Source organism: uncultured Polaribacter sp. (genome assembly GCF_947497695.1).
GTDB lineage: Bacteria > Bacteroidota > Bacteroidia > Flavobacteriales > Flavobacteriaceae > Polaribacter.
This window is the reverse complement of sequence record NZ_CANMHM010000013.1, coordinates 1-57,671: the sequence shown is the minus strand read 5'-3', so window position 1 is coordinate 57,671 and position 57,671 is coordinate 1. Positions and strand designations below refer to the sequence as shown.

52 protein-coding genes (1 of these 52 running past the window's edge) are annotated in these 57,671 nt (G+C 28.7%); 26 read left to right on the top strand and 26 right to left on the bottom strand.

Annotated elements, in window-relative coordinates:
* Both Q0731_RS11470 and Q0731_RS11465 read right to left on the bottom strand, forming a co-directional pair.
* Window positions 1-182 carry the start of a CHRD domain-containing protein gene (locus tag Q0731_RS11470; RefSeq protein WP_299064200.1) on the bottom strand. Its footprint begins 1,018 nt before the window's first position, so 182 of the gene's 1,200 nt are visible here — the first part of the coding sequence; it begins with the start codon at window positions 180-182; its stop codon lies off the left edge, out of view.
* Window positions 183-344: 162 nt separating this feature from the next.
* Window positions 345-1,202 (bottom strand): hydroxymethylglutaryl-CoA lyase, encoded by an 858-nt coding sequence (locus tag Q0731_RS11465; RefSeq protein ID WP_299064198.1) that lies wholly within the window; start codon window positions 1,200-1,202, stop codon window positions 345-347.
* A 279-nt stretch (window positions 1,203-1,481) separates the two neighbouring features.
* Here Q0731_RS11465 and Q0731_RS11460 point away from each other — a divergent pair, with 279 nt between their 5' ends.
* The 4 genes from Q0731_RS11460 (at window position 1,482) to Q0731_RS11445 (ending at window position 7,426) form a co-directional block, all read left to right on the top strand.
* Window positions 1,482-2,663: an MFS transporter gene (locus Q0731_RS11460; protein WP_299064196.1), complete on the top strand. Its 1,182-nt coding sequence runs from the start codon at window positions 1,482-1,484 to the stop codon at window positions 2,661-2,663.
* 136 nt (window positions 2,664-2,799) lie between these two features.
* Window positions 2,800-5,697, top strand: a complete 2,898-nt coding sequence (locus tag Q0731_RS11455; RefSeq protein ID WP_299064194.1) for an FAD-binding and (Fe-S)-binding domain-containing protein — start codon at window positions 2,800-2,802, stop codon at window positions 5,695-5,697.
* A gap of 49 nt (window positions 5,698-5,746) precedes the next feature.
* Complete coding sequence (locus Q0731_RS11450) at window positions 5,747-6,745, top strand: aldo/keto reductase (protein WP_299064192.1); 999 nt, start codon at window positions 5,747-5,749, stop codon at window positions 6,743-6,745.
* Window positions 6,746-6,802: 57 nt separating this feature from the next.
* A complete protein-coding gene (locus tag Q0731_RS11445) occupies window positions 6,803-7,426 on the top strand; it encodes an outer membrane beta-barrel protein (protein ID WP_299064190.1) in 624 nt (207 codons plus the stop codon).
* A gap of 109 nt (window positions 7,427-7,535) precedes the next feature.
* On the opposite strand, the gene Q0731_RS11440 is transcribed toward Q0731_RS11445, so the two are convergent.
* A complete protein-coding gene (locus Q0731_RS11440; protein ID WP_299064187.1) occupies window positions 7,536-10,172 on the bottom strand; it encodes a valine--tRNA ligase in 2,637 nt (878 codons plus the stop codon).
* Between the two features lie 109 nt (window positions 10,173-10,281).
* Here Q0731_RS11440 and Q0731_RS11435 point away from each other — a divergent pair, with 109 nt between their 5' ends.
* The 5 genes from Q0731_RS11435 to murB all read left to right on the top strand — a co-directional run bounded on the left by Q0731_RS11435 (window position 10,282) and on the right by murB (window position 14,861).
* Complete coding sequence (locus Q0731_RS11435) at window positions 10,282-10,644, top strand: DUF1573 domain-containing protein (RefSeq protein WP_299064185.1); 363 nt, start codon at window positions 10,282-10,284, stop codon at window positions 10,642-10,644.
* A gap of 12 nt (window positions 10,645-10,656) precedes the next feature.
* Window positions 10,657-11,061, top strand: coding sequence for a DUF1573 domain-containing protein (locus Q0731_RS11430; RefSeq protein WP_299064183.1), 405 nt, complete (start codon window positions 10,657-10,659; stop codon window positions 11,059-11,061).
* A gap of 355 nt (window positions 11,062-11,416) precedes the next feature.
* Window positions 11,417-12,619 carry a pyridoxal phosphate-dependent aminotransferase gene (locus Q0731_RS11425; RefSeq protein WP_299064181.1) on the top strand — a complete coding sequence of 401 codons (1,203 nt, stop codon included), beginning with the start codon at window positions 11,417-11,419 and terminating at the stop codon, window positions 12,617-12,619.
* Window positions 12,620-12,819: 200 nt separating this feature from the next.
* A complete protein-coding gene (locus Q0731_RS11420) occupies window positions 12,820-13,725 on the top strand; it encodes a sugar phosphate isomerase/epimerase family protein (protein WP_299064179.1) in 906 nt (301 codons plus the stop codon).
* Between the two features lie 95 nt (window positions 13,726-13,820).
* Complete coding sequence (murB, locus tag Q0731_RS11415; RefSeq protein WP_299064212.1) at window positions 13,821-14,861, top strand: UDP-N-acetylmuramate dehydrogenase; 1,041 nt, start codon at window positions 13,821-13,823, stop codon at window positions 14,859-14,861.
* 447 nt (window positions 14,862-15,308) lie between these two features.
* Here murB and Q0731_RS11410 read toward each other — a convergent pair whose 3' ends face one another.
* Entirely contained in the window at window positions 15,309-16,139 is an 831-nt protein-coding gene (locus tag Q0731_RS11410; protein WP_299064177.1) for a mechanosensitive ion channel family protein, read from the bottom strand.
* Between the two features lie 130 nt (window positions 16,140-16,269).
* Between Q0731_RS11410 and Q0731_RS11405 the strand changes: the two genes are divergently transcribed.
* The 6 genes from Q0731_RS11405 (at window position 16,270) to Q0731_RS11380 (ending at window position 21,110) form a co-directional block, all read left to right on the top strand.
* Window positions 16,270-16,473 carry a membrane or secreted protein gene (locus tag Q0731_RS11405; RefSeq protein ID WP_299064174.1) on the top strand — a complete coding sequence of 68 codons (204 nt, stop codon included), beginning with the start codon at window positions 16,270-16,272 and terminating at the stop codon, window positions 16,471-16,473.
* 14 nt (window positions 16,474-16,487) lie between these two features.
* Window positions 16,488-17,591, top strand: coding sequence for a glycosyltransferase (locus Q0731_RS11400; protein ID WP_299064172.1), 1,104 nt, complete (start codon window positions 16,488-16,490; stop codon window positions 17,589-17,591).
* On the top strand, window positions 17,582-18,145 hold the full coding sequence (locus Q0731_RS11395; RefSeq protein WP_299064170.1) for a sigma-70 family RNA polymerase sigma factor: 564 nt from the start codon (window positions 17,582-17,584) through the stop codon (window positions 18,143-18,145). Before Q0731_RS11400 ends, Q0731_RS11395 begins: the two co-directional genes overlap by 10 nt.
* Window positions 18,146-18,147: 2 nt before the next feature.
* A complete protein-coding gene (locus Q0731_RS11390) occupies window positions 18,148-19,368 on the top strand; it encodes an Nramp family divalent metal transporter (protein ID WP_299064169.1) in 1,221 nt (406 codons plus the stop codon).
* Window positions 19,369-19,409: 41 nt separating this feature from the next.
* Window positions 19,410-20,279 carry a lipoyl synthase gene (gene lipA, locus Q0731_RS11385; RefSeq protein ID WP_299064168.1) on the top strand — a complete coding sequence of 290 codons (870 nt, stop codon included), beginning with the start codon at window positions 19,410-19,412 and terminating at the stop codon, window positions 20,277-20,279.
* Window positions 20,280-20,435: 156 nt separating this feature from the next.
* Window positions 20,436-21,110: a YiiX/YebB-like N1pC/P60 family cysteine hydrolase gene (locus Q0731_RS11380; protein ID WP_299064166.1), complete on the top strand. Its 675-nt coding sequence runs from the start codon at window positions 20,436-20,438 to the stop codon at window positions 21,108-21,110.
* Between the two features lie 92 nt (window positions 21,111-21,202).
* On the opposite strand, the gene carB is transcribed toward Q0731_RS11380, so the two are convergent.
* The 3 genes from carB to Q0731_RS11365 form a co-directional block, all read right to left on the bottom strand.
* On the bottom strand, window positions 21,203-24,058 hold the full coding sequence (gene carB, locus Q0731_RS11375; protein WP_299064164.1) for a carbamoyl-phosphate synthase large subunit: 2,856 nt from the start codon (window positions 24,056-24,058) through the stop codon (window positions 21,203-21,205).
* Between the two features lie 110 nt (window positions 24,059-24,168).
* Window positions 24,169-24,330, bottom strand: a complete 162-nt coding sequence (rpmH, locus tag Q0731_RS11370) for a 50S ribosomal protein L34 (RefSeq protein ID WP_036820926.1) — start codon at window positions 24,328-24,330, stop codon at window positions 24,169-24,171.
* A gap of 148 nt (window positions 24,331-24,478) precedes the next feature.
* Window positions 24,479-25,213, bottom strand: a complete 735-nt coding sequence (locus Q0731_RS11365; protein ID WP_299064154.1) for a DUF3883 domain-containing protein — start codon at window positions 25,211-25,213, stop codon at window positions 24,479-24,481.
* 167 nt (window positions 25,214-25,380) lie between these two features.
* Between Q0731_RS11365 and Q0731_RS11360 the strand changes: the two genes are divergently transcribed.
* Together Q0731_RS11360 and yidC are read left to right on the top strand one after the other, a co-directional pair.
* On the top strand, window positions 25,381-26,994 hold the full coding sequence (locus Q0731_RS11360) for a CTP synthase (RefSeq protein ID WP_299064152.1): 1,614 nt from the start codon (window positions 25,381-25,383) through the stop codon (window positions 26,992-26,994).
* Window positions 26,995-27,212: 218 nt separating this feature from the next.
* On the top strand, window positions 27,213-29,096 hold the full coding sequence (gene yidC, locus Q0731_RS11355) for a membrane protein insertase YidC (RefSeq protein ID WP_299064151.1): 1,884 nt from the start codon (window positions 27,213-27,215) through the stop codon (window positions 29,094-29,096).
* Window positions 29,097-29,823: 727 nt separating this feature from the next.
* Here yidC and Q0731_RS11350 read toward each other — a convergent pair.
* Complete coding sequence (locus Q0731_RS11350) at window positions 29,824-31,212, bottom strand: trypsin-like peptidase domain-containing protein (RefSeq protein WP_299064150.1); 1,389 nt, start codon at window positions 31,210-31,212, stop codon at window positions 29,824-29,826.
* A gap of 130 nt (window positions 31,213-31,342) precedes the next feature.
* Between Q0731_RS11350 and dapF the strand changes: the two genes are divergently transcribed.
* From dapF to Q0731_RS11325, 5 genes are all read left to right on the top strand, one after another.
* Window positions 31,343-32,113 carry a diaminopimelate epimerase gene (gene dapF, locus Q0731_RS11345; RefSeq protein WP_299064149.1) on the top strand — a complete coding sequence of 257 codons (771 nt, stop codon included), beginning with the start codon at window positions 31,343-31,345 and terminating at the stop codon, window positions 32,111-32,113.
* Between the two features lie 133 nt (window positions 32,114-32,246).
* Entirely contained in the window at window positions 32,247-32,768 is a 522-nt protein-coding gene (locus Q0731_RS11340) for a GNAT family N-acetyltransferase (RefSeq protein WP_299064147.1), read from the top strand.
* A gap of 31 nt (window positions 32,769-32,799) precedes the next feature.
* Window positions 32,800-33,828, top strand: coding sequence for an endolytic transglycosylase MltG (gene mltG / locus Q0731_RS11335; protein ID WP_299064145.1), 1,029 nt, complete (start codon window positions 32,800-32,802; stop codon window positions 33,826-33,828).
* Between the two features lie 62 nt (window positions 33,829-33,890).
* The gene (locus tag Q0731_RS11330) at window positions 33,891-34,793 is read left to right on the top strand and encodes a DUF2279 domain-containing protein (protein ID WP_299064143.1); all 903 of its coding nucleotides are present in this window, start codon (window positions 33,891-33,893) and stop codon (window positions 34,791-34,793) included.
* A 135-nt stretch (window positions 34,794-34,928) separates the two neighbouring features.
* Window positions 34,929-35,450: a peptidoglycan-binding protein LysM gene (locus tag Q0731_RS11325; RefSeq protein WP_299064210.1), complete on the top strand. Its 522-nt coding sequence runs from the start codon at window positions 34,929-34,931 to the stop codon at window positions 35,448-35,450.
* Between the two features lie 106 nt (window positions 35,451-35,556).
* On the opposite strand, the gene Q0731_RS11320 is transcribed toward Q0731_RS11325, so the two are convergent.
* The 3 genes from Q0731_RS11320 to dnaA form a co-directional block, all read right to left on the bottom strand.
* Window positions 35,557-36,261 carry an SAM-dependent methyltransferase gene (locus tag Q0731_RS11320; protein WP_299064141.1) on the bottom strand — a complete coding sequence of 235 codons (705 nt, stop codon included), beginning with the start codon at window positions 36,259-36,261 and terminating at the stop codon, window positions 35,557-35,559.
* 51 nt (window positions 36,262-36,312) lie between these two features.
* Entirely contained in the window at window positions 36,313-36,774 is a 462-nt protein-coding gene (locus tag Q0731_RS11315; RefSeq protein WP_299064139.1) for a low molecular weight protein-tyrosine-phosphatase, read from the bottom strand.
* A 141-nt stretch (window positions 36,775-36,915) separates the two neighbouring features.
* The gene (gene dnaA, locus Q0731_RS11310; RefSeq protein WP_299064137.1) at window positions 36,916-38,343 is read right to left on the bottom strand and encodes a chromosomal replication initiator protein DnaA; all 1,428 of its coding nucleotides are present in this window, start codon (window positions 38,341-38,343) and stop codon (window positions 36,916-36,918) included.
* Between the two features lie 171 nt (window positions 38,344-38,514).
* Between dnaA and Q0731_RS11305 the strand changes: the two genes are divergently transcribed.
* A complete protein-coding gene (locus tag Q0731_RS11305) occupies window positions 38,515-38,913 on the top strand; it encodes a thioesterase family protein (protein WP_299064135.1) in 399 nt (132 codons plus the stop codon).
* Window positions 38,914-39,061: 148 nt separating this feature from the next.
* Here the strand turns inward: Q0731_RS11305 and Q0731_RS11300 are convergent, their stop codons facing one another.
* The 5 genes from Q0731_RS11300 to Q0731_RS11280 all read right to left on the bottom strand — a co-directional run bounded on the left by Q0731_RS11300 (window position 39,062) and on the right by Q0731_RS11280 (window position 42,848).
* Window positions 39,062-39,667, bottom strand: a complete 606-nt coding sequence (locus Q0731_RS11300; RefSeq protein WP_299064133.1) for a YigZ family protein — start codon at window positions 39,665-39,667, stop codon at window positions 39,062-39,064.
* A 190-nt stretch (window positions 39,668-39,857) separates the two neighbouring features.
* Window positions 39,858-40,718, bottom strand: coding sequence for an EamA family transporter (locus Q0731_RS11295; RefSeq protein ID WP_299064131.1), 861 nt, complete (start codon window positions 40,716-40,718; stop codon window positions 39,858-39,860).
* On the bottom strand, window positions 40,715-41,326 hold the full coding sequence (locus Q0731_RS11290; RefSeq protein ID WP_299064129.1) for an HAD family phosphatase: 612 nt from the start codon (window positions 41,324-41,326) through the stop codon (window positions 40,715-40,717). Before Q0731_RS11290 ends, Q0731_RS11295 begins: the two co-directional genes overlap by 4 nt.
* The gene (gene ribD, locus Q0731_RS11285; protein ID WP_299064208.1) at window positions 41,319-42,362 is read right to left on the bottom strand and encodes a bifunctional diaminohydroxyphosphoribosylaminopyrimidine deaminase/5-amino-6-(5-phosphoribosylamino)uracil reductase RibD; all 1,044 of its coding nucleotides are present in this window, start codon (window positions 42,360-42,362) and stop codon (window positions 41,319-41,321) included. Before ribD ends, Q0731_RS11290 begins: the two co-directional genes overlap by 8 nt.
* Window positions 42,363-42,383: 21 nt before the next feature.
* Window positions 42,384-42,848: a hypothetical protein gene (locus tag Q0731_RS11280; RefSeq protein WP_299064126.1), complete on the bottom strand. Its 465-nt coding sequence runs from the start codon at window positions 42,846-42,848 to the stop codon at window positions 42,384-42,386.
* Between the two features lie 124 nt (window positions 42,849-42,972).
* Between Q0731_RS11280 and cls the strand changes: the two genes are divergently transcribed.
* Both cls and prmC read left to right on the top strand, forming a co-directional pair.
* A complete protein-coding gene (gene cls / locus Q0731_RS11275; protein WP_299064125.1) occupies window positions 42,973-44,394 on the top strand; it encodes a cardiolipin synthase in 1,422 nt (473 codons plus the stop codon).
* Window positions 44,391-45,254: a peptide chain release factor N(5)-glutamine methyltransferase gene (gene prmC / locus Q0731_RS11270; RefSeq protein ID WP_299064124.1), complete on the top strand. Its 864-nt coding sequence runs from the start codon at window positions 44,391-44,393 to the stop codon at window positions 45,252-45,254. The genes cls and prmC overlap by 4 nt, the downstream gene beginning before the upstream one ends.
* Here prmC and Q0731_RS11265 read toward each other — a convergent pair.
* The 10 genes from Q0731_RS11265 to Q0731_RS11220 all read right to left on the bottom strand — a co-directional run bounded on the left by Q0731_RS11265 (window position 45,251) and on the right by Q0731_RS11220 (window position 54,826).
* Window positions 45,251-46,300, bottom strand: a complete 1,050-nt coding sequence (locus Q0731_RS11265; RefSeq protein ID WP_299064123.1) for an AMP-binding protein — start codon at window positions 46,298-46,300, stop codon at window positions 45,251-45,253. The two genes, prmC and Q0731_RS11265, sit on opposite strands and share 4 nt — an antisense overlap.
* Window positions 46,297-47,262, bottom strand: a complete 966-nt coding sequence (locus tag Q0731_RS11260; RefSeq protein ID WP_299064121.1) for a CPBP family intramembrane glutamic endopeptidase — start codon at window positions 47,260-47,262, stop codon at window positions 46,297-46,299. Before Q0731_RS11260 ends, Q0731_RS11265 begins: the two co-directional genes overlap by 4 nt.
* Window positions 47,263-47,264: 2 nt before the next feature.
* The gene (locus tag Q0731_RS11255; RefSeq protein WP_299064118.1) at window positions 47,265-48,302 is read right to left on the bottom strand and encodes an o-succinylbenzoate synthase; all 1,038 of its coding nucleotides are present in this window, start codon (window positions 48,300-48,302) and stop codon (window positions 47,265-47,267) included.
* 84 nt (window positions 48,303-48,386) lie between these two features.
* Window positions 48,387-48,899 (bottom strand): SRPBCC family protein, encoded by a 513-nt coding sequence (locus Q0731_RS11250; protein ID WP_299064116.1) that lies wholly within the window; start codon window positions 48,897-48,899, stop codon window positions 48,387-48,389.
* 11 nt (window positions 48,900-48,910) lie between these two features.
* Window positions 48,911-49,825 carry a 1,4-dihydroxy-2-naphthoate octaprenyltransferase gene (gene menA / locus Q0731_RS11245; RefSeq protein WP_299064114.1) on the bottom strand — a complete coding sequence of 305 codons (915 nt, stop codon included), beginning with the start codon at window positions 49,823-49,825 and terminating at the stop codon, window positions 48,911-48,913.
* A 9-nt stretch (window positions 49,826-49,834) separates the two neighbouring features.
* A complete protein-coding gene (locus tag Q0731_RS11240) occupies window positions 49,835-50,422 on the bottom strand; it encodes a hypothetical protein (RefSeq protein ID WP_299064112.1) in 588 nt (195 codons plus the stop codon).
* Window positions 50,423-50,431: 9 nt separating this feature from the next.
* Window positions 50,432-51,214: a (Fe-S)-binding protein gene (locus Q0731_RS11235; protein WP_299064109.1), complete on the bottom strand. Its 783-nt coding sequence runs from the start codon at window positions 51,212-51,214 to the stop codon at window positions 50,432-50,434.
* 157 nt (window positions 51,215-51,371) lie between these two features.
* The gene (locus tag Q0731_RS11230) at window positions 51,372-52,688 is read right to left on the bottom strand and encodes a (Fe-S)-binding protein (RefSeq protein ID WP_299064106.1); all 1,317 of its coding nucleotides are present in this window, start codon (window positions 52,686-52,688) and stop codon (window positions 51,372-51,374) included.
* Window positions 52,689-52,709: 21 nt separating this feature from the next.
* Window positions 52,710-53,681, bottom strand: coding sequence for an MlaD family protein (locus tag Q0731_RS11225; protein ID WP_299064103.1), 972 nt, complete (start codon window positions 53,679-53,681; stop codon window positions 52,710-52,712).
* A 53-nt stretch (window positions 53,682-53,734) separates the two neighbouring features.
* Window positions 53,735-54,826 (bottom strand): N-acetylmuramoyl-L-alanine amidase, encoded by a 1,092-nt coding sequence (locus tag Q0731_RS11220; RefSeq protein WP_299064100.1) that lies wholly within the window; start codon window positions 54,824-54,826, stop codon window positions 53,735-53,737.
* Window positions 54,827-54,918: 92 nt separating this feature from the next.
* On the opposite strand from Q0731_RS11220, the gene Q0731_RS11215 reads away from it, so the two are divergent.
* Window positions 54,919-57,582 carry a putative LPS assembly protein LptD gene (locus tag Q0731_RS11215; RefSeq protein ID WP_299064097.1) on the top strand — a complete coding sequence of 888 codons (2,664 nt, stop codon included), beginning with the start codon at window positions 54,919-54,921 and terminating at the stop codon, window positions 57,580-57,582.
* Window positions 57,583-57,671 lie beyond the last annotated feature (89 nt).

Sequence of the window (57,671 nt, the reverse complement as noted above, 5' to 3'; positions counted from 1 at the left end):
GTAGTGGTATCTGAATTTTCTGTAAAAGTTGCTGTTCCAGAAATAGTTGATACTGCCTTCGAACCTAAATCGTAGGTTACAGATTTTCCTGACGATTTAATTTCTAATGTTTCTTCCTTATCACAACTTGCAAATAAGAAAAGAAGCGTAAATAATGCTAAAATTGAATTTAAATTTTTCATTTGTGTTTTGTTTAATTATTATTATGTAAAATTAAACAATTTTAAAATCAAAAAGGAGGTTGTAAATTGTTTTAACAAATGTTTAGTAGTTCCTAAAATTTAAAAAAAGATTTTTCATTTAGCTGAAATTAGTGTAAATTATAGTTTAATTCATATTATAAGTTAAATAAATACCTCTAAAGCCTTATTGTAAGCACTCTCAAAACTCATGGGTTTTAAGTTAGTCTCTGCTTTTTGTGTAGTAAAATAACTCAATAATTTTTCGGTAGGCATATTGCCTGTCAATTCGTCTTTTGCCATTGGGCAACCTCCATAACCTTTAATTGCTCCATCGAAACGCAAACAACCTGCTTTGTAGGCTGCATCTACTTTTTCGTGCCATTTATCTGGAGTTGTATGTAAATGTGCACCAAACTCAATGTCTTTATAATGAGATATTAAATTAGAAAATAGATAATCAATATTTGCTGGTGTAGAACTACCAATAGTATCTGACAATGATAAAATATTTACGCCCATTTTAGACAATTTTTCTGTCCACTCACTTACTATATCAACATTCCAAGGATCTCCATAAGGATTTCCAAAACCCATAGACAAATACGCAACTACTTCTTTTTTAGTTTTATCTGCAATATTTAAAATATTATCTAGAGTTGTTATAGATTCGTCTATTGTTTTATGCGTATTTCGCATTTGAAAATTTTCTGAAATTGAAAAAGGATACCCCAAATAGTCTATTTCTTCAAACTGAGTAGCATCATTGGCACCTCTTGTGTTAGCCACAATTGCTAATAATTTACTAGTTGTTTTAGACAAATCTAATTTTGATAAAACTGCTGCTGTATCTCTCATTTGTGGAATTGCTTTTGGAGAAACAAAACTGCCAAAATCTATAGTATCAAAACCTACTTTTAATAGCGAATTGATGTACAAAGCCTTTTTTTCTGTGGATATAAAATGACTTTTAATTCCTTGCATTGCATCTCTGGGACATTCTATGATTTTTACCTTTTTCATCGAATCCAAAGATAAAAATTAAACAGAACTAGCACTACTTTTTTATTGATAATTCAAGTTAAAATCGTTCATTCTGTTTGCTTTTATTTTGCCACGAATGCACGAATAAAAATAAGAATTGAATAATCACAAATAAAAATTTATAGATTTTTTATATTTCAATTACTGCTATTTATTTTTTTTGACCTCAAAAAAGAAAAATTAGTGGCTTTTCTTTTTATAAAGTATAATACAACTCTGATTTATAATTGCTTGCTTTTTGCTACATTCGTTATCTGTATGACAACTTCTAAAAAAATACTTCCCATTATTATTATTTCTCAATTTTGCTGTACCTCTTTATGGTTTGCAAGTAATGGTATAATGACAGATTTAATAAAAAGTTTTAATTTAGAAGAAATGGCTCTAAGCTATTTAACATCTTCTGTACAATTTGGTTTTATTATTGGAACTTTAAGTTTTGCTTTATTTACTATTGCAGATCGTTTTGCTCCGTCTAAAGTTTTCTTTTTTTGTGCCATTTTAGGGGCATTTTTTAATGCACGTTTAATCTTCGAGAATCAAACTTTTTTAACGTTAATTGGCATGCGTTTTTTAACTGGCTTTTTCTTGGCAGGTATTTATCCTATTGGGATGAAAATTGCTACAGATTATTTTGATAAAGGTTTAGGAAAATCTTTAGGTTATTTAGTTGGTGCGTTGGTTTTAGGTACTGCCTTGCCTCATTTATTAAAAGATATATTACAAGGTTTTTCATGGAAAACTATTATCATTACTATTTCTGTATTAGCTGTTTTTGGAGGCTTATTAATGTTACTCTTTGTGCCCAATGGACCTTATAGAAAAGCAAGTAAAAAATTAGATATTACTCTTTGTTTTTCTATCTTTAAAAACAATAATTTTAGAAAAGCGGCTTTTGGTTATTTTGGACACATGTGGGAGTTGTATGCCTTTTGGACTTTTGTACCCATTATCTTAAAAATCTACACAAATTTACATCCTAATAGTAGTATAAACATTGCTTTAACCTCCTTTTTTATTATTGCTATTGGTAGTTTATCTTGTGTTTTAAGTGGCTATTTATCAGAAAAAATTGGGGCAGAAAAAATAGCTTTTTTAGCTTTACTACTCTCTTGTATTTGCTGTCTTATTTCTCCTTTGATGTTTTTAATAGAAAATCAACATATTTTTATTACTTATTTACTTTTTTGGGGAATGGTTGTAATTGCAGATTCCCCGCTATTTTCTACGTTAGTTGCACAAAGTATAGAAGCCAAAAATAAAGGCACTGCTTTAACTATTGTAAATTGCATTGGTTTTGCAATTACAATTGTAAGCATAGAAATTATTAGTAATCTTAACAATACAACTACTATTAATTACACTTATTTAATATTGGCAATTGGCCCTGTTTTAGGTTTGATTACCTTTTCTGATAAAATAAGAAAACAAAAAATATAATTCAATTTTTATATTAAAAACGATGTTAAAATTGATAATTCTACAAAATTATTTTTTACATCGCCAATTCATTAAATAATACTGTTTTTTATTCCGATATTTGTATTTATAATCTTACTCTTTTTAATAGTAAATAATGATAGACAATGCTACTTTAAATACTTTACACAAATCACTTTCTGGTGATGTTCTTTTTGATAATTTACACAAAACTTTATATGCTACAGATGCTTCTGTATATCGTAAAATTCCTTTAGCAGTTGCTTTTCCAAAGGATGAAAAAGACATTAAAACCTTAATTGCTTTTGCTACAAAAAACAACATCACTTTAATACCAAGAACTGCTGGTACATCTTTAGCAGGACAATGTGTTGGAGATGGTATTGTAGTAGATGTTTCTAAACATTTTACCAATATTATTTCTTTTGATGAAAAAGAAAAAACAATTACACTACAACCAGGTATTGTTAGAGATTCTTTAAACGTCTATTTAAAACAATATGGGTTGTTTTTTGGACCAAACACCTCAACATCTAACAGATGTATGATTGGTGGAATGGTGGGTAATAATTCTTCTGGAAGTACTTCTATAAAATACGGAGTTACACGTGATAAAGTCATCCAAATTGATGCTATTTTAAGTGATGGCTCTACCGCTATTTTTAAGGAAATTTCATCAGCAGATTTTATCAAAAAAACAAAAGAAAATACCCAAGAAGGTAAAATTTACAAGGCTATTTTTGACGAACTTTCTGTCGTTGAAAATCAGCAAGAAATAAAAAATGAATTTCCTAAAGAAACCATCCATAGAAGATGTACAGGTTATGCTGTTGATGAGTTTTTAACTTCCGATTTATTTGGAGGAACTTCTCCAACAATAAACGTTGCAAAATTATTGTCTGGTAGTGAAGGAACTTTAGCATTTTCAACCTCAATTACATTGCAGTTAGACGATGTTGCTCCTAAAGAAAGCATCATGGTTTGTACACATTTTAAAAGTATTAACGAAAGTTTAAAAGCAACGCTAATTTCTATGAATCATAATTTATACAATTGTGAATTGATGGATAAAACCATTTTAGATTGTACTAAAAACCATCCAGATTTAGCAAAAAACAGGTTCTTTTTACAAGGCGATCCAGAAGCTGTTTTAATGTTAGAAGTTGCTGCAAATACTATTGAAGAAACAGAAGTTTTAGCAGACAAATTAATAGCTGACTTAGAAAAAAACAACTTTGGTTATCATCATCCTAAAGTATATGGAAGTGATATTGCAAAAGTGCATTATTTAAGAAAAGCTGGTTTGGGTGCTTTGGCAAATATTGTTGGCGATAAAAAAGCAGTAGCCTGTATAGAAGACACTGCAGTGGCTTTAGAAGATTTGCCAAATTATATTGAAGAGTTTACCCAAATTATGGCAAAATATCAGCAAAATGCAGTGTATTATGCACATGCAGGAGCTGGAGAATTGCATTTACGTCCGATTTTAAATATCAAAAAAAAGGAAGATGTTGTACTATTTAGAAAAATTACGACAGAAACTGCTCAGTTAGTCAAAAAATACAAAGGTTCTTTTTCTGGAGAACATGGAGATGGAATTGTACGTGCAGAATTTATTCCTTTAATGATTGGTGATAAAAACTATCAATTATTAAGAAGAATTAAAAAAGCTTTTGACCCAAACAACGTTTTTAATCAAGGTAAAATTACTGATGCTTTTGCGATGGATGAAAGCCTACGTTATGAAGTTGATAGAAAAGAACCTGTTATTAAAACGCTGCAAGATTTTTCTGAAAGTGAGGGCATTTTAAAATTGGCAGAAAAATGCAACGGTTCTGGAGATTGTAGAAAACCTGTAGAAGCTGGAGGAACGATGTGTCCAAGCTACAGAGCTACAAAAGACGAAAAAGATACCACAAGAGCAAGAGCAAATATGTTGCGTGATGTTTTAACCAACAATGCTGCTGCAAATAAATTTGATTCTAAAGAATTAAAACAAGTGTTAGACCTTTGTCTGTCTTGTAAAGCTTGTGCTACAGAATGCCCAAGTAATGTAGATATTGCTACTATGAAAGCTGAGTTTTTATACCAATATCAAGAAACAAATGGCTATACTTTTAGAAGTAGAATGTTTGCCAATAATGCAAAATATAACAAATTAGGTGCTTTATTACCTTCAATTACCAACTTTGTAACCAATACAAACATAACAAAGAAAATTTTAGGAGTTGCTGTAGAAAGAACAGTACCAAAATTAGCGAAACAGACGTTGAGTAGCTGGTTAAAGAAAAATCCTACAAAGAAGTCTAAAAAAGCAGTGTATTTGTTTAATGATGAATTTACCAACTTTTACGATGCAGAAATAGGAAAAGATGCTGTAATTTTATTAGAAAAATTAGGCTATGAAGTCAAAAACATCAAACATGATGAAAGTGGAAGAAGTCATATTTCTAAAGGATTTTTAAAAGAAGCAAAAGCTATTTGTAATAATAATATTTCAATTTTTAAAGATTTAATTACTGATAAAACTCCGTTAATTGGTGTAGAACCTTCAGCAATTTTAACTTTTAGAGATGAATATATTCGTTTAGCTGATGATAAAACATCCGCAGAAAAAATTGCAAAAAACAGTTTTACATTCGAAGAATTTTTGGCAAACGAATTAGAAAAAGGGAATATTGATAAAAGTCTTTTTACATCAGAAGCTAAAACACTTAAAATTCATGGGCATTGCCATCAAAAGGCATTATCTGGTACTCATGCCAGCTTTACTATTTTAAACATTCCAAAAAATTATGGGGTAACGATTATGAATACTGGTTGTTGTGGAATGGCAGGTTCTTTTGGTTATGAAAAAGAGCATTATAAAGTATCTATGCAAGTTGGTGAGGATACATTGTTTCCTAAAATTAGAAATTGTAGTGAAGACACAGAAATTGCTGCTGCAGGAACCAGTTGTAGACATCAAATTTTTGACGGAACAAAACGTGTTGCAAAGCATCCTATTACATTGTTAAAAGAAGCACTTATTTAGTATTGAGTTTTCAGTTGCAGTTTTCAGTCAAAATAACCTTTTTTAAATTATGAGTAAAAATCAAAAATATAAAGCAGCTGAAAATCGCTATGAAAAAATGAACTACAGAAGAACAGGAAATAGCGGTTTGCTTTTGCCTGAACTTTCTTTAGGCTTATGGCATAATTTTGGGGCAAAAGACGATTTTGAAAACTCAAGAGACTTAATAAAATGTGCTTTTGATAACGGAATTACACATTTTGACTTGGCAAATAATTATGGACCTCCTCCAGGTTCTGCAGAGAAAACTTTTGGGAAAATCTTAAAAAAAGATTTTAAAAAATATAGAGATGAAATGATCATCTCTAACAAAGCTGGTTATACAATGTGGCCTGGACCTTATGGCGATTTTGGTTCTAAAAAATATTTAGTAGCAAGTTTAGACCAGAGTTTACATAGAATGGGTTTAGAGTATGTTGATATATTTTATCATCATAGACCAGATTATGACACACCTTTAGAAGAAACCATGAGTACTTTAGATTTAATGGTTCGTCAAGGAAAAGCCTTGTATGTTGGCTTGTCTAATTATCAACCAAAAGAGGCTGAAAAAGCTTTTAAAATATTAAAAGACTTAGGAACTCCGTGTTTAATTCATCAACCAAGATATAGTTTATTTGATCGTTGGGTAGAAAATGGATTGTTAGATTTGTTAGAGAAACAAAAAGTAGGTGCTATTTGTTTTTCTCCTTTAGCACAAGGAATGTTAACCGATAAATATTTAAAAGGATTACCCAAAAACTCAAGAGCCTTAAATGATAGTCCGTTTTTAAACAAAGAAACTGTTTTAGAAATGATGCCTAAAATTATTGCTTTGAATGAAATTGCTAAAAATAGAAACCAAACGTTAGCTCAAATGGCAATTTCTTGGATTTTAAAGGATGATAGAATTACCTCTGTTTTAATTGGTGCCAGCAAAACAAGTCAGATTTTAGATAGTGTTAAGGCTATTGAAAATGTTGTTTTTTCTGAAGAGGAATTAAAGAAGATTGATGTGGTTTTGAGATAGAAAACTTTTATGATAATCGGTAAAGTAACATAAAACAATAAAAACGTAAAATAAAAAATGAAAAAAATCACATTATTACTATTCGTATTTATAGTATCAGTTAATTTAAATGCTCAAAATAATACAGAAATTAAAAACTCGATTCGGATTAACGGACTTGCATTATTTACTGGTTTTTATGAATTGCAATACGAGAGAATTATAAGTGAAAAAAATTCAATAAAAATTGGATTTGGAACAGGAACACTTAGAGATGTTTCTGGAAACGATGCTGATAAAGATTTTGAAGAAGCTTTTGGTACAAACTCATTTAACAACAATAACATACGTATTGTTAAAGGCTTTACTATTAATGCAGATTATAGATATTTTTTCAGTCATTTACCAATTCCAAAAGGATTATATGTGAGTGCTGGAATTCAATACTTGAAATTAAACGATAAATACTCTTATACGAATAGTTTAAATCAGCCTGATGCTATTATTAATAATGACTATTCTATTTTCAATATTAGAGGACTGTTTGGATACCAATTTATAATAGCAAAAAAAATAATTTTAAATCCTTATTTAGGTGCTGGAATTACATTAGGTAGTGTTGATGAAAATAATAGTCGTGTTGATGCATTTGGAACAGGATTTTCAATCAACGGAGGAATTGATATTGGAATTGGATTTTAAAATAACGTTGCACAGCAAAGAACTAATCTAAAAAAAATTAAGAAGCATATATAAGCAAAAACCCTTCAAAAATTTATTTTTAAAGGGTTTTTAATTTAGTTAAACTCTACTACTGCAAACTCGCCAAACTACTTTTAATCGTTTCAATTTTTGCAATGGTATCTGCTTCTTTTTTACGCTCTAAAGCCAATACTTTTTCTGGAGCATTAGATACAAAACGTTCGTTAGAAAGCTTTTTTGTAATTCCGAATAAAAAGCCTTCTGCTCTTTTTAGTTCTGCTTCTAACTTTTTTATTTCTGCTTCAACATCAATGTTTTCAATAGAAATCGGCACAAAATATTCATTAGATTTTACTCTAAAAGAAGCCCCTTCTACTTTTTCTGAAACATAGTTTATTGTTTCCGTATTTGTTAGTTTTTGAATAACAGCATCAAATTCTTTGGTGCTTTTATCGTTATCAATCACAAATAATTCAACGGCATCTTTAAAAGAAATGTTTTTATCTTTTCTGATGGTTCTAATTCCTGAAACGACTCCTGTTGCAAAGTCAAAATCAGTTATAATTTGAGTATCAAACTCTTTTATTACAGGATATTTTGCAATAATCAATGCTTCTTCTGGAGTTCTATCAACAATAAATTGCCAAATTTCTTCCGTTAAAAATGGCATAAAAGGGTGTAATACTTTTAAGTTATTTTCTAAAACTGTAATAATTGCATCAAACGTAGTTTTATCTATGGGTTGTTGGTATGCTGGTTTTACAATTTCTAATAACCAAGAAGAAAAATCATCATTAATTAACTTATAAATTGCCATTAAAGCATCAGACAAACGGTATTTAGAAAAATGATCTTCTATTTCTGCCAACGCTTTTTGAAACTTAGCTTCATACCAAACCAAACCTATTTTAGAAGTTTCTGGTTGTGGTAAAGTTGCATCAACTTCCCAACCTTTTATCAAACGGAAAGCGTTCCAAATTTTATTCGCAAAACCTTTTCCTTGCTGGCAAAGATCTTCATCAAACAAAATATCATTTCCTGCAGGAGCACTTAATAACAAACCAACTCTAACTCCATCTGCTCCAAATTCTTCAATTAATTTTAAAGCATCAGGAGAGTTCCCAAGAGATTTAGACATTTTACGTCTTTGTTTATCTCTAACCAAACCTGTTAAATAAACATTTTGGAAAGGCTTTTCATTTTTATATTCGTAACCAGCAACAATCATTCTTGCTACCCAGAAAAATAAAATATCTGGTCCTGTAACTAAATCGTTTGTTGGATAATAGTATTTAATTTCTTCATTTTCTGGATTTCTAATTCCGTCAAAAACAGACATTGGCCATAACCAAGAAGAAAACCAAGTATCTAAGGCATCTTCATCTTGTTTTAAGTCTTTAGTTTTTAATGTTGAATTTTTAGTTTTCTCTTTTGCAAGAATTAGTGCATCATCGATGCTTTCCGCCACTACAAAATCTTCTTTTCCATCTCCATAAAAATACGCAGGAATTTGTTGTCCCCACCAAAGTTGACGAGAAATGTTCCAATCACGCACATTTTCCATCCAATGTCTGTAAGTATTTTCGAACTTCTTTGGATATAAATTAATATCAGTATCATCACCCAAAACAGCATCAATAGCAGGTTTTGCCAAATCCGTCATTTTTAAAAACCATTGATCAGACAATCTTGGCTCAATCACTGCTTTTGTTCTTTCTGATGTACCTACTTTATTCGTATGAACTTCTGTTTTTACTAAAACACCTTTCTGTTCTAATTCTTTGGCAATTTCTTTACGAACTACAAACCTGTCTTTTCCTTGATAATGCAGTCCGAAGGAATTTAAAGAAGCATCATCATTAAAAATATCAATTACTTCTAAATTGTGTTTATCTCCTAAATTTTTATCATTTTCATCATGAGCAGGCGTTACTTTTAAACAACCTGTACCAAATTCTAAATCCACATATTCATCTTCAATAATAGGAATTACTCTATCACATAAAGGTACAATTGCTTTTTTCCCTTTTAAATGAGTAAAACGTTCATCATTTGGATTGATACAAATGGCAGTATCTCCAAAAATAGTTTCTGGACGCGTTGTTGCAATGGTTAAAGTATCAGAAGAACCTTCAATCTTATATTCTAAATAATACAAATTACCTTGTCTTTCTTCGTGAATTACTTCTTCATCAGAAAGTGTTGTTTTAGCTTCAGGGTCCCAGTTTACCATTCTGTAACCTCTATAAATTAAGCCTTTGTTATATAAATCAACAAAAACTTTAATAACAGATTCAGACATTTCATGATCCATGGTAAAAGCAGTTCTTTCCCAATCACAAGAAGCTCCTAACTTTTTTAATTGCTCTAAAATTTTCCCTCCATATTCATCTTTCCAATCAAAAGCATGTTGTAAAAATTCTTCACGGGTTAAATCGCTTTTACTAATTCCTTGCTCTTTTAATTTAGCAACCACTTTTGCTTCTGTAGCAATAGATGCATGGTCTGTACCAGGAACCCAACAAGCATTTTTACCCAACAAACGTGCACGTCTAATTAATACATCTTGAATTGTATTATTCAACATGTGCCCCATGTGTAGAACTCCTGTAACATTTGGCGGAGGAATTACAATTGTATAAGGCTCTCTTTCATCTGGTGTAGAATGAAAATAATTATTTTTCATCCAATAGTCATACCACTTACCTTCTACTTCTTTAGAATTATATTTTGATGGGATATTCATACTTTGGTATCGTTTTTGTAATATAGTTTGCGAAAATACGAAACTCTATTTTGTAGAGAAAATTAGTAGTTGATTATTTTATCATTTAAAAAAACATTAAATTTGTAATATGAAAAAAAGATATATTTTTAGTATGATATTTTTATTTTCTATTGGAATTTCTGCCCAAGAATTTCAATTTGAAAAAGAACTTATTAATTACGGTAAAATTAAGAAGGGAGAAGATGGAAACCGTATTTTTACATTTACCAATATTGGGGATGCTCCAATAATTATAAAAGATGTTAAAACCTCTTGTGACTGTGCTGTGCCAGAAAAACCAGACAGACCTATTATGCCTGGAGAAAAAACAACCTTAACAGTATCTTATGATACCTCTAAAGTTGGTGGGTTTTCTAAAGAAATCATTATTTTTTCGAATGCAAAACAACCTATAAAAAAAATTAAAATTAAAGGATATATTAGTAAATAAATTAAAAAAAAAATGAAAAGAGTATTCACCTTATTATGTATTGGATTTTTAAGTTTTTATGCCAACGCACAAGAATTTAAATTTGAAGAAGAAATTATTGATTATGGAGAAATTGAACAAGATTCTAATGGAGAAAAAACATTTGTTTTTACAAATATTGGAGACAAACCCTTAATTATTGAAAAAGCAAAATCTTCTTGTGGTTGTACCGTTCCAGAAAAACCAGAAAAACCAGTTTTACCTGGAGAAAAGGGAGAAATTAAAGTATCTTACAATACACACAGAATTGGTGTTTTTTATAAATCAATTACATTAACTTCTAATACTACAGATAAAATAAAAGTGATTAAAATTAAAGGTGTTGTTAAGAAACCTCTTTCTTTAGAAAAAGAAAATAGTTTATTAAAAGAAAAATAATTTCAAACTTATTATTTAAAACGAAAGTCGGGTTTCAATTTAAGAGCATTTCTTAAAGTTGAAATTCGATTTTTTTGTGTTATTAATAAAGTAGAATATCCTTTGAAATACAAATGTCTAGCTGAGTTTTTCGAAAGATTTTCAAAGATTCACAAAAAAATATTAAAAAAAAGTTGAGACTGATAAAATGTTTTACCATTGTAAAATATTATAAAATATATTTTTTAGGCATTGCATAATTTAAATTGATATTCTACTCTTAATGCTATAAACCATTAAAGTTTCTACAATATACTCTTTTAAATAAAATATATTACCGAAATTCGCATACAGAACCAAAAAATAAAAAATATTTATGCCAACAATATCTAAGAAAGGATTAAAAATGCCAGAATCACCAATTAGAAAACTAGTGCCTTTTGCTGAGGATGCTAAAAAAAAAGGCGTTAATGTTTTCCACTTAAATATTGGGCAACCAGATATTAAAACTCCACAAGCTGCTTTAGATGCTGTAAAAAATAATGATATTGAAACGTTGTCTTATGCACGTTCTGAAGGTTCTGAAGAATACAGAAATAAATTAGCTAATTATTACAAAAAACATAACATCCATGTAACTTTAGATAATATTGTTGTAACAACTGGTGGTTCTGAAGCCTTACTTTTTACGATTGGAAGCATCACAGATCCAGGTGATGAAATTATAATTCCTGAACCTTTTTACGCAAATTACAACGGTTTTTCTAGAGCCTCTGGAGTTAAAGTTGTACCTGTAATTTCTAAAATTGAAGATAATTTTGAATTGCCAAAAATTGAAGATTTTGAAAAATTAATTACAAAAAAAACAAAAGCAATTTTAATTTGTAATCCTGGAAACCCTACAGGGTATTTATACTCTAAAGAAGAAATTAAAAAATTGAAAGAAATTGTTTTAAAGCACGATTTATTTTTAATTGCTGATGAAGTTTATAGAGAATTTACTTACGATGGATTGAAACACACCTCTGTAATGGCTTTAGATGGTTTGGAAGAAAACTCTATTATTATAGATTCTGTTTCTAAACGTTATAGTATGTGTGGTGCAAGAATTGGTTGTATTGTTTCTAAAAATGATGCATTTATTAAAACAGCCATTAAATTTGCACAAGCAAGATTAAGTCCACCAACCTATGCTTTAATAGCAAGTGAAGCTGCTTTAGACACACCTCAACAATATTTTGATGATGTAAAAGAAGAATATGTAGTTAGAAGAAATACTTTAGTAAATGAGTTGAATAAAATTGAAGGTTTAAAAGTTGCCAACCCAAAAGGTGCTTTTTATTGTGTTGCAGAATTACCAATTAAAAATGCTGATCATTTTGCAAAATGGTTATTAACAGATTTTAATTTAAATAATGAAACTGTAATGGTGGCTCCTGCAAGTGGTTTTTATTCCACCAAAGGTGAAGGAAAAAACCAAATAAGAATGGCGTATGTTTTAAATAAAAGTGATTTAATTAAATCTGTTGAAATATTAAGTAAAGCTTTAGAGGTATATAAAACGAAACAGAATTTATAATTGATTGTTTGCAGACCAAAAACTATTACACTTTTATTTTTTTGGTTCAATCTTAATTTCAATAAAATTAAAAATGTTTGCAATAAACTCATGTTTTAAACCATTGTTTTTGAATACGTTTATGTGAATCAACTTAAAAAAGCCTATAAAATTAATAATTTTAAAAAACTCAATAATAAAAACTATAAAAAACAACTAGAATGGATAAAAAAAGAAGAGATATTTTACGAAGTTTAGCTATAGCCCCTTTATTATTAGGATCTGGTAATATTTTTTCAAATTCTTTATTAACTACTGATAAAGTTGAAACAAAATCTAAACTAAAATTTAGTGTGAATGCATTTACTTTTGATAAAATGCTTAGATCTGGCGAAATGGACTTCTATGATATGATGGAATTTGCCGCTAATTTAGGATTAGATGCAGTTGATTTAACTGGTTATTATTTTTCTACTTATCCAAACATACCAGATGATAAAACACTTTTTCAACTAAAGAAAAAAGCCTTAGAACTTGGTTTAAATATTACATGGACTGGAGTTAGAAATAACTTTATAAATCCAAACAAAACAGCTAGAACGTCTGATATTAAATTAATAGAACAATGGTTAGATGTATCTGCTAAACTTGGTGCTTCAATTATGAGAGTTTTTCCTGGTTTTAAGAAACACAAAGGCTTTACTAAAGACGAAGTTAAAGATTGGATGGTCGCTGATTTTAAAGAATGTGCAAAGTATGCAGAAAAAACAGGTGTTCTTTTAGGCATGCAACATCACAATGAATTTTTGTATAAAGCAGATGAAGTTCTTGATATCTTAAAAAGAGTAGACTCAGAATGGTTTGGTTTAATTTTAGATGTTGGTAGCTTAAGACAAGGCAATCCTTATAAAGAAATTAAAAAATTAGCACCTTATGCAAATTACTGGTTTTTGAAAGAATTAGTCTATGTAAATGGTATTCCTGAACAAGTAAATATGAAAAAAATAGCAACAATTTTAAAGAAAACGAACTATAGAGGTTATGTTTCTTTTGAAAGCTTAACAGAAGGAGATCCTAAAGAAATTGTTACTCGTATGTTTCATGATTTTAATAATGCCTATAATTAATGTTAAAATACATCAAACTATAGTTATAATTTAAGCTTCCTGTAGTCTTTTACAACTCTTACCTTGTAATTTGAAACCTAATTAAATATTTTGATATTAAAAATGCTCAAAATTATTCAGAAAAAATGAACATCCAACAAAATATTTCTTTAAAAAACTATAATACATTTGGCATATCTGTAAATGCAAAACGTTTTATTTCTGTAGATTCTGTATATCAATTGCAACAACTTTTAAAAATTGAAAAAGATATTTTTTTAATTTCTGGAGGAAGTAATATGTTACTAACTAAAGATATTGAAAAATTGGTAGTTCATATTAGTATTAAAGGTATTTCTATTGATAGAGAAAATGAAAATGATGTTTTTTTAACTATAAATGCAGGAGAGGATTGGCACGAATTTGTGTTGTGGTGTATTGCAAATAATTATGGTGGAATTGAAAATTTATCCTTAATTCCTGGCAATGTTGGTACTTGTCCAATTCAGAATATTGGTGCTTATGGAGTTGAGGTAAAAGATACCATCACAAAAGTAGAAGCTTTGGCAATTGAAACAGGTAAATTAGTCACTTTTTCTAATGATGATTGTGATTTTGGGTATCGAAATTCAATTTTTAAAAAGGAACAAAAAGGGAAATATATTATCACTTCCGTTAGTTTTAAACTGACAAAAAAAAATCATCTATTAAACGCTTCTTATGGTGCAATTGAAACTGAATTAGCATCAAAAAACATACAAAAACCTACTTTAAAAAACATTTCTGATGCTGTAATCGCTATCAGAAAATCAAAACTTCCTGATCCAAAAGAAATTGGGAATAGTGGTAGTTTTTTTAAAAACCCTATAATTGCTACAACGCAGTTTTTAGCACTTCAAAATAAATATCCAAACATACCAAGTTATACCGTTTCTGAAACTGAAACCAAAGTGCCTGCAGGTTGGTTAATAGAACAAGCTGGTTTTAAAGGCAAACGTTTTGGCAATTATGGTGTGCATGAAAAACAAGCTTTGGTTTTGGTAAATTATGGTGGTGCTTCTGGAAACGAGATTTATCAGCTTGCTGAAAAAATTAAAGCAACTATTTTAGCAAAATTTGGTATTTCATTAGAAATTGAAGTGAATGTGATTTCATAAAAAAGCATTGTTAATATTTTAAACAATACTTTGAGTTAAATTATTATTTATTTTATTCCTTTTTTAAAGTTTTAATATCTGCAATTAATTGCATGATTGAACTTTTATTTAAACAATTGTAAATAACTCTTATATCTTTATTTGTAGTAATTTTATATATCCAATTTGATAATTTAGAGTTTCCTTTAAATTTAGAAATCGATTTAAAAACCTCTAAAAACTTCTTGTTCTACATCTTCTGCATCTTCTTTATTTGGAATAAAAGAAATAAAAGTACCAAATGCTTTCTGCTGATAGGCATCTAAAAGTTAGCTAAATGCAGATTGTTTACCTGCTTTAAATTGTTCTATAAAAAGTTTTTCGTCCAATATTTTTATTCAAAAAAGTAAACGTACAAAAAAAGACTGCTTATTAAAACAGTCTTTTTAAATATATGTAATTATAATTTTATTTTGTCATTGTTACAATTCTTTGTGGTAAAGGAGCTTCATAACCTGCATTACCAAGTGCTTGAACAATTTCTTGTCTGGTATCCCAATAAACATCCCAATAGTTTTCACAATTTACGTATGGTAAAGCTAATAACTCAACACTATTTTGACCTAAATTATTGACAGCAACTCTAGGTGCACCTGCTCCTTCTTGTAAAACATTTTTATCATTTTTAAGAACATCCATAACAATTTGTTTCGCTTTTGCAATATCAGAACCATATCTAATTGCAAAAGGCATATCAATACGTAAATTTCCTATTTTAGTTAGATTTGTAATTTTATTAGAAGTAATTGCAGAATTGGGAATAATTTCAGTTTCATTTTGAAACGTTTCTATGACTGTAACAAAAACAGAAATTTCTTTTACAAAACCAAAAGCACCATTTGTTTTAATTAAATCTCCTACTTTAAAAGGTTTAAATATAAGTAACATTACACCAGAAGCAATGTGTCCTAAAGAGCCATTAAATGCAGCACCAATTGCTAAACCTACACCTGCTAATAAAGCTGCAAAAGAAGCCATTGGCAAACCAACAATACCTGCAATAGAAATAATTAATAATATTTTTAAAATAAAACCAATAGTTGTTAATAAAAAAGGTTTTAAGGTATCATCTAATTTAGCTTTATCAAACATTTTAGAAACACCTTTCATTATCATTCTAATAATCCAAAGACCAATTATTAATGCAGCAATAGCTCCTATTAATTGCAATCCCCAATCACCTAAACCTGCTGTAATTGAATTGTAAAAACTTTTTAAAGATTCTGTAGTTGTTTCCATATTATAATATTTTTAAATTATCTATTTTAATTAGACACTGCAAATTAAAAAAGTCACAAAATAAAATATTTATTATAGTTTTTTTTAAGTAAAATTAAGAATGTGTATCTTTGTATTATAAATACTTTTTATGAAATTATTATTTCTTACTTTAGGTTTATTAGCGCTTGCTTTTGCAGGTATTGCTATTAAAATTTGGGCAAAAAAAGATGGTAAATTTGCAGGTACTTGTGCAAGCCAAAATCCAATGCTGAATGAAACAGGTGAATCTTGTGGATTTTGTGGTAAAACTCCAGATCAGTTTGATTCTTGTGCAGAACCTGAACATAAATAATTCTTTTTTTCTAAATGATTTTATCTGTACTCCTCTACTCTTTTGTAGTTTTTACTTCAATACAGATTATATATTACCTTGTATTTTCTTCATTTTTGTTTGATGATAAAAAAGATAAAAAAAAGCATTTACAAATTCCTATTTCTGTGATTGTTTGTGCTAAAAATGAAGCCAAAAACCTTAAAGAATTTTTACCTTCTATTTTAAATCAAAAATATACAAATTTTGAAGTAGTTTTAATAAACGACGCCTCATCTGATGCAACTTTAGAAGTGATGGAAGCTTTTGCTGAATCACATAAAAACATTAAAATTGTTGATGTTAAAAACGTTGAAGTTTTTTGGGGAAATAAAAAATACGCACTCACTTTAGGCATAAAAGCTGCCAAAAATGATCATTTATTGTTTACTGATGCAGATTGTAAACCTGTTTCTAAACATTGGATTTATGAAATGAGTCAAAATTTCAATACAAATAAAACAATTGTTTTAGGATATGGAAAATATAAAAAGCAAAAATCACTTGTAAATTTATTGGTTCGTTTTGAAACGCTTTTAACTGCCATTCAATATTTTAGTTATGCTAAAATGGGTACTCCTTATATGGGAGTTGGCAGAAATTTAGCCTATCATAGAGCTAATTTTTTTAGAGTGAATGGCTTTATCAATCACATGCACATTAAATCTGGTGATGATGATTTGTTTATTCAAGATGCTGCAAACAAAGAAAATACAACCATCTCTTTATCAAATCATAGTTTTACAAAATCGATTCCTCCAAAAAGTTTTACAGCATGGTTTCGTCAAAAAAGAAGACATATTTCAACAGCAAATCATTATAAGTTTAAGCACAAGTTTTTTTTAGCTTTCTTTTTTATCTCTAAATTGTTTTTTTATCTTTTAGCAACTATTTTGTTTTTCTTATATCCTTGGGAAATTATTTTACCGATAGTTTTAACCTATTATTTAGTTCAATTTATTGTAGTTGGTGCATCAGCAAAAAAATTAAAAGAACCCATAATTGGGTATTTAGTGCCATTTTTAGAAATAGGTCTCTTACTATTTCATGTATCAATATTTATTACTAATTTGTCGTCAAAACCAACGCATTGGAAATAAGCGACAACAAACTTCAGGTAAATATTGCTAAAGCAAAAAACGGAAATCAAGCTGCCTTTCGTTTTCTTTTAGATACTTTTTGGTCTGATGTTTATTTGTTTCAATTAAAACGTACAAAAAGTGAAAATGATGCAGAAGATATTGCTATGCAAACGTTTTCTAAAGCTTTTGATAAAATTGAAACTTACAACGATAGTTATGTTTTTAAAACTTGGTTAATTACCATTTCTAAAAACATACACATCGATTTATTACGTAAAAAAAATATTTCTATTGCTACAGATACCTCTAAAGAGCAAGAAGAAAAAGCTTATTTAGTTGTAGATGAAAACCCTACTCCAGAAGATAAAATTATTACGGAACAAAATTTAGCAAAATTGTTAAGAGACATTAAACAATTAAAACCTAAATATCAAGAGGTAATACAATTACGTTATTTTCAAGAACTGAGCTACAAAGAAATTGCTACCCAAATTAACGAACCAATGAGCAATGTAAAAGTTAAATTATTACGTGCAAAAAAGTTGTTGGCTGCTATAATTAAGAAATCTTAATTATGAAAAAATCATTCTTACAATCTTTAGGTCCAGGTTTACTATTTGCAGGTGCAGCAATTGGGGTTTCTCATTTGGTACAATCTACAAGAGCAGGTGCAGAATTTGGCTTTGGGTTAATTTGGGCATTGTTATTAGTTCATTTGTTTAAATACCCTTTTTTTCAGTTTGGCCCTCGTTATGCAGCTGCAACAGGAGAAACCTTATTAGATGGCTATAGAAAATTGGGTAAAGGAGTTTTATTAGCTTATTACCTGCTTAATTTTGCAACCATGTTTACCATACAAGCTGCTGTAACTATAGTAACTGCTGGTTTAGCCTCTCAATTATTTGGTTTTACAAACGATTTGGTTTTATGGTCTACCCTATTAATGTTTATTTCACTATTATTTTTAGTGGTTGGTAAGTATCAGTTGTTAGATAATTTAATGAAATACATTATTGTTATCTTAACAATTAGTACAATTATTGCAGTATCTATTGCTTTATTTAGTACAAAAGAAGCTTTTGATGTTACACAGATTATTCCTTCTGGTACTGTAGAACTTACTTTTTTAATCGCCTTTTTAGGTTGGATGCCTGCTCCTTTAGATGTTTCTATTTGGCATTCTATTTGGTCTGTAGAAAAAGATAAAACCACAGTAATTAAAACAAAAAGAAAAGATGCTATTTTCGATTTTAATGTTGGGTATATCAGTACACTTTTTTTTGGTATTTGTTTTTTACTTTTAGGTGCTTTGGTAATGTACAAATCTGGAGAGTCGTTTTCTAATAAGGGAAGTGTTTTTGCCGCTCAATTAATTAAATTATACACAAAAAATTTAGGCGAATTTTCTCATATCATTATCGCTATTGCTGCATTTACAACCATGTTTAGTACTACCATTACAACCATGGACGCTTCTCCTAGAGCCATGAATAGAACCTCTAAACTATTATTTAATAAAAAGCTAAAATATGGCTATTGGTTTTGGATTATTTTTTTATTTACAGGTACATTTTTAATCTTAAAATACTTTATGGATAATATGGGCTTACTTGTTAAAATAGCAACCATTTTATCATTTTTAACAGCTCCTTTTTATGCAATTTTAAATTATAAATTAATTACAGGGAAACATACTCCTGAAGAACACAGGCCTAAAACTTATTTAAAAATCTTAAGTATAGTTGGAATTGTGTTTTTAATAAGTTTTAGTATTTGGTTTTTAACGAATATTTAAAACTTTCCTTTGTATCTTTGTATTTTCAAATTCGATAGAAAATGGCAACAGCATCTGTAATACTTCCTGAAAGACCAAAAAAACCAAAATGGCTACGTGTAAAATTACCTGTTGGTAAAAAATACACCGAATTAAGAAGCTTGGTTGATAAATACAAACTAAACACCATTTGTACCAGTGGAAGCTGTCCAAATATGGGCGAATGTTGGGGAGAAGGTACTGCAACCTTTATGATTCTTGGAAATATATGTACACGTTCTTGTGGTTTTTGTGGTGTAAAAACGGGTAGACCAGAAACTGTTGAATGGGATGAACCTGAAAAAGTGGCACGTTCTATTAAATTGATGAGCATAAAGCATGCAGTGATTACTTCAGTTGATAGAGACGATTTAAAAGATGGAGGCTCTATTATTTGGGCAGAAACTGTAGATGCAATTCGTAGAGCAAACCCAAACACAACTTTAGAGACTTTAATTCCTGATTTTCAAGGAAACACAAAACAAATTGATCGTATAATTGAAGTAGCTCCTGAAGTGGTTTCTCACAATATGGAAACGGTTAGAAGATTAACGCGTGAAGTTAGAATACAAGCAAAATACGATAGAAGTTTAGGGGTTTTAAAATACTTAAAAGAAAACGGAATGCGAACTAAAACAGGTTTAATGTTAGGTTTGGGTGAAACAGAAGAAGAAGTAATACAAACCATGAAAGACTTGCGTGCTGTAAATTGTGATATTATTACCATCGGACAATATTTACAGCCAACAAAAATGCATTTACCTGTAAAAGAGTTTATCACACCAGATCAGTTTAAAAAATACGAAACTCTAGGTTTAGAAATGGGCTTTATGTTTGTAGAAAGTGGTGCTTTAGTACGATCTTCTTACAAAGCACATAAACATGCTGTTTAATTGCTAAGAAATTATATTTTGTAAAAGCTTCACAAATTTGTGAAGCTTTTTTTATAATGTATACCTTTTACAAATATTTTACGACTAACATTTATACTATAAGATTCAAAAAAATCACTTACATATTATTAAACAAAAAAATCAACAACTAAAAAAATGAATAAAACCTCAATTCAGGTGTGTATCTATATTATTTTTTACTTTGTTTTATTAGGATGCAACAACAATCAAAAAAACAATAATTTTGAGCTCAAACAAGGAGATTTACTCTTTCAAAATACAGGAACAGGTATAATAGATAATGCCATTAAAGATGTAACAGCAACCTCAGTTTCTAAAAACTATTCTCATGTTGGTATGGCAATGCAAGAAGATGGAAAATGGTTTGTTTTAGAGGCGATACCAAAAAATGGAGTTTGCCAAACACCTTTAAATAAGTTTTTAAACAGAAATAAAAATAAATTTAACAAATCTAAAACCACAGTTGCAAGACTTGATGCTTATTACCAACCTTATATTTCTAAAGCAATAGCTTATGGTATAAAAAGAATAAACACACCTTATGATGCTATTTTTCTATGGGATGATAATTCTTACTATTGCTCAGAGTTAGTTTATAAAATGTTTTCTTATCAAGATTTACCTTCAGATGCTCTTCCTTTTCTAACACATCCAATGACATTTAATGATAATAAAGGAAAACCAATGTCTAGTTGGGTAAACTATTATAAAGCACTTAATCATCTAATTCCTGAAGGAATTGAAGGTACAAACCCTAATTTAATGGCAAGTAGCCCTAATATTAAATTTGTACATGATTATGAACGTTAATTATTTTTAAAACTACATTGTGTACATAAACAAAAAAAGCATCCATTTCAAAATAAGAATTGGATGCTTTTTTAATATATAAAACTTTAATTTTACTTATTCAAGTACATTTTACGTCTAGAATATAAATCGTAAAACTCATCATCTTTTAAACTATCAATAAACAAGATACTTTCTCCTGTAGATTTCATTTCTGGTCCTAGTTTTTTATCAACATTAGGAAACTTGTTAAAAGAAAAAACAGGTTGCTTAATGGCAAAACCATTTAATTTTGGGTTAAAATCAAAATCGGTTACTTTATTATGACCTAACATTACTTTTGTAGCGTAATTTACATACGGCTCTTGGTATGCTTTTGCAATAAAAGGTACTGTTCTAGAAGCTCTTGGGTTAGCCTCAATGATATACACAATATCATCTTTTACAGCAAACTGAACATTGATTAAACCAACCGTTTTTAATTCTCTAGCAATAGTATGTGTATGATCTTTAATTTGTTGTAAAACAAATTCACCTAAATTAAAGGCTGGTAATGTTGCATTAGAATCTCCAGAATGAATTCCACAAGGCTCAATATGTTCCATAATACCTATAATGTAGACATTTCCATCAGCATCACAAATTGCATCTGCTTCTGCTTCTATGGCTCCATCTAAATAATGATCTAACAATAATTTATTACCAGGCATTCTACCTAATAAATCAACTACATGTTTTACCAATTCTTCCTTATTGATAACAATTTTCATCCCTTGTCCCCCTAAAACATAAGAAGGTCTTACTAAGATTGGAAAATTTAATTGATCTGCCAAAGCCAAAGCTTCATCCGCAGTTTCTGCGATACCAAATTCTGGATAAGGAATGTTATTTTTCTTTAACAACTCAGAGAAAAGACCTCTATCTTCTGCTAAATCTAAGGCTTCAAAAGAAGTACCAATAATCTTAATTCCGTATTTTGTTAACTTTTCTGCTAACTTTAAAGCAGTTTGTCCACCTAATTGTACAATAACACCTTCTGGTTTTTCATGACGAATAATGTCATAAATATGTTCCCAAAAAACAGGCTCAAAGTATAATTTATCAGCTGTATCAAAATCTGTAGAAACTGTTTCTGGGTTACAGTTAATCATAATCGTTTCATAACCACATTCTGCAGCTGCTAAAACACCATGCACACAACAATAATCAAATTCAATTCCTTGTCCGATTCTGTTTGGTCCAGAACCTAAAACAATTATTTTCTTTTTATCAGTTACAATACTTTCGTTTGCAATGGTAATTTCACCTTCTGGAGTTTCAATTTCATTTTCGAAAGTAGAATAATAATAAGGAGTTTTTGCTTTAAATTCTGCGGCACAAGTATCTACTAATTTAAAAACACGTTGTACCTTAAATTCCTCTCTTTTAGCATATACTTGACTTTCTAAACAACCCAACATGTGTGCTATTTGTCTGTCTCCATATCCTTTTTGCTTAGCTTCTAGTAATAAATCTCTTCCTAAAGTATCAATTGTATAGGTAGAAATTTCTTTTTGCAATTGAAACAACTCTTCATATTGCTTTAAATACCACATATCAATTTTTGTGATATCATAAATTTTACTCAAAGGAATTCCCATTGCAATAGCATCATAAATTGCAAAGACACGATCCCAACTTGCATTGGTTAATTTTTCTATAATTTGATCGTAATCTGTATATCCTTTTCCATCAGCACCTAAACCATTTCTTTTAATTTCTAAAGATTGTGTTGCTTTATGCAATGCTTCTTGAAAACAACGCCCAATTCCCATTACCTCTCCAACAGCTTTCATTTGTAGGCCTAAAGTTCTATCAGATCCTTCAAATTTATCAAAATTCCAACGTGGTATTTTTACAATAACATAATCTAATGTTGGCTCAAATAAAGCAGATGTAGATTTTGTAATTCCGTTTTCTAATTCATCTAAAGTATACCCAATAGCTAATTTTGTAGCTACTTTTGCAATAGGATATCCAGTTGCTTTACTCGCTAAAGCGGATGAACGAGAAACACGTGGATTGATTTCAATGGCAATAATTTCTTCTTTTTCGTCTGGTGAAACTGCAAATTGTACGTTACATCCACCTTCAAAATCTCCAATAGAACGCATCATGTGAATTGCCATATCACGCATTTTCTGAAAAGTTGTATCAGAAAGTGTCATTGCTGGGGCAACTGTAATAGAATCTCCAGTATGAATTCCCATAGGATCCATATTTTCAATAGAACAAATAATTACAACATTATCGTTTTTATCACGTAATAATTCTAGTTCATATTCTTTCCATCCCATCATAGCTTTATCAATCATCACCTCATGTATTGGTGATGCTTCTAAGCCTCTACTTAATAATTCGTCAAAATCTTTTGATTCATAAACAATAGATGCTCCTGCTCCACCTAAAGTGTAAGAAGAACGAATTACTAGGGGAAAACCAAATTCTTGAGCAATTTCTTTACCTTTTAAGAATGAAGTTGCTGTTGCTTGAGGCGCCATTGGCACATCAATTTTTAACATTAACTCTCTAAACTGCTCTCTATCTTCTGTTACATTAATAGCATCTATATCTACACCAATTAGCTTTACATCAAAATCTTTCCAAATACCTTTATCATCTGCCTCAATACAAAGGTTTAATGCAGTTTGCCCACCCATTGTTGGCAAAACAGCATCAATTTGAGGATGCTCTTTTAAAATTTGAATGATAGACTTAGTGGTTAATGGCAACAAATAAATATGATCTGCCATAGAAGGATCTGTCATTATTGTTGCTGGGTTAGAGTTAATTAGAATTGTTTCTATCCCATCTTCTCTTAATGAACGTAATGATTGTGAACCAGAATAGTCAAATTCACATGCTTGTCCAATAACAATTGGTCCAGATCCGATAATTAAAATTGATTTGAGGTCTTTTCTTTTTGGCATTGTAAGTTGTTGTATTATTATGTTTTACAAAAATAGTTAGTGGTTGGATATAAAAAAAGGTGTTACTTAAAAAAAGTAACACCTAATATATTAACAATTGTTAATCATTTTTATTTTTTATGTCTAGTTTCAGTTGAAACAGAAATTTTCTTTCTTCCTTTAGCTCTTCTACGAGCTAATACTTTTCTACCATTAGCAGAAGCCATTCTCTCCATGAAACCATGTTTGTTTCTTCTCTTTCTTTTTGACGGTTGGTAAGTTCTTTTTGGCATTATCTGTATTTTTAAATGTCTTCTGTTATTATTTTTTTCGCATAACGATTTACCTCGTTAAAAGCGTGTGCAAATATACAACTGTTTTTATTTATGACAAATACTATTTTAAAAAAAAATGAAAATATTTTTTTTTGTAAAAAAACTCTTATAAATATGCATTGTAAGATAACTGAATAACTTCTCTTTTGAACTCTTTAAAATTAATTTTAGCATTTAAAGGATCAAAGATCATTTCGTGAAATGGCTTTTCTTTAAAATTTTTAACCACAAACAAACAATATTTAGCTTTTAATTTGTTTGCTGTATGGTATTCTTTTTCTGTTAGTAGAATATTACCTTTTTTTTCATTGATCCCTTTTACTTCAATACAATAATAACTGTCTTTATTAAAAAGTTTGTAATCAAAACCACAAGCCATATTTGTGGTATCTTTTAATGAGTAAGAATTAAAATAGTTTATTTTCGAATAATTAAATTTAAAATATTCTTCTGCTGCTATTCCTGTCATTAACCTTTTTGCTAGTTTTTCTGAAAAATCTTCTTTTAATTCATTTTTAATAAAACGTTCAATTTCATAATTTTTAAAAAGAAAAGATTTTACTAATTCAGAAAAATCATAAAAATCTAAAGAACTAAACTCATTATAAATTGCCTTACAGTAATCTCTAAATTCTCTTTTGTGCCAACCTTTTCTATTATTCGGGAAATATGGATCAAATTCATCTCTATAGTTTTTAATTGATGCAGGTTTGCTTCCAATAGAAAGCCCTAAAACATTAAAAGCTTCTTGAAAACTTTTAAAACCAAATTCTTTTAGAGCTTCATCATTAAATTTTGACAAATACAAACCCAGTAAAATAGCTTTATTTCTTTGGTTCATTTGTTTGTTTTAAAATTTAAAATTAATGATTCACAAATATAGTTTTTTATATAAATAAGTTTATAAAAAAAATAGTTTTAAGCGTTAAAAAAAAACTCAAATGTTTTATCTGTTTTTATTTGACATAAAATATAGAGTTAGTACTTTTGCACAAACCTAAGAATACCATGAGTAATACTAAATACGTTTTTGTCACAGGAGGCGTAACATCATCACTTGGAAAAGGAATTATTGCAGCATCTTTAGCTAAATTATTGCAAGAAAGAGGCTTTTCTGTAACCATCCAAAAACTAGACCCATACATTAATATAGATCCAGGAACTTTAAACCCTTATGAACATGGGGAGTGTTATGTTACTGATGATGGAGCAGAAACCGATCTAGATTTAGGGCATTATGAGCGTTATTTAAACATACCAACTTCTCAAGCAAATAATGTTACAACAGGTAGAATATATCAGTCTGTAATAAACAAAGAGCGAAAAGGAGAATTTTTAGGAAAGACAGTTCAAGTTATTCCTCATATTACTGATGAGATTAAACGAAGAATTCAAATTCTTGGTGAAACTGGTGATTATGATATTGTAATTACAGAAATTGGAGGTACTGTTGGTGATATAGAGTCTTTACCTTATGTAGAATCTGTAAGACAAATGCTTTGGGAAAAAGGCGAGGAAAATGCCATTGTAATTCACTTAACTTTAGTGCCTTATTTAGCTGCTGCAGGTGAATTAAAAACAAAACCAACACAACACTCTGTAAAAATGTTAATGCAAAGTGGTGTGAGTCCTGATATATTAGTATGCAGAACAGAACATGAAATTTCTGACGATATTAAACGTAAACTAGCACTTTTTTGTAATGTTAAAAAAGAAGATGTTATACAATCCATAGATGCAGAAACTATTTATGATGTTCCTAATTTAATGCTAGAACAAGGTTTAGACACTGTTGTTTTAAACAAATTAAAATTATCGTCTAAAGGAGAACCTGAATTAAAAGTTTGGAACAACTTTTTACAAAAACATAAAAACCCTAAACACGAAGTAGAAATTGCCTTAATTGGTAAATATATAGAATTGCAAGATTCTTACAAATCTATTACAGAAGCTTTTATTCATGCTGGTTCTACACATGAAACCAAAGTAAAATTACGTTGGGTACATTCAGAAAGTTTAACACCAAAAAATGCTGAGAAAAAATTACAAGGTGTTAATGGTATTTTAGTTGCACCTGGTTTTGGAGACAGAGGTATTGAAGGAAAAATTAGAGCCGTAAAATATGCCAGAGAAAATAAAATTCCTTTCTTCGGAATTTGTTTGGGTATGCAAATGGCAGTAATTGAGTTTGCTAGAAATGTACTACATATAGAAAGTGCAAGCTCTACAGAAATGAATAAAAGCACTAAAGAACCTGTTATTAATCTGATGGAAAGTCAGAAAGATGTAACAGATAAAGGAGGAACAATGCGTTTAGGAGCTTGGGATTGTGAATTGAAAAAGAACTCTAAAGTATTTGATGCTTATAAATCTGAATTAATTACAGAACGACATAGGCATCGTTATGAATTTAACAATGCTTATCTAGAACAAGTTGAAGCTGCAGGTATGAAAGCAACAGGTATAAACCCTAAAACAGGCTTAGTAGAAGTTGTAGAAGTAACTTCTCATCCTTGGTTTGTTGGTGTTCAATATCATCCAGAATATAAGAGTACTGTTTTAAAACCACATCCACTTTTTGTAGATTTTATTAAAGCTGCTTTAAAGCAATCTAAAAAATAAAGTATAAATGTAAGTCCTAAAGTTTTTGAAAAACTATAAGTAATTTTTCGATTTTGTCTTAATTGACAATTTTAAATTAGGAATGCTATTTGTAATTATATAAATGAATAAATTATAAAGCAGTAAAAACAATATAAAGCTGCTTTTCAACTACATTTGTAGGTTTTTACTTCAAAAAAGGAGTTTAAAATTGACAATATGACACTTTAAAATAACACATGGAACAAAAAAAATTCGATCTCAATTCTTTTATTGGAATGCTTTTATTAGGAGGTATTTTATTATTCTGGATAAACAGTAACAAATCTGATGAAACAATTGAACCTGAAACAAGTACTGAACAAGTTGTAGAGAGTACAAAAAACAACACAAACATTGTTACAGAAAATACACCTGTTTTTGAAAACGACTCCTTAAAACAAGTCGCTTTTACTAATAAGTTAGGGGCTTTTGCACAAAGTGCGATTCAAGGAACTGATGGAACATCAGTTTTAGAAAACAAATTGGTAAAATTGACCATTAATAATAAAGGTGGACAAATTATTGAAGCAGAAGTTAAGAATTATAAAACCTACGATTCTTTACCTCTTTATCTGATAAAAAATAGAAACGCTTCTTTTAACATCAATTTTGGTACTACAGATAACAGAATTTTAAATACCAAAGACTTATTTTTTAGCCCAACAATTTCTAAAAACGGAGACAATACCATTGTTTCTATGAAATTGAAAGTTTCTGAAACGCAATTTTTAGAATATCGTTACGAAATGAAACCAAATGAATATATGGTAGATTTTGCTGTACGTTCTCAAGGATTAAGTAATATTATCAATACTTCTAACCCAATTAATTTAGATTGGTCTTTAGATGGTTATAGAAATGAAAAGAGTATGAAAACAGAGAATACCATGTATTCTCACCTTTATTATAAAACTGAAAACGATGTTGATTATTTAAACGCTGGTAATTCAGAAATATTAAATGATGTAGATTGGGTTTCTTACAAACAACATTTCTTTACCTCTAGTTTATTATCTGATACTGCTTTTAATAACGCAACTGTAACTTCTACAGATTTGGTTAAAAATGAAGAAATTGATACTATTTTTACAAAACGATATGAATTAAAAACTCCTTTAGCTTTATCTAATGGAGAATTAAATTATAACATGAAATGGTTTTACGGCCCAAGTGATTATAATTTATTAAAAACTTTTAAAGGAACTGATTTAGATGAAACAGCAGATTTAGGTTGGGGAATTTTTGGTTTCTTAAACAGAACCATATTTTACCCTGTTTTTAATTTCTTAAAAGGATTTTTATCTAATTATGGATTAATTATTATTCTGATGACCATTGTTGTTAGAATTATTATGTCTCCTTTAGTTTACAAATCTTATTTATCAAGTGCAAAAATGAAGGTAATTAGACCAGAATTAACTGCCTTAAATGAGAAATATCCAGGAAAAGAAAACGCAATGAAACGTCAGCAAGAAACCATGGCAATTCAGCGAAAAGCTGGTGTAAGTATGCTATCTGGTTGTATACCTGCATTACTACAAATGCCCGTTTTCTTTGCCTTATTTAAATTTTTTCCAACCAACTTATCATTAAGACAAGAAAACTTTTTATGGGCTAATGATTTATCATCTTATGATATGATTTACAAATTGCCATTTAATATTCCTTTTTATGGTGATCATGTAAGTTTATTTCCAATATTAGCTTCTGTTGCCATTTTCTTTTATATGAAAATGAATCAGAGTCAGCAAGCAAATATGCAAGCTCCTACACAAGAAGGAATGCCAGATATGGGTAAGATGATGAAGTATATGATCTACTTCTCTCCTATTATGATGTTGTTTTTCTTTAACAATTATGCATCTAGTTTAAGTTTGTACTATTTTGTATCTAACTTATTAACCATTGCTATTATGCTAGTAATTAAGAATTTTGTAATTGATGAAGATAAAATTCATGCTCAAATAGAAGAAAACAAAAAGAAGCCAGAAAAAGCGAAGAGCAAATTCCGCCAAAAAATTGATTCTGCGATGAAACAAGCACAAGAACAACAAGCTGCACAACAGAAAAAGAAAAAATAAAGGCAATGCCTTGTTACGAATTATAAAATCCAAAACTTAATTGTTTTGGATTTTTTTTTTTTTTTGAAAACCTATGTTTAACTATTGATTTTTTTAAGATAGAAAACTAAATAATACGTAATTTAAAAATAATAAATATTAAACAAAATATAGTTTGAAAATAAAAACAGCAGAAATAATAATTGAAAATATCAAAAGAGAAGATTTTATCAAAAATTAGAATCAAAAAAGTTCTAAATCCACGAAAAATCTCAGTTTTTCAGGTAGCATCACACTAAATGTTCCTATAAACTTAAAAGGAAGTAAAATAAATATACCAGTTCCTTCAAAAATAAATGTAACAACAATAAATAGAGTAATAATTAAAATTTACAGTTATGTTGGTAAATATATCTTGTACTGTTTAATAATTGGTCTACTTTCATCATTACTTGTTTTTTTATTTTTCAATAATATATTATTTTTAGTTTTTTCATCTATAACAATAGCATTACTTACATTTCTTAATTTTTATTTAAACACCATAAAATTATCTGAAAAATATTTGAATACAATTAAAAAAAGTATAAAGAATAATTAAGTAGAAAAACCAAACTACAAATAACAATATAAACTGTTTAATATTTTATAACAAGCAATTTTTAAACGTTTTAAAAATATCTTACCAAAAAGTTAAAACCCGAATTAAATAAATAATTCGGGTTTTTCTATAAAAATTTTTACGCTTTTACTTGAAAGCATAACGTTCTTTTTCTCCATCTAAATTAATTACTTCAATAAAAATAGGATTTCCTTTTCCATAAGAAGCATCAATTATTTTGGCAGTTTGACCAGCATCTGTAACTGACTGCTTGTTAATTTTAGTAATAATAAAACCTTCTTTAACTCCGTAATAATTTAAATTTTTATTCCCAATTCCAATAATCTTGGCACCTCCTTCTATTTTATGTTTTTTTAATTCGTCCTTAGATAAATCTTTTAAAACAACAGATAAAGTTTTAGAAACAAAAAAATCTTTTTTACTTAGTTTTACACTTTTTACTAAAAAATCTCCATCTCTATCAATTGTAACATCAACAAAATCACCAGGTCTTTTTGCTGTTAATTGCCCTCTTAATTCAGAAAACTTAGAAATGTTAACACTATTAACTTTCTTAATAACATCGCCAGATTTTAAACCTGCTTTTTCTGCTTCACTATCATCACTTACATCTGCAATTTTAACACCCTCAATATTCATATCATTTCTATCGATAGTAATTCCTAAGATGGCTTCTTGTACTGCTCCAAATTCTAATAAATCATCAATAATTTTCTTAGCTATGTTAGATGGTACTGCAAAAGAATATCCAATAAAAGATCCTGTTTTAGAAGAAATTGCTGTGTTTATTCCAACCAATTCTCCACGTGTATTTACCAATGCTCCACCACTATTACCTGGGTTTACTGCTGCATCTGTTTGAATAAAAGAATCAATTGCAGAGTTTCCTTCTAAATCTCTTCCTTTTGCACTTACAATACCAGCTGTAACTGTAGATGTTAAATCATAAGGATTCCCAACAGCTAAAACCCACTCGCCAATTTTAACGGTATCTGAATCTGCAAATGGAATATATGGTAACTCTGCATCTGTATCAATTTTTAATAAAGCAATATCATTTTCTTTGTCTGTGCCTATTAATTCTGCCTTAAACTTTTGCCTATTATTTAGGGTAATTTCAATCTCTGAAGCACTCTCTATAACATGGTTATTTGTAACAATATAACCATCTTGAGAAATTATAACACCACTTCCAGTACCTATTTGTTCAAACTGCCTTTTACCTGAACCGTTTCCAAAGAAAATATCTAGAGGATTAACTTGTGTTCTAACAGAGGTGTTTTTTACATGCACAACAGCATGAATTGTATTTTCTGCAGCAATAGATAAATCTACTGAATTTGCGATTGAAGTTGCTTTGCTTAATACTGGATTAAAATTTGCTGTAACTGTTTTTAAGGGCTCAGAAACTGTTCTTTCTATAACCACCTCTTCATTAAAAAGCATTTTATAACCACCTAAAGTAATTGCTCCTCCTAAAATTGCCATTCCTAATAAACCAAAAAATTTCTTCATAATTTTAATTTTTTACCTCTCAAAAGTACAATTATAACAAATAAAAAAAATATGTTTAACTTGTTTTTAACTCACTTTAACCACTTTTTAACACTCCTTTTTTATCTAATAAATACTTACCTTTGTTAAGATGAATATAGAATTTTACAAGTACCAAGGAACTGGGAACGATTTTGTGATGATAGATAATAGAGCAAAAAAATTTCCTAAAGAAAACATTGCAATTATATCAAAACTTTGTGACAGACATTTTGGTGTTGGAGCAGATGGGGTTATTTTAATTGAAAATGATGATACATTTGACTTTAAAATGATTTATTTTAATGCTGATGGAAGCCAAACTTTCTGCGGAAATGGAGGCAGATGTGCTGTCGCTTTTGCAAAACAATTAAATATGATTGCTTCTAAAACAAATTTTATTGCTGTTGATGGACAACATTTAGCAGAAATAAAAGACGGAATTGTTTCTTTAAAAATGATTGATGTTGATGAAATAGAGGTTAAAGAAAACGCTGTTTTTGCATATACTGGTACTCAACATCACGTAGAATTGGTTGATGATTTAGATACTTTTCCTGTTTTTGAAAAAGGAAAAGAAATAAGATACTCTTACTCAAACCCTGGAAGTAATGTAAATTTTGTGCAACAAATAAACAACTCAACTTTTAGAGTAAGAACCTACGAAAAAGGGGTGGAAAATGAAACTTTAGCTTGTGGTACTGGTGTAACTGCTGTTGCTATTGCAATGCATAAAACGAATAAAACATCTGATAATTTAATTTACTTACCTGTAGAAGGTGGTAATTTAGAGGTTTCTTTTACAGAGAAAAACGGAGCTTATACAAATGTATTTTTAAAAGGACCTGCTACTTTTGTTTTTAAGGGTATTTTTACTGTTTAGTTATTTCAAAGAGATTAAAAGAGAAAAACTCAGAGTTTCAAAGTGTAAGAGTTTTAGATTTATAATCTGCTTATTATAGATTCTAGTTCATACAAGAATGACAAACTCGATGTTTTAAAAAATAATTGTAAATATGACTTTAAATGGCGAAAAAATAGACCTAAGAGCCTTAGAGCCAGAAGATTTAGATTTTCTATACACTATAGAAAACAATGAATCTTTTTGGGAGATTAGTCATACCCAAACGCCATTTTCTAAATACATTTTAAAACAATATTTAGAAAATGCTCATTTAGATATTTATGAAGCAAAACAGTTGCGTTTATTAATTGAAGAAAAATCAACAAAAAAACAAATAGGCATGATTGATTTGTTTGATTTTAATCCACAACATAAAAGAGCTGGAGTTGGCATTTTAATTCATCCTAAGTTTCAAGAAAAAGGGTTTGCTTCTAAAGCATTGTCAATTTTAATTAATTATTGTTTTACACATCTAAATCTACATCAATTATTTGCAAATATTACTTTAGATAATGCAAAGAGTATATCTCTTTTTACCAAACATAACTTCAAAAAAGTGGGTGTTAAAAAAGACTGGATTTTATCCGAAGGAAAATTTAAAGATGAAGTTTTATATCAGTTGATAAAAGACTAATTTTGTTTTTCATGAAAAAATTAAATATACATTGACTAAAAAATTTACCTACGCTGTTATAATAACTATCATTTTTGTTTGTGGATTAATAGGATACAATTACTACCAAAAAATATTTGGTACATCAATAACAAAAGAAACCATACTTTTTGTAAGAACTACAGATAGTTTAATAGACATTAAAAATAAGATTGCAAATTTTTCTAAAAGTCCAGAAACCTTTCTTTTGGTTGCTGCCAAGAAAAATTTTTCAAAACCAAAAGCTGGTAGATATCTTTTAACAAAAGGAATGTCTAACAACGAACTGGTAAATATGTTACGAGTTGGCAGACAAACTCCTTTAAAAGTATCGTTTAACAACCAAGATACTTTAGAAAAACTAGCGGGTAGAATTGCCGAACAAATAGAAGCTGACTCCATTTCTCTTCTAAATACTTTTAAAGAAAAAGAATTTTTATCAGAAAATAACTTGACAGAAAAATCGGTGTTACAAATTTTTATTCCTAACAGTTATGAATTTTATTGGACGGTTTCTCCAGAAAAATTAAGAACAAAAATATTAATATATTATAATCGTTTTTGGAATAAAAGCAGAATTGAAAAAGCAAAAAAACTGAACTTATCTAAAAGTGAAGTAATTACCTTAGCTTCTATTGTACAAAAAGAAACTGCAAAAAAAGAAGAAAGACCAATTGTAGCAGGTTTATATTTAAATCGATTAAATAATGGTTGGCCTCTTCAAGCAGATCCTACAATTATATATTGTGTAAAAGCTGTTAAAGGACAAGATTATGTGGTTAAAAGAGTTTTAACGGCAGATTTAGAACTCAACTCTCCTTACAATACCTATAAAAACAAAGGCTTACCTCCTACTTTAATTGCAATGCCAGATATTTCTGCTATTGATGGGGTTTTAAATGCACAGAAACACAACTATTATTATATGTGTGCAAGTGTAGATAGAATTGGTTATCATGATTTTGCAAAATCACTTGCCCAACATAATAGAAATGCAGCTAAATACCATAGTTGGATGAATAAACAAAGGGTAAATAGGTAAGTTATTGTAATCATTAACAGTAAAAGTTTTTAGTTTTAACGGTTTAAAAAAAACTATTGGTATTGAAAGTATACAAATTAGCATTTTTAGTTCCTTTTTTTTTACTAACGACCTTTTCTCATGCTCAAAATTCATCCTTTTTTAAAAAGTCCGATACATTAAATCAAAAAAGAAGAAACGCAGTTATAATTTCTGAAAGCGTTATAACAGGTAGTGCATTAATAGCATTAAATGAACTTTGGTATAAAGACTACCCACAATCTAACTTTCATTTTAAAAATGATAATAATGATTGGCAACAAATGGATAAAGTTGGTCATTTTATGACCTCTTACTACCTTGGTAAAGTAGGAATGGAAGTTTTAGATTGGGCTGGTGTGTCTAAAAAAAATCAATTGATTTATGGAGCAACTAGTGGCTTTGCCTTTTTAACTGCCATTGAAGTTTTAGATGGTTTCTCTAAAGAATGGGGGGCATCTCCAGGAGATATTATTGCAAATGCAGCAGGAACAGGTTTATTAATTGGCCAAGAATTACTTTGGGATGAACAACGTATTACAGTAAAATACTCTTTTCATCAAACAAACTTTGCAAAACAACGACCAAATACTTTTGGAGAAAACTATTTGCAACAAGCTTTAAAAGATTATAACGGTCAAACGTATTGGCTTTCTGCCAATATCTGGTCTTTTAATAAGAAAAGCTCAATCCCAAAATGGTTAAATCTTTCTTTGGGTTATGGAGCAGATAGCATGCTTTTTGGAAACTCAAACACAGCAAACTCAACACTACACAATCCTTACAGACAATTCTACCTGAGTTTAGACTTAGATTTGACCAAAATTAAGACAAATTCGGAATTCTTAAAATCTTTCTTTTCTGTTATCAACTTCATAAAAATACCTGCTCCAACAATAGAAATTAACACAAAAGGCTTGGTTAAATTTCATTATCTGTATTTTTAATAAAATTTAACATATTGAGGGTCAGTATATTTAATATTAGGATATACATTTGCACCGCAAAACAGAAAGATTTAATTTATCAAAAAGTTTTTAGTATTAAGTATCGTATTTTTAGGATTTATCAACGCTACTACAATTGATAAAAAAATAGGTGCTCACAACAAGACTACTTTAAAAAAATTAACTACATATAATATTCCCTATTTACAAAAAGACTTTGTAGGTTTTAAAGAAGCTTTGGCCTTTAAAGAATCTCAAGGAAAATATACAGTTGTAAATAGTTTGGGTTATTTAGGTAAATACCAATTTGGAAGAACAACCTTAGAAAGATTTAAAATATACAATACACAGGCATTCTTACAAAACCCAGAACTACAAGAAAAAGCTTTTTTAGCTTTATGTAAGGTTAATAAATGGATTTTAAGAAAAGATATTAGACGATTTGTTGGCAAAACCATTAATGGAATAAAAATTACTGAATCTGGTATTTTGGCAGCTGCTCATTTAAGTGGTGCAGGTAATGTAAAAAAATTCTTAAGAAGTAATGGTCATGAGGTATTTTCTGATGCTTATGGTTCTAGTATTCAATCTTATTTAAAAAAATTTAGTGGTTATAATGTTTCAAATATTAAAGCAAATAGAAATGCTACTGTTTAAATAGTAGCAACTAAAAAACACATTTTATAACAAAAAGGCTTCATTAATTCTTTTAAAAAGATAAATGAAGCCTTATTTATTTTCTCTTAATAAGTTATAAATGCATCTACTTTTGAATAATAAAAATAGCTGGTTTTTTATGTAAATCTGGTTGATGGTGTTTCCAATCTTTCACAGAAAGTGTTTTTATATACTCTGATGGTAAAGTAATATCTGCTGCAATACACAAGTTAGTTGTTGGGGTTAAAGCCGCTTTTAAATCTGTAAACATCTTTTCATTTCTGTAAGGTGTTTCAATAAAAATTTGAGATTGACCTTTATCTTTAGACAGTTTTTCTAAGTCTTTAATTGCTTTTTTTCTATCGGATTTATCAATTGGTAAATAACCATTAAAAGCAAAGTTTTGTCCATTCATACCAGAACTCATCATTGCCATCAAAATAGAACTTGGCCCCACTAAAGGGACTACTCTAATATTATTTTCATGTGCTAACTTTACAATACTTGCCCCTGGATCTGCAATTGCTGGCACACCTGCTTCAGACAATAAACCAACATTAATACCTTCTTTACAAACGTCTAAATACTTAGTGGTTTCTATTTCTTCTGCATATTTATCTAACAACATCAATTGTAATGAAGGTTGTGATTTTTTTGGCGAAATTTTTTTGATAAATCTTCTTGCAGATTTTTCATTCTCAACAATATAATAATCAATCTCTTCCACAACTTTTTTTACTGATAAAGGCATCACTTCTAAAGGTTCTGTTTCCCCTAAAGTAGTAGGTATTAAATAGAGTTTACCAATCATTATATGTGTTTTTAAAGCTAAATTTAAAGATTATATAGAGAAAAAACTAAATTATTTTGATTTAGGTAGATTATCTGCAATTACATTACAAGCTTGATCTAACATTTTATAAACTTCCTCAAAACCTTGATTTCCTCCATAATATGGATCTGGAACACTCAAATTTTTAGTAGGCTGTGTTTCGTTTAAAATCATTTTTACTTTTTGAGTATCTACTCTATTTCTTGCTAATGAAAGTATGTTTTGGTAATTACTTTTATCCATTGCATAAATAAAATCAAACGTATCAAAGTCTTTTACAACAAATTTTCTTGCTCTTTGATTTTTAATATCCAATCCATATTTTGCTGCAACATCAATAGAGCGTTCATCTGGTAGATTTCCTATATGATATGCAGCAGTGCCTGCAGAATCAACAAAAACTAAACTTTTATTTACTTTAGATTTTAAAATTCCTTCTGCTAATGGTGATCTACAAATATTGCCTAAACAAACCATTAAAATTTTATGCATAAAATGTTTTTGATAAAAATAAAAACCTATTTTGTTCTTAAAAAAAGAATTTTAAAAGAAAAATGAACATTTAGAAAGCAAATAATCTAATTATTATAAAAAGTAAATTAGAATTCAACAAATTATCAAAAATTATATTTTTTAGAAAGTTAACTTTTTAGTTAAATCCTCAACATACTTTTTAAACTGCTTATCTGTTTCAGTAAGATTGTCTACTGTTTTACAAGCGTGTAATACAGTAGCATGATCTCTTTGCCCTATTTGATTACCAATACTTGCTAAAGATGTTTTTGTTAATCTTTTTGCAAAAAACATAGCTAGTTGCCTTGCTTGTACAATGTGGCGTTTACGTGTTTTGGATTGTAAAGTTGCTACATCCATATCAAAATACTTAGAAACTTCTTTCTGTATATAATCTATAGAAACCTCTTTTTTGGTGTTTTTAACAAATTTGTCTACAATCTGTTTTGCTAATTCTAAAGAAAACTCTTTTCTATTAAAAGAAGCTTGTGCTATCATAGAAATGATAACTCCCTCTAACTCTCTTACATTAGATTTGATGTTTTTTGCAATATATTCTAAAATATCTTCATGCATTTCTACACCATCTCTATACAATTTATTTTGTAAAATAGAAATTCTAGTTTCGTAATCTGGTGCTTGTAACTCTGCAGATAATCCCCATTTAAAACGAGATAATAAGCGTTGTTCAATATCTTGCATATCTACAGGTGCTTTATCTGAAGTTAAAATTACCTGTTTACCATTTTGGTGTAAATGATTAAATATATGGAAGAATACATCTTGAGTACCTGTTTTACCAGACAAAAATTGTACATCATCAATAACCAAAACGTCAATCATCTGATAAAAATGAATAAAATCATTTCTTGTATTTGACTTTACAGAATCAATAAACTGTTGAGTAAATTTTTCTGAAGAAATATATAAAACTGTCTTATCTGGGTATTTATCTTTAATATCAACGCCAATAGCATGTGCTAAATGTGTTTTACCTAAACCAACGCCTCCATAAATTAATAATGGATTAAAAGAAGTACCTCCTGGTTTATTTGCTACTGCCATACCAGCAGAACGTGCCAATCTATTAGAATCACCTTCTATAAAATTTGCAAAACTATAATTTGGATTTAATTGAGATTCAATCTTAACTTTTTGTAAACCTGGAATCACAAAAGGGTTTCTTAATTCTCTTTTAGTAGATTCTAAAGGAATCGTAACTCTTTGTGCTTTTAATGGATCTCTATTAGAACTTGGTATTTTAACAATTTGCGGTCTATTACTGCTATAATTGTTTTCCATTTTAACATCATAAATCAATTTTGCATCATTGCCTAATTGCTTTACCAATGCAACACGTAATAATTTAATATAATGCTCTTCTAACCACTCATAAAAAAATTTACTAGGAACCTGAATTGTTAATGCTTCACCTGAAAGTTTTACGGGCTTTATTGGTTCAAACCAAGTTTTATAAGCTTGTGGCTTAATGTTGTCTTTGATAAAAGACAAACATTCACTCCAAACTAGATCAGCAGTTAAATTCATTTTTTTGGTAGTAGTTAGTTTGTTAATAATTTAAGATAAAAAAAGCAATTTATTACTATTTTTATAAGTAATACAAAAGTGTGAATAAAATTTAGTATAAAAAAATGATTTACTATTGATTATTAACTTTTTTTTACGTAAAATGCTTTTTATATAAAATTCATATAACTTTTGAAAAGTTCATCAACAAAAACACGAATTCGTTATTCTGAAACAGACCAAATGGGTGTTGTTTATCACGGTAATTATGCTCAATTTTTTGAATTAGGGCGAACAGAATGGTTACGCTCTTTAGGGGTTACTTACAAAGATATGGAATTCAATGGAATAATGCTACCTGTTATATCTATAAACTTTAATTTTGTTCAATCTGCCTTATATGATGATGTTTTAACCATAAAAACTTTTTTAAAAAAAAAGCCAATGGTAAAAATTGAATTTGATTATGAAATTACAAATCAAAATAACGAATTAATTTGTACAGGAAGTTCTGTTTTAGCATTTATGAATTCAAAAACAATGAAGCCAACACGTTGTCCAGATTATTTATTGAAAGGTTTGGAATATTAATTTATAGGTTATCTATTTTTTTTACTTTTAAAATTGCACCGCTTTATCTTTTTTTAAATAAAAATTACCTTGTAAGTTATTAACATATATTATTGTTAAAAACCTTTAATATTCGTAATTAATTTAGATGAAAAAATAAACAAAGAGTTTATTCTAATTCAATAATATCAACTTTATACAATTTGTTAAATTTATTAAAAATTAAATCAGCATTTTTTTTTCGAACAGAAATTGAATACTCACAATTCATTTCTAATTTCTGATGGGTAATTTCAATATTTATTTCTTTAATAATTCTTTGTACAACATTCATTACATCATAATCAAAAGTCAATTTAAAATAAATGTTGATGGTTTTTTCAATAATACTAGCAGCTTGTAAAGTAATTTGTGCCGATGTTTTATAAGCAGTAATTAAACCTCCAACGCCTAATTTTGTTCCGCCAAAATAACGGACTGAAACGATTAAAATATTGGTAACTTTAAAAGATTGAATTTGACCATAAATTGGTAAACCTGCAGAATTATTGGGTTCTCCATCATCATTTACTCTAAATCTAATTTTCTCTATTCCTAGTTGATACGCATAACACCAATGTCTTGCAGCATGATGTTTCTTTTTCAATTCTTCAATACGTTTTTTTACATCCTCTTCAGAGAAAACAGGAAAAGCATAGCCAAAAAACTTAGATCCTTTTTCTTTAAAAAGGGTTTCGATTGATGGTTTTTCTATGGTTTTATAAATATCTGTCATTATAAATTCTAAAATATTATTAATAAAGCAACTGTCATTCCTGTGAAAACAGGAATCTATACTTTAACAATTAAAAAGGAATTGACTTGCTCTGCAAAAGAGTAATTATGTACTTTTCTAAAATAAAAAGTATATGCTAGATTGTTGTCTTCTCAGAAATGACAAATAATTTAAAAAAATAACCTATAAATTAAGCAACAGCTACCAATACAATTCCTAAAATAGCTAATACAACACCTATTTTGTTTTTTAGGCTAAATTTTTCTTTAAACAAAAGAAACCCAACTAAAGTTGATAGCACTACAACAGTTACATTATTTACAGTAAACAATGTAGAGCTCTCAAAACCTGCTGTTTGCAATGCTTTAATAATAAATACTATTGTAAAATAGTTAGGAATTCCAAGAATAATACCTGCAATTATATTTTTAAATCCAAAAGATGCTCTTTTACGAATTGTTTTTATTGATAAAATCAACAATCCAAAAATTGCTGCAAAACCAAACAAACTACCTGAAAATAGTGACACTTCATTTTTCTGTACAAAATTAACTTCTACATATTTAAGAATTGTATCAATAGCTCCAGAACCAAAAAAGAGTAATATTGGGAATAATAATCCTGCCTTTAAAGTTGTTCCCTGCTCTTTTACAGATGTTAAATACACAGAAATTAAGGCAATTAAAACACCTATAACCTTCCATAAAGAATAGGATTCATCATACAATACAATACCGAAAATTACTGGAATTACAACAGACATTTTTCCTGCAACAGAAGCTACAGAAACCCCATTTTGTTGTGCTGTATTTGCCATCACAAAAAAGACAGAAATAAATAAAGCTCCTAAAACCATAGCTCCAAAAAACCATGGTTTTTGAGGTATTTCATTAAAAGAGAATGTACTATCAGAAAAACTAATTCCTAAACTAAAAGCAACCACATAATTTACAACAATTGCCTTTAAAGTATCTATTTTATAAATAACGAAATATTTAAATATAACAAATAAGCCTGAAGAAAAAAGGACACTTAAAAGTAAATAAATCAAAATAAAAGGTCTTTTTTCTCAAACAAGGTGGTTACATCTTCTTTACCAGGAATTAAATTCCAAGTTTTAATTCCTAAAGTATTTGCAGCAACAGTGTTTTCTTTTAAATCATCTACAAACAACGTTTCTGATGCTTTTAAATTATTCTGATTGATTACAAACTCATAAATTTCTGAATCTGGTTTTCTAAAATGAATTTCGTGCGATAAATAAAACTGCTCAAAACAGCTTTTAAATTGGTTATAAAACTGGTTTCCTAAAGAATTTTGAATAGATTTAATGTGTAAATCATTAGTATTACTCAATAAAAATAGTCTATACTTTTTACTTGCTGCCAATTGTTTTAAAAATTCTAATCGTTTTTTAGGAAAATCTAACAAAACAGCATTCCATGCAAAAATTAAATCGTTTTTATCAATTTTAAAAGTATCATGATAAAAATGAACAAACTGTTCTGTAGAAATCAATCCCTTTTCATATTGATGATACACTGCAATCATTTCATCAGAAATTTCAGAAACACCAAGTTTTGCCATTTCTCTAATAGTTGCTGGTTTGTCTAGATTGATAAAAATATCGCCAAAATCGAAAATGATGTTTCTAATCATTTGTATATATTTTTAAAACATCTGTTTTGATGTTTCGTTGTTCTTTTATTACTTTATTAAAAACTGGTGCTTTCACTCCTTCTTTAAATTTAGTTTTACCTACAAAAACATGAGCTTCATCCCAAAGATTTTCATCAATAAACGTTTGTAATGTTTGTGATCCACCTTCAATAATTACAGATTGAATATTGTGTTTTTGAAGAACGTTACAAATTTGAATTGCTAGATTTTGACCAAAATTTATATTTTCATAAATAATATTAGTAAGGGGTTGAAACCTCTTATTGTTGTTAAAAAGAACAATCGTCTTAACACTTCCGTCTAAAACACTACTATTTACAGGGATTCTTAAATTAGCATCTAAAACAATTCTAAAAGGGTTTTGACCAGACCAACTTCTCACATTTAATGTAGGATTGTCTGCAATCACAGTATTTGTACCCACTAAAATAGCGTGTTCTTCACTTCGCAATTTATGAACCAATTGTTGAGAATATGAGTTAGAGATCCAAACTGGCTTTTGCTCATTTTTATTTAAAGGAGCAATAAAACCATCTTGAGTTTCTGCCCATTTTAAGATAATAAAAGGGCGTTTTTTTTCTTCAACAGAAAAAAAACGTTTGTGATGTTTTCTACATTCTGCTTCTAAAACACCAACAATTACCTTAATTCCAGCTTTTTTAAGTCGTTCTATTCCTTTACCAGCAACCAAACTATTAGAATCTACACAACCAATAACTACATTTTTTAATTGATGTTTTACAATTAAATCTGCACAAGGAGGTGTTTTTCCAAAATGAGCACAAGGCTCTAAGCTAACATAAATAGTAGCCTCTTTTAAAAGTGATGTATTTTCTACAGCATTAATGGCATTTACTTCTGCATGATTACTACCATAAATAGATGTAAAACCTTCGCCAATAATTTTATTTTGATGCACCACAACTGCACCAACAGAAGGATTTGGACGTGCTAAACCTATTCCGTTTTTAGCAATTTGCAAACAGCGTTTTATGTAAAATTGGTGGTTAATAATTTTTGATTTTATAATAAAAAATTAAAATTTAATTTTAATGTCTTCAGTTTCATCAATTGCATAATCGCCAGAAAAACCAAATACGTTGTATTTTAAATTTCCTTTTAATTGTACTTTAATTGACTTTTTTAAAACAGAATTTAACAAACCGCCTAAAAAACCGTTTTTATTACTTTCTAAAATTCTTTTAGTTGGTATTACTGCTAATAATGGCATTGAAAATTCTTCTCTTGCAGGTACTTTAAACTCATCCGAAGAAATTTGCGCAACTTCTTCATCATTAATAATTACTTTAATTTCTTCGGTCGTTATTTTTCCTCCAACATCATTAGGATTTGTAAAAAAAGCATTTGCTTTTAAACGAATAGTATCTGCTGCAAAACTGACAAGTTTTATATTATCAACTCTCACAAAAACAGGTTTTTCTTTAACAGTACAACTGTTAATTAGTAAAAATAAAAGTAAAAAATATAATAGTTTATACATGTAATTAAGATTTAAAAAATTAATATCTTGCTTGTGCAAAAATAATGGAATTAATGGCATCTAATAGTTTTATTAGAAGAGAAATTAAAACTCATATAATTTTAAAAAAAATTAAAACTAAAAATTGATTTATTACATACTTTCTACCCTTCATATTTTTCTTTTTTGTTGGGCTTTTTATAATATTTTATATTTTGGTATAAAACCATCAAAGTCTTTAAGTTGGATTTTAATTACGTTATTTTTTCCATTTATAGGAGTTATTGCCTATGTTATTTTTGGGATTAATAGAAGAAAATTAAAATTTTTAGAATTAAAAGAAATCAAACGAAGAAAAAATTATATTAAAAAATCTTTTAAAAAAACAACTAATAATCACTCAGAAAATTTAAATTCTGATAACGCAAAAAAAATATCTAATCTTATTTTCACAACTACAAATATTCCTTTGGATGAGGGAAATGACATCCAACTTTTAAAAAATGGAAAAATAGCTTTTGATGCAATTTTAGATGCCATCAAAAATGCACAAAAATTTATTCATCTTCAATATTATATTTTAGAAGATGGTAAAATTTTAAACAGTATCATTAATGAAATTGAAAAAAAAAGAAAAGAAAATGTAGAAGTTAGAATTTTATATGATGATTTTGGAAGCTCTTCTTTAAAAAAGTATACCAAAGAAAAACTAAAAAAAATGGGGGTAGAAATTTATCCTGAAACTCCATTTGAATTTGGAAAGTTTCTTTTTTCTTTGAATCATAGGAATCATAGAAAAATTTGTGTAATAGATAATAAGATTGGTTTTACAGGTGGTGTAAATATTTCTGATGAATATATTGACAATAAATTTTTAGGCATTTGGCAAGACACTCATTTACAGATTAAAGGGCGTGCTGTAACAAGTTTACATAAATCTTTTTTAAAGGATTTTTATTATGCTACAGAACAAGATTTAAGTAAAAATAAAGAATTTTTAAAACCATTTCCTTGCAAAGGCAACACCAAATTACAAATTGTTTCTGGTGGTCCAGATTATGAACAATCTATTGTAATGCAACAATATTTAACCTTAATTAATACTGCAAAAAAAAGCATTTGTGTTTTAAATCCTTATTTTATTCCCACTTTTTCTATTTTAGAAGCTTTTAAAATAGCTGCATTAAGTGGTGTAAATGTTACTTTATTATTGCCTAAAAAGGGCGATTCTAAAATAGCAGATTACAGTATGTATTCTTATTTTGAAGTTTTAATTAAATCTGGAGTACATATTTATTTACGTGATGATTTTTCTCATTCTAAAGTTATTTTTATTGATGATGAAATTTCCTCTATTGGTTCTACAAACTTCGATTGTAGAAGCTTTGAACATAATTATGAGTTAAATGCCTTAATTTTTGATAAAAATATTGCTTTAGAACTTCGAGAAGAATTTGACGAGCGTGTTAAAAAAGCTACCAAAGTGGTATATGAAGAATTTAAAAACAGAAGTTTTAAACAAAAAACACTTGAACGTTTTGCTAGATTTTTAAGTCCTTTACTATGAATTTAAAACAATTTAAATTATTTTTTTCTGAAAAGCTTTCAGAAATATATCCCAAAACAGAAATAGAAAGTTTCTTTTTTCTTTTGATGGAAGAAAAACTTAATTTACAAAGAATTGATACTGTTTTAAAGCCCGATTTTTTAATTACTATTGATGTTTTATCTGAATTGAAAACAATTACAGAAAGACTACAAAATGAAGAGCCTATTCAATATATTTTAGGGAAAACAGAATTTTATGGATTGCCTTTTATGGTTGATGAAAACACATTAATACCAAGACCAGAAACTGAAGAATTGGTAGCATGGATTCTAAATGAAACTCAAGAGATAAGAACTAAGAACCAAGACCAAAAAATTACAATACTTGATATTGGCACAGGAACTGGTTGTATTCCTATTTCATTGGCTAAAAACCTAACAAACACAAAAATTACTGCGATTGATGTTTCTACAAAAGCTTTAGAAATAGCCAAACAAAATGCAACTTTAAATAATGCTGTTGTTTCTTTTTTAGAAATGAATATTTTAGAAACAGAAAAACTACCTCAAAAATATGATGTTATTGTTTCTAACCCTCCTTATGTTAGAGAATTAGAAAAAATAGAAATACAAAATAATGTTTTAAAAAATGAACCTCACTTAGCGTTGTTTGTTGATGATGATAATCCATTGATTTTTTATAAAAAAATTACTGATTTAGCAAGGCAAAGTTTATCAAAAAATGGAATTTTATTTTTTGAAATCAATCAATATTTAGGGCCAGAAACCTTTAAAATGTTACAAGAAAAAGGTTTTAAAAATATTGAATTAAAAAAAGATTTATTTGGTAATGATAGAATGATAAAAGCAAACTATTAAATTAAATTCAATGTTTTTTTACGTTGGATTTTTTTTGTTTCTGTTTCTATAAACCTTTCTATAAAATAAGTCTCTTTAGGGATTTCAAATTTTGATAAGTTAGTATTATAAATTGAAATTTTTTGATATTTACCTTCTATTATTAAAACTAATTTTTCTCCAAGTTTTTCATCAGGAATTCCCGCAACAAAAAAACGATTTTCAATAATTTTAGCTAATTTTTCTTCAATTTTTTCAGGATATAATTTTATTCCTCCAGAATTAATCACATTGTCAAAACGACCCAACCATTCAAACTGGGTATCAGAAATTAAACGAACAATATCATTTGTAAAAATAACCTCCTTACAAACTTTAGGAGCTTTAATTACCAAGCAATTTCTCACATCAATATAAATTTTTACATTAGGTAAAACATGATAATAAGACTTTTCTGTACTATTAAAAGTTACATTTTTTAAATTATTCAACTTTTTAACAGCAATATGAGTTATGGTTTCTGTCATACCATAAGTTGCAAAAACAGTTGTAGAAATAGTTTGTAATTTTTGTTGCAATTGATTAGAAACTACACCTCCACCAACAATTATTGTTTTAATTAAACCTACAGAATCTATAGCGTTTTCTAATTGCAAAGGTACCATTGCAGAAAAATCGTACTTTTTTTTTATCCCACGAAGTGGAAAAGAATTTGATTTTACAACATCTAAATGCCAACCTAAAGTTAATGCTCTTACCAACATCATTTTACCAGCAATATATGCAGTTGGCAAACATAATAATGCAGTGGTATTTTCTTTTAAATTAAAGTAATTACCAGTTGCTATGGCAGAATTAAGCATTTGCTTTTTTTGCAACTGTATCTCTTTAGGAATCCCTGTAGAACCAGAAGTTTTTACGAAAACAAAATCATCTTTAGAAAACCATGTTTCTAAAAATTGATGAATTTCATCACAAAAACCCTCTGTAAAGGTTAATAAATCTTCAACAGAAGAAAATGAAACTCCGTTTAATTGGAAATTTGTATGAAACTTTTCTAATTTCAATCTTCTAAAATTCTATAATTATCTTTCAAATTAACAGGTTCATTAATTTTACCTGTTAATTTTTCTGTCCAATTTTTCCATCCATATTTCTTAGAAAAAACGAATAACATTAAAGGATATAAAACAAACACAGGGAAAAACATTTCCCAACCTACAGAAGGTTCTGAAGTATCTACATACAAAGCATCTGTTTGAAAAACCGTCCAATTTGTAGTTACAAAAAAAGCTGCAACAATATTATTAATTGCGTGTAAACCAAGTGATAACTCAGTTCCTTCGTCCATTAAAGTTGTAATTCCGTAGAAAAAACCAGTACCAATATAAAATACCATAGAAATATTTCCTAATTTTTGAACCTCAGGATTTGCACCATGTAATAAACCAAAACAAACAGAAGTTAAAATTAAGGGCAACCATCTGTTTTTTGCTAAAATACCCAAACCTTGCATAAAATATCCTCTAAACAACAATTCTTCAAACGAAGTTTGAAAAGGTAAAAACAAAAAAGAAATAGCCAATAATATAAAAAAGGGAATGGGTTTAAAATTCCAAACATAGTTTTCTGGCGATATAAAAATGCCTATAACAATTACAACAGAAGCAACAATACCCCAAGTAACAAACCCAAACCAAAATCGTTTCCAATCTATCTTTTTTCTGCTGGTAACTAAAGACGTAACTGTTCTTTTATGAATGTATTTAACACCAATAATAAGGGCTATTAAACCAAAAAGAAACATTAAAATCATTAAAAAAAGGAAGAGATTATTGTTGATACCCAAGTTCATAAAATTATCTTGAGTCGCTTTTATAAATTCTGTAATGTTTTCAGAATGTGAATAAGCAACAAGCGTTAATGGTATAACACCTATAAATTGCCAACCTAAAAAAGCTACCAAAATAGTAAATACCCAATGATACCATTCATTATTACCTCTAAATGCCTGTTGTATGTAATTCATATTTATAAATTAAAATTCCAATTTATAGTTGGGTTGTAGTGTAAAGTACCGCTTTTAACTTGTAACGGACTCATAAAATTATTTGTAAACAAGCCTCCTGTTCCTAAGCCTTGAGGCAAATTATTTTGCAATGTATGTGTAAATTGTGCAATTGCATTTAAGCCAATATTGCTTTCTAATGCAGAAGTTACCCACCAATTGCAATTGTTTTGTTCTGCTAATTGAATCCAAGCTAAACTCCCTGCAAAACCACCTACCAAACTTGGTTTTAAAATGATATATTGAGGTTTTATTGTTGCTAACAATTTCTTTTTTTCTTCGGATGAAAAAACGCCAATTAACTCTTCATCTAATGCAATTGGCAAAGGTGTTTTGGCACATAACATTGCCATTTCTTCAATTTGACCTTGTTTAATAGGTTGTTCTATAGAATGAATCTCTAATTCTGATAATATCTTTAATTTTTCTAAAGCATTATTAGGATTAAAAGCACCATTTGCATCTACTCTTAATTCAATTTCTTTGGCTGAAAATTCTTTTCTGATTGCTTGTAACAACTCAATTTCAGCATCAAAATCAATAGCACCTATTTTCATTTTAATGCAAGAAAAACCATTTTCTAATTTTTCTATAATCTGATTTTTCATAAACTCCTTCTCTCCCATCCAAACCAAACCATTAATAGGAATTGATTTTTGTCCTTTTGTAAATTCTGATGGAAATAACTCAAATTTATCAGCACTTTGAAGTGATAAAAAAGCTTGCTCCAATCCAAATTGAATTGATGGAAACTCTAAGAGTTCTTTAAGTAAAGCTGCTATACCTACCTTGATGTTTTTACAAACCCACTTTAATTTTTCTTCATAAAAAGGAACATCATCTATACTTAAGCCTCTAAACAAACCTGTTTCTCCAATACCAATTTTATCATTTTGCTCTAAAATAATAAACCAAGTTTCTTTGGTTTTTAAAATTCCACGTGAAGTTCCACTTGGGTTTTTAAAATTAAGAATGTATTTTTTGTAAGTTGCTTTTATCAAATCGTTGTTGTTTTTTTACTACATAAAAACATTGAAAACATAGTTTTTTTCTTTTCTCTTGTCACTCAACTCCTTTTTTAACTCTTACTTTTCAAGAAAAACTTTAAAATTATTTAAATAACCTTGATCTTGTTTTAGAAAAGTTCCTTTAAAAAATGGAAACACACAAGCCATTAAATAGGTTTCACTTTGGCAACTTGCGTTTAAAGTAATGTTTGTAACACCATCTTTTTCTGTAAAGATATAATCATCTCTTTTTAACATGCCTTGTGCATTAAAAAACAAGGTTACTTTTTCGTTTTCAATATAAGCCAATACTCTTTGAAGCATGGTAATTTCTTGACCTTGATTTAAAATCACAATCTTATACTCACTTCCTATTTTCCCTGGATTTTCTTTTACAACCTCTAAAGATTGTACTTCAGGAATCCAATTTTTTATATTTTCGCTATCATTAAAAGTTTTAAAAACTTCTTCAATTGGTTTGTTTACAGAAACCTTAGCAGTATAAGTTGTTTCTTTTACAAACAAACCAGTTAAGAGAAATAACAATACAACAGTTGTAATGATCCCTAAAATTATTTTTATTGTTTTCATAAATGCTATTTCTAAATTAAAACGTGTCCTATTCCAAAAAGAATGGCGAATAAAAAGGTGCTTAATGCTACTTTTTTGAGTTCACTATCTAGTTCTGCAGGAATTTTATTTTGAGCAACTGTTTTTACATTTTTTATCAACGGAACAAAAGCAACTAAAAAAACAAGTTGATAAATGGTTTTATAGTCTAAAAAAGTATAAATTAATGCAGAAATCAAAGCTGCGAATATTAGAAAAAAGTGGTATTTTTTTGAGTTACTATTTCCTAATTTTACAACCAAAGTATTTTTATGGTTCTTTTTATCTTCTTCTTGATCTCTTAAATTATTTAAATTTAAAACGGCTGTACTTAACAAACCTATAGAAATTGCAGGTAAAAAAACAGTATAATTAATCTGTTTGGTATACAAAAAGTAACTACCAACAACGCTTAGCAATCCGAAGAAAACAAATACAAAAACATCACCAAAACCACTATAACCATAAGCAGAATTACCAACTGTGTATTTTATGGCAGCTGCTATGGATGCAATTCCTAATGCAAAAAATAAGATTGAATAACCAAAATTTTCTTGTCCAAATGAAACATAAATAAGTAACAAAGCTATTATTAAAGTAATGATTGCAGTAATAATCATTGCCAATTTCATTTGTTTAGGAGTAATAGCTCCTGAAGCCACCATTCTTGCTTCTCCTGTTCTGTTTTTGTCAGAACCTTTTAAGCCATCTCCATAATCGTTTGCAAAGTTTGATACTACTTGAAAACCGATGGTTGTTAAAATTGCCAACCAGAAAATTGGCGATTGTAAAACTGTAAGTTGATTATTTAAAATAGCATTATTTCCTAAAATTGACCCAACAATAATTCCAGAAATAGACAAAGGAAGCGTTCTTAAACGAGCTGCTTTTATGTAGTTTTTAAGCATAAAATGTTATTAATCTATAATAAATTCTTCTTCTTTACTTAACACTAAAGCTTCTTTAATATCTATTCTTTCTTTATTTTTATTGTATGGCACTAAAAAAACATCTTTCAATCCTAATTTTTTAATTTCTTCTTTAAAAGTGGTCGCTTTTGTGTAGGTAGAAAAATTACCAATTAAATACGCATTTCCGTTTTCTGTAATTACTTCTTTAAAATTTGTGTTTTCATTATTATCAAAATCGATATCAAAATTTTTAAAAACACCTAATTGTATAGAATACACAACATCTGCATTATTTTTAAATGGAAGCGTAGTTGTAATTTTCTGAATACTATCTAACAAAACAAGTTCTTTTTGTGCTGCCTCTTTAGCTGCTAATTTAGAGTTTGAGTAACTACAGAATAGAAAAATTAAAGAAAGTATAAATAAAATTAGCAATACAATAAAAATATTGGTGTTTCTCTTTTTATCGTTTATTATTTTGTTAGACTTCAACTTTAAGTTTACAAAACCTTTTTGTAAATTTCTATTGTCTATTTTTAACTTATCTACTTCTTTATATAATTTTAATAAGTCTTCTTCTTTAATTATTGACATACTCTAATTTTATAAGTTATTAGCTTCTGCTATTAATTCTGCAATATCTTTTACCACAACTTCTGCTTCTTTTTCTTTAAATTTTATACCATCAGTCATCATTGTATTGCAATAAGGGCAACCAGTAGCAATAATTTGTGGTTTGGTTTCTAAAGCTTCTTCTGTTCTTAAAACATTAATTTCTTTATCTCCTTTTTCAGCATCTTTAAACATTTGTGCACCTCCAGCTCCACAACATAAAGCTGTTGCTTTATTACGTTTCATTTCTGTTAAATTAACACCTAATCTTTTTATTAAGTCTCTTGGAGATTCATACACCTTATTGGCACGCCCTAAATAACATGGATCGTGAAACGTAACTCTTTTACCTTTTAAAACACTAGTATCATCAATATTTAAACGTCCTTCTGATATTAAATTCTGAATAAATTGTGTATGATGAAAAACTTCATATTTTCCACCTAAAGATGGATATTCATTTTTTAGAGTATTGAATGAATGAGGATCACAAGTCACAATTTTTTTTACTTCATATCCATTTAGAACCTCAATATTCATCATTGCTTGCATTTGAAACAAAAACTCATTTCCAGCTCTTTTTGCGGCATCTCCTGTAGAGGATTCTTCTGTACCTAAAACTGCAAAATTAACTTTTGCTTGATGTAATATTTTTACAAATGCTCTAGATATTTTTTTAGCTCTATCATCATAACTTCCTGCTGCACCAACCCAAAACAACACTTCTGGTTGTTTTCCTTGTGCCATCATATCTGCCATTGTTGGTACGTTCATTTGTTTAGATGTTTAATCGTTTAACTGTTTATTCGTTTAATTGTTAAAAGCTTCTCGATACAAAATTTTTAAAAAAAAATCGATCGAAATAACAATGACTGTTTACTGCAACTGTTTACTGAGACTGCTTACTGAGACTAAAAACTGCTAACTATTGTTACTCTTCATTTGCCCAATTCAATCTATCTTGTTGATTGTATTGCCAAGGAGCACCATTGTTTTCAATGTTTGTCATCATCATATTTAATTCTTGTGGTGCTGCACTTTCTTCCATTACTAAATACCTTCTCATGTCCATAATAATAGATAATGGATCAATATTTACAGGACATTCTTCTACACAAGCATTACAACTTGTACAAGCCCATAATTCTTCTGGCTTAATATAATCGTTTAGTAATTGTTTTCCATCATCAACAAAAGTGCCTTTATTAGCATCAATATTTCTACCCACTTCTTCTAAACGATCTCTGGTATCCATCATTATTTTTCTTGGGGATAACTCTTTACCTGTTAAATTAGCAGGACAGGCAGAAGTACATCTTCCACATTCTGTACAAGTATAAGCGTTTAATAATTGAACCCAATTTAAATCTGCAACATCAGATGCACCAAATTTTTCTGGAATGGTTTCTTCTACTCCTTCTGCTGGTGCAGCATAAGGATCTGCATCTGGATCCATCATTATTTTTACTTCATTGGTTACAGACTCTAAATTTGTAAGTTGCCCTAAAGGATTTAAATTTGCAAAATACGTATTTGGAAAGGCTAATAATATGTGTAAATGCTTTGAATAATATAGGTAATTTAAGAAAGTTAAAATTCCTAAAATATGAATCCACCAAGCACTTCTTTCTATAATATAAACCGTTTCTGGAGTAAAACCTTTAAAGAACGGAGCTATAAACTGACTTATTGGGTTTCCTATTCCTGCTTGCTGAAAAGGGATATCTGTAGCGTTCATCAACAGAAAAAGAGACATTAATACAACCTCGAAATACAAAATATAGTTTCCATCTTTTTTTGGCCAACCTTTCATTTCTTTGCTCAAAAAACGTTTGATGTTTACAACATTTCTTCTTGTCCAAAAAAGTATTACAGCAATCAAAACCAAAACCGCTAAAATTTCGAATGTACCAATTAAAAAAGCATACAAACCTGTTCCAATAATATTTTGAAAAACTCTGTGAGTACCTAATAAACCATCAATAATAATTTCTAATACTTCTATATTGATTATGATAAAACCAACATAAACAATAACGTGTAAAAAACCAGAAAAGGGTCTTTTTACCATTTTAGATTGCCCTAGAGCAATCATAAGCATATTTTTTAATCGTTCTGGTTTTCTATCTTTTCTATTTACATCTTTTCCTAATTTTATGTTTCTGCTTAACTTGCGAATGTTCATCGCAAAAAAACCAAATCCTAGTGCTAAAGCTAAAGCAAAAATTATATTAGGTATATACTGCATATCAATTAAAAGTATTTAAAATTATTTAGTAACTTCTTGTTTTAATTTCACGTCTTTATTTGGCGCATAAGGTTTTGCTTTTTTACCAAATAATGAGAAATGTACAAATCTTTTAGGATTTAATTTCATTTCTCTTAATAAATCCTCTAATTCTTTAGACATTGATGTGATGTTATTGTACAAGTCTTCATCGGTAACTAATTTACCTAAAGTGCCTTTTCCTTTATTGATACCTGATAACATTAAGTTAGCAGAGTTCAACGTTACTTCTGCTTTTTTTAAAATACCTCCAATATTTGCATTTACAATAGTATCTGAAATTTTTGAAAAATTTTCTGTAATTGCTTTTGTATTTTTTACACTTTCAGTTAAATCTGTAGTTGTTTTATCTATAACACCATTAACTGCTAACATTGTTTTTTTAACTTCTGTTAAAGTTGTTTCTAAGTTTTTAACGGAAACTTTGAGGCTGTTTTGAGTATTTAAATCTAAAACATTGTTTACATTTTTAAACAGAGAATCTGCACTAATAATAACATGCTCTAATTTTGCTTGTAGTGGATCTAAACGCTCTCCTAATGAAGTAAATAAACTAGATTCTATTTCTCCTTTTAAATAATCTTCTGATTTAGCATTTTCTCCTTCATAATGAGGAACAATTGCTAAGTTTGATGGACTTAATGGGCTTGGTGAGTATATTTTAACAACACTCTCTTTAGAAAAATTAAAATCTTTTTTAACTGAAAAACGAACAACTAACTGTCCTTTTTTTTCTGGATTAGGGTTGAATTCAATTTTATCAATTGTACCTACTTTTAAACCATTAATTGTAACAAAACTAGACTTTGTAAGTCCTGATATATTTGGATACTCTACATTAAAATAACGAGTATCTGTATTGAATAAATTTTGCCCTTTCAAAAAATTATAACCCCATATAAAACCGGCAATTACAATAACAGCAACAATTCCTATTTTTAACTCTTTAGACATACACTAATTTTTATAACAAAATTACTATTATTTTTTGGTTGATTGCTAGAAAACTACTGCATTTTAGCAGCATCTTTAACAGATATTTTTTCTCCATTGTTAAAAGCCACTATAAAAGCAGAAGTATAGCCTTTAGACTTTGCTTTTTTTAATGATTTTACTGCAGATTGATAATTTGATGTAGTACCATAATAATATTTATAATACTTACTAATTTTTACCCTTTGAACACCTTTTAACTTTTTAAAATTGTAAGATTTGGTTGCTATTTTTTTTCTACCTGATGCAATTTGTACTTTATATTCAATAAAATTTGTAGTTTCAGTTTCTTGTTCTGTATTAACAACTGTATTTAACTTTAAGTTGTGTACATATTTTAATATAGCATCTGAAATAGCATTTCCCATTTGCTCTTGGCCTTTTGAAGAATTTAAATACTTACCTTCGTTTTTATTGGTTAAAAAACCTAATTCTACTAAAACACTTGGCATAATGGTTTCTCTTAAAACCTGAAAGTTATCTTGTTTTACTTTTCTGTCATGTCTTTTTAATTTCAAAGTAAAATTATTTTGCATTAAGCTTGCCATGGCTAAACTCTTATCTAAATTTTCTTCCTGTAAAAGTGATAAACCAATGACTGATTCTACTGAATTAGGGTCAAAACCCTCATATTTTTCTTCGTAATTTTCTTCTAAAAGTATAGATGCATTTTCTCTTTTAGCAATTTCTAAGTTCTTTTTATTTCCTCTTAATCCTAAAACAAAAGTACCTGCTCCATAAGCGTTTGATGTATGAGAATCACAATGTATAGATACAAATAAATCTGCTTTTGCATGATTTGCTATATCTCCTCTTTTCCATAAATCAATAAAAACATCACTCTTTCTAGTGTAAATAACTTCTATATCTTTATTTTCTGATAATTTTTTTCCTGTAGATAGTGCTACCTTTAAAACTATGTTCTTTTCTCTATAACCATTTCCTAGGTTACCAGGGTCTTTTCCTCCATGTCCTGCATCAATAACGATTACATATTTTCTTTGACCAAACATTGCTGATGAGTTCATCAAAAATGCCCCTAAAAATAGCAAAATAAAAATTATTTTTGCTTTCGTATTAATTTTGTTGTTTTCTATAAATCTCATTAATAAAATTTAACTAATTTTGGCTTCGTTAATTTGGTGCTTCAAATATTGAACCATACTTTTACCAATATACAAAAATAGCATTTAAAGCGTTGCAAACAAACCCATCATACATTCTTTTATTTTGTTGCATATTTTTTATTCAAATAGGCTTTTCTCAAGACCTTACAAGTAATAAAAGAACAGGAATTATAGACATTAAAAAAGATTCTCTTTTTAATAAGAAAATAGATTCTTTGGCTCTCAAAAAAATAGATTCTATAACTATAGATTCTATTAAACCTAAAGAGGTTATAGAAGATATTATCTTGCACGTTGCCAAAGATTATACAATACAAGATGCTAAAAACAAAACGGTTACCTTATATAATGAAGCAAATGTTACTTATACAGATATTGATCTTAAAGCAGGTATTATTATTGTAGATTATAAAAAAAACACCCTTTTTGCAAAAGGAATTATAGATAGTACTGGCTATATTCAACGACCTGTTTTTAAACAAGGTAGTCAAGAATCTGAACAAGATTCAATGGTTTATAATTTTAAAAGTAAGCGTGCTTTAATTTATGGCTTAAAAACAAAACAGGGTGAAATGTTTACCTTTGGTAATAAAACCAAACGTGTAAACGACTCTACTATATTTGTTAGAAACATACGTTTTACAACTTCAGAAAAGCAAGATTATTTTATAGGTACAGACAAAGCAAAGTTGGTACCAGGTAAAAAAATAATTGTGGGTAATAGCTTGTTGTATATTGCAGATATACCAACTCCAATATTTTTACCTTTTGCCTATTTCCCTATTACAACAACAAGTACTTCTGGTTTTTTAATGCCTACTTTTGATACTGGTAGTAGTGACAGAGGTATTGGTTTACAAAATGGAGGGTATTATTTTGCGGTAAACGATTACATGGATTTAACTATTTTAGGGGATGCTTTTGCAAATGGAAGTTGGGGTACTCGAATTTCTTCTAATTACAATGTAAGATATAAGTTTAGTGGTAACTTTAGTTATAACTTTGAAAATAATATTAGAGGAATTAGAGGTTTTGACAATTATAGCAAATCAAACAGTTTTAATATTCGATGGTCTCATAGCCAAAACTCTAAAGCAAACCCTAACGCTCGTTTTTCTGCTTCTGTAAATCTTGGTAGTAGTAGATTTTTTAGAGAATCTCAAAATCAATTTAATGTTTCTCAAACACAAACAAACACACTTAACTCTTCTGTAAACTATAGTAAAACTTTTGTTGATACTCCGTTTAATATGAATGTTAATCTTGGTCATCAACAAAATACAAACACACAGCAAATTACGATGACTCTACCATCGCTAACTGTAAACATGAATAGAATTTATCCTTTTGCAGGAAAAGGAGGAATACAAAAAACCCCCATCCAAAAAATGGGTTTTAATTATACCATGCAAGGCCAATATTTAATTAATACAACAGATAATGATTTTTTTACTGCAAAAATGTTTGAAACTGCAAGATCTGGAGCACAACATACAACAGGTACAAATACAAACATAAAAGCATTTAAATATTTTACAATATCACCAAGTGTTAATTATGAGGAAACTTGGCAATTTGATTATATTCAAAAAAAATATGATATCACTGAAAATGTGGTTATTACAGATACTTTAAGAGGCTTTAAAAGTTATAGAGAGTATAATGCAGGAGCCAGTTTAACTACAAATATTTATGGTACTTTTAATTTTAAGAAAGGAAGACTAAAAACAATTAGACACACTTTAAGACCCTCTGTTTCTTACTCTTACAGACCCGATTTTAAAGAAAAACACATCAGACAGGTTCAAAAAAGTGCAGATGCTTTAGATTTAGATGAATATACCATTTTTGATCAAGGTATTTATGGAGCACCAGCTTCTGGAATAAGCAATTCTATAGGAATTTCTCTTAACAATGTTTTAGAAGCTAAAATGGCTCCTAAAGATCCTGATAGTGATGAAGAAGATGAAAAAATAACCATTTTAAACAATTTAAACTTTAACAGTTCTTATAATATTGCAGCAGATAGTTTACGATGGTCTCCTGTTAGTTTTTCTGCCGGAACTCGTTTGTTTAAAGATAAATTAGCCGTAAATTTAAATGGTACTATGGATCCTTATAAAGTAAACAGCAATGGAGTTAGAATTAATGAATTTAACCCTAATATTTTACGATTAACAAACGCTAGTTTAACCGCAAATTACTCTATTTCTAGTAGCGATTTAAATAAAGATGGTAAGGAAGAGGAAAACAAAAGCGGAAATGGTGCACAAAACGGAGTTGATGTAATAGGTGCAGATATTAACCCAACAAATAGACAAGGAGCTAGAAATGTGAACAACACAAACAGTAAAGATAAAGAAGATAAAAATAAAGAAGCAAAACTATACAATGCAAATATTCCTTGGACTATAAATTTAGCTTACTCAGCAAGTTACAGAGACAATGGTTTAGAACCTGGTAGTATTGGAGTACACAGTATTATGTTTAGTGGTAACATAGACTTATCGCCAAAGTGGCAAATGGGGTATTCTTCTGGTTATGATGTAAAAGGAGGTGCTTTTACATTTTCTAGATTTAATTTTACTAGAGATTTAGATAGTTGGCAATTTAATTTTAATTGGGTGCCTTTTGGATCAAACTCTTCTTATACATTCTTTATTGGTGTAAAATCTTCTATGTTATCTGATTTAAAATGGGACAAAAACAAACCACCAGATAGAAGGTTATTTTAATTTAATATGCAGTATGCAGTATGCAGTATGCAGTATGCAGTATGCAGTATGCAGTATGCAGTATGCAGTATGCAGTATGCAGTATGCAG

Excerpts from the sequence above, each read along its gene's own strand:
- yidC (WP_299064151.1), top strand. The coding sequence starts at position 27,213 with ATGGAACAAAAAAAATTCGATCTCAATTCTTTTATTGGAATGCTTTTA.
- Q0731_RS11240 (WP_299064112.1), bottom strand. The coding sequence starts at position 50,422 with ATGTCAATAATTAAAGAAGAAGACTTATTAAAATTATATAAAGAAGTA.
- Q0731_RS11440 (WP_299064187.1), bottom strand. The coding sequence starts at position 10,172 with ATGAATATCCCATCAAAATATAATTCTAAAGAAGTAGAAGGTAAGTGG.
- Q0731_RS11410 (WP_299064177.1), bottom strand. The coding sequence starts at position 16,139 with ATGGAAACAACTACAGAATCTTTAAAAAGTTTTTACAATTCAATTACA.
- Q0731_RS11300 (WP_299064133.1), bottom strand. The coding sequence starts at position 39,667 with ATGACAGATATTTATAAAACCATAGAAAAACCATCAATCGAAACCCTT.
- Q0731_RS11450 (WP_299064192.1), top strand. The coding sequence starts at position 5,747 with ATGAGTAAAAATCAAAAATATAAAGCAGCTGAAAATCGCTATGAAAAA.
- dapF (WP_299064149.1), top strand. The coding sequence starts at position 31,343 with ATGAATATAGAATTTTACAAGTACCAAGGAACTGGGAACGATTTTGTG.
- Q0731_RS11435 (WP_299064185.1), top strand. The coding sequence starts at position 10,282 with ATGAAAAAAAGATATATTTTTAGTATGATATTTTTATTTTCTATTGGA.
- Q0731_RS11360 (WP_299064152.1), top strand. The coding sequence starts at position 25,381 with ATGAGTAATACTAAATACGTTTTTGTCACAGGAGGCGTAACATCATCA.
- Q0731_RS11350 (WP_299064150.1), bottom strand. The coding sequence starts at position 31,212 with ATGAAGAAATTTTTTGGTTTATTAGGAATGGCAATTTTAGGAGGAGCA.
- lipA (WP_299064168.1), top strand. The coding sequence starts at position 19,410 with ATGGCAACAGCATCTGTAATACTTCCTGAAAGACCAAAAAAACCAAAA.
- Q0731_RS11455 (WP_299064194.1), top strand. The coding sequence starts at position 2,800 with ATGATAGACAATGCTACTTTAAATACTTTACACAAATCACTTTCTGGT.
- Q0731_RS11425 (WP_299064181.1), top strand. The coding sequence starts at position 11,417 with ATGCCAACAATATCTAAGAAAGGATTAAAAATGCCAGAATCACCAATT.
- Q0731_RS11260 (WP_299064121.1), bottom strand. The coding sequence starts at position 47,262 with ATGAATTACATACAACAGGCATTTAGAGGTAATAATGAATGGTATCAT.
- Q0731_RS11380 (WP_299064166.1), top strand. The coding sequence starts at position 20,436 with ATGAATAAAACCTCAATTCAGGTGTGTATCTATATTATTTTTTACTTT.
- Q0731_RS11365 (WP_299064154.1), bottom strand. The coding sequence starts at position 25,213 with ATGAACCAAAGAAATAAAGCTATTTTACTGGGTTTGTATTTGTCAAAA.
- Q0731_RS11230 (WP_299064106.1), bottom strand. The coding sequence starts at position 52,688 with ATGCAGTATATACCTAATATAATTTTTGCTTTAGCTTTAGCACTAGGA.
- Q0731_RS11445 (WP_299064190.1), top strand. The coding sequence starts at position 6,803 with ATGAAAAAAATCACATTATTACTATTCGTATTTATAGTATCAGTTAAT.
- Q0731_RS11430 (WP_299064183.1), top strand. The coding sequence starts at position 10,657 with ATGAAAAGAGTATTCACCTTATTATGTATTGGATTTTTAAGTTTTTAT.
- Q0731_RS11390 (WP_299064169.1), top strand. The coding sequence starts at position 18,148 with ATGAAAAAATCATTCTTACAATCTTTAGGTCCAGGTTTACTATTTGCA.
- Q0731_RS11420 (WP_299064179.1), top strand. The coding sequence starts at position 12,820 with ATGGATAAAAAAAGAAGAGATATTTTACGAAGTTTAGCTATAGCCCCT.
- Q0731_RS11340 (WP_299064147.1), top strand. The coding sequence starts at position 32,247 with ATGACTTTAAATGGCGAAAAAATAGACCTAAGAGCCTTAGAGCCAGAA.
- Q0731_RS11315 (WP_299064139.1), bottom strand. The coding sequence starts at position 36,774 with ATGCATAAAATTTTAATGGTTTGTTTAGGCAATATTTGTAGATCACCA.
- Q0731_RS11465 (WP_299064198.1), bottom strand. The coding sequence starts at position 1,202 with ATGAAAAAGGTAAAAATCATAGAATGTCCCAGAGATGCAATGCAAGGA.
- menA (WP_299064114.1), bottom strand. The coding sequence starts at position 49,825 with ATGCTTAAAAACTACATAAAAGCAGCTCGTTTAAGAACGCTTCCTTTG.
- prmC (WP_299064124.1), top strand. The coding sequence starts at position 44,391 with ATGAATTTAAAACAATTTAAATTATTTTTTTCTGAAAAGCTTTCAGAA.
- rpmH (WP_036820926.1), bottom strand. The coding sequence starts at position 24,330 with ATGCCAAAAAGAACTTACCAACCGTCAAAAAGAAAGAGAAGAAACAAA.
- dnaA (WP_299064137.1), bottom strand. The coding sequence starts at position 38,343 with ATGAATTTAACTGCTGATCTAGTTTGGAGTGAATGTTTGTCTTTTATC.
- Q0731_RS11290 (WP_299064129.1), bottom strand. The coding sequence starts at position 41,326 with ATGATTAGAAACATCATTTTCGATTTTGGCGATATTTTTATCAATCTA.
- Q0731_RS11460 (WP_299064196.1), top strand. The coding sequence starts at position 1,482 with ATGACAACTTCTAAAAAAATACTTCCCATTATTATTATTTCTCAATTT.
- Q0731_RS11320 (WP_299064141.1), bottom strand. The coding sequence starts at position 36,261 with ATGATTGGTAAACTCTATTTAATACCTACTACTTTAGGGGAAACAGAA.
- Q0731_RS11280 (WP_299064126.1), bottom strand. The coding sequence starts at position 42,848 with ATGTATAAACTATTATATTTTTTACTTTTATTTTTACTAATTAACAGT.
- Q0731_RS11400 (WP_299064172.1), top strand. The coding sequence starts at position 16,488 with ATGATTTTATCTGTACTCCTCTACTCTTTTGTAGTTTTTACTTCAATA.
- carB (WP_299064164.1), bottom strand. The coding sequence starts at position 24,058 with ATGCCAAAAAGAAAAGACCTCAAATCAATTTTAATTATCGGATCTGGA.
- Q0731_RS11225 (WP_299064103.1), bottom strand. The coding sequence starts at position 53,681 with ATGTCTAAAGAGTTAAAAATAGGAATTGTTGCTGTTATTGTAATTGCC.
- Q0731_RS11235 (WP_299064109.1), bottom strand. The coding sequence starts at position 51,214 with ATGAACGTACCAACAATGGCAGATATGATGGCACAAGGAAAACAACCA.
- Q0731_RS11250 (WP_299064116.1), bottom strand. The coding sequence starts at position 48,899 with ATGAAAACAATAAAAATAATTTTAGGGATCATTACAACTGTTGTATTG.
- Q0731_RS11220 (WP_299064100.1), bottom strand. The coding sequence starts at position 54,826 with ATGAGATTTATAGAAAACAACAAAATTAATACGAAAGCAAAAATAATT.
- Q0731_RS11405 (WP_299064174.1), top strand. The coding sequence starts at position 16,270 with ATGAAATTATTATTTCTTACTTTAGGTTTATTAGCGCTTGCTTTTGCA.